This is a genomic window from Pseudomonas sp. HP_01, from assembly GCF_055284355.1.
On sequence record NZ_JBTOPV010000056.1, the window covers coordinates 173,015 to 224,095 of the forward strand.

45 protein-coding genes, 1 tRNA gene and 1 riboswitch (1 of these 47 running past the window's edge) are annotated in these 51,081 nt (G+C 61.1%); of the genes, 29 read left to right on the plus strand and 17 right to left on the minus strand.

Translation table 11 applies throughout. The features are described 5' to 3' along the window. Together ACYAR8_RS22415 and ACYAR8_RS22420 are read right to left on the minus strand one after the other, a co-directional pair. A protein-coding gene (locus ACYAR8_RS22415) for an NAD(P)/FAD-dependent oxidoreductase (protein ID WP_074892223.1) crosses the window boundary here: on the minus strand, positions 1 to 1,078 show its 5' portion. 98 nt of this gene lie to the left of the window's left edge; the window shows 1,078 of its 1,176 coding nt (coding positions 1-1,078); it begins with the start codon at positions 1,076 to 1,078; its stop codon lies beyond the left edge, outside the window. Between the two features lie 63 nt (positions 1,079 to 1,141). Next, the gene (locus ACYAR8_RS22420; RefSeq protein WP_074892225.1) at positions 1,142 to 1,474 is read right to left on the minus strand and encodes a DMT family transporter; all 333 of its coding nucleotides are present in this window, start codon (positions 1,472 to 1,474) and stop codon (positions 1,142 to 1,144) included. Positions 1,475 to 1,637: 163 nt separating this feature from the next. On the opposite strand from ACYAR8_RS22420, the gene waaA reads away from it, so the two are divergent. Beyond that, a complete protein-coding gene (gene waaA, locus ACYAR8_RS22425) occupies positions 1,638 to 2,912 on the plus strand; it encodes a lipid IV(A) 3-deoxy-D-manno-octulosonic acid transferase (RefSeq protein ID WP_463581092.1) in 1,275 nt (424 codons plus the stop codon). A 138-nt stretch (positions 2,913 to 3,050) separates the two neighbouring features. On the opposite strand, the gene ACYAR8_RS22430 is transcribed toward waaA, so the two are convergent. From ACYAR8_RS22430 to ACYAR8_RS22440, 3 genes are all read right to left on the minus strand, one after another. Beyond that, positions 3,051 to 3,317, minus strand: a complete 267-nt coding sequence (locus ACYAR8_RS22430) for a type II toxin-antitoxin system RelE family toxin (RefSeq protein WP_463581093.1) — start codon at positions 3,315 to 3,317, stop codon at positions 3,051 to 3,053. Next, positions 3,301 to 3,528 carry a type II toxin-antitoxin system RelB family antitoxin gene (gene relB / locus ACYAR8_RS22435; RefSeq protein WP_074892231.1) on the minus strand — a complete coding sequence of 76 codons (228 nt, stop codon included), beginning with the start codon at positions 3,526 to 3,528 and terminating at the stop codon, positions 3,301 to 3,303. The genes ACYAR8_RS22430 and relB overlap by 17 nt, the downstream gene beginning before the upstream one ends. A gap of 77 nt (positions 3,529 to 3,605) precedes the next feature. Further along, positions 3,606 to 5,045, minus strand: a complete 1,440-nt coding sequence (locus ACYAR8_RS22440; RefSeq protein WP_463581094.1) for a TolC family outer membrane protein — start codon at positions 5,043 to 5,045, stop codon at positions 3,606 to 3,608. A 182-nt stretch (positions 5,046 to 5,227) separates the two neighbouring features. Continuing rightward, a riboswitch (TPP riboswitch) is annotated at positions 5,228 to 5,332 on the plus strand. Positions 5,333 to 5,503: 171 nt separating this feature from the next. Here ACYAR8_RS22440 and thiC point away from each other — a divergent pair. Further along, positions 5,504 to 7,405, plus strand: coding sequence for a phosphomethylpyrimidine synthase ThiC (gene thiC / locus ACYAR8_RS22445; protein ID WP_463581095.1), 1,902 nt, complete (start codon positions 5,504 to 5,506; stop codon positions 7,403 to 7,405). A 168-nt stretch (positions 7,406 to 7,573) separates the two neighbouring features. Beyond that, positions 7,574 to 8,866, plus strand: a complete 1,293-nt coding sequence (cytX, locus tag ACYAR8_RS22450) for a putative hydroxymethylpyrimidine transporter CytX (RefSeq protein ID WP_463581096.1) — start codon at positions 7,574 to 7,576, stop codon at positions 8,864 to 8,866. A 52-nt stretch (positions 8,867 to 8,918) separates the two neighbouring features. Here the strand turns inward: cytX and ACYAR8_RS22455 are convergent, their stop codons facing one another. The 4 genes from ACYAR8_RS22455 to ACYAR8_RS22470 form a co-directional block, all read right to left on the minus strand. Continuing rightward, on the minus strand, positions 8,919 to 9,545 hold the full coding sequence (locus tag ACYAR8_RS22455; RefSeq protein ID WP_463581097.1) for a GAD-like domain-containing protein: 627 nt from the start codon (positions 9,543 to 9,545) through the stop codon (positions 8,919 to 8,921). A gap of 8 nt (positions 9,546 to 9,553) precedes the next feature. Then, positions 9,554 to 9,760 (minus strand): polymorphic toxin type 15 domain-containing protein, encoded by a 207-nt coding sequence (locus ACYAR8_RS22460; protein WP_463581098.1) that lies wholly within the window; start codon positions 9,758 to 9,760, stop codon positions 9,554 to 9,556. An 8-nt stretch (positions 9,761 to 9,768) separates the two neighbouring features. Beyond that, on the minus strand, positions 9,769 to 10,911 hold the full coding sequence (locus tag ACYAR8_RS22465; protein ID WP_463581099.1) for a DUF6861 domain-containing protein: 1,143 nt from the start codon (positions 10,909 to 10,911) through the stop codon (positions 9,769 to 9,771). 249 nt (positions 10,912 to 11,160) lie between these two features. Next, positions 11,161 to 11,907 (minus strand): RsiV family protein, encoded by a 747-nt coding sequence (locus tag ACYAR8_RS22470; protein ID WP_463581100.1) that lies wholly within the window; start codon positions 11,905 to 11,907, stop codon positions 11,161 to 11,163. Positions 11,908 to 12,125: 218 nt separating this feature from the next. On the opposite strand from ACYAR8_RS22470, the gene ACYAR8_RS22475 reads away from it, so the two are divergent. The 9 genes from ACYAR8_RS22475 to ACYAR8_RS22515 all read left to right on the plus strand — a co-directional run bounded on the left by ACYAR8_RS22475 (position 12,126) and on the right by ACYAR8_RS22515 (position 21,533). Beyond that, entirely contained in the window at positions 12,126 to 12,743 is a 618-nt protein-coding gene (locus tag ACYAR8_RS22475) for an NUDIX domain-containing protein (protein WP_463581101.1), read from the plus strand. Continuing rightward, entirely contained in the window at positions 12,734 to 13,186 is a 453-nt protein-coding gene (locus tag ACYAR8_RS22480) for a DUF1249 domain-containing protein (protein ID WP_065987826.1), read from the plus strand. Before ACYAR8_RS22475 ends, ACYAR8_RS22480 begins: the two co-directional genes overlap by 10 nt. 121 nt (positions 13,187 to 13,307) lie before the next feature. After that, positions 13,308 to 14,117 carry a 3',5'-cyclic-AMP phosphodiesterase gene (gene cpdA / locus ACYAR8_RS22485; protein ID WP_463581102.1) on the plus strand — a complete coding sequence of 270 codons (810 nt, stop codon included), beginning with the start codon at positions 13,308 to 13,310 and terminating at the stop codon, positions 14,115 to 14,117. Positions 14,118 to 14,260: 143 nt separating this feature from the next. After that, positions 14,261 to 14,878, plus strand: coding sequence for a YqiA/YcfP family alpha/beta fold hydrolase (locus ACYAR8_RS22490; protein WP_463581103.1), 618 nt, complete (start codon positions 14,261 to 14,263; stop codon positions 14,876 to 14,878). Positions 14,879 to 14,967: 89 nt separating this feature from the next. Next, positions 14,968 to 16,872, plus strand: coding sequence for a DNA topoisomerase IV subunit B (gene parE, locus ACYAR8_RS22495; protein ID WP_463581104.1), 1,905 nt, complete (start codon positions 14,968 to 14,970; stop codon positions 16,870 to 16,872). Continuing rightward, the gene (locus ACYAR8_RS22500) at positions 16,872 to 17,849 is read left to right on the plus strand and encodes an esterase-like activity of phytase family protein (protein WP_463581105.1); all 978 of its coding nucleotides are present in this window, start codon (positions 16,872 to 16,874) and stop codon (positions 17,847 to 17,849) included. The genes parE and ACYAR8_RS22500 overlap by 1 nt, the downstream gene beginning before the upstream one ends. A 35-nt stretch (positions 17,850 to 17,884) precedes the next feature. Continuing rightward, positions 17,885 to 18,367 carry a retropepsin-like aspartic protease family protein gene (locus ACYAR8_RS22505; RefSeq protein ID WP_463581121.1) on the plus strand — a complete coding sequence of 161 codons (483 nt, stop codon included), beginning with the start codon at positions 17,885 to 17,887 and terminating at the stop codon, positions 18,365 to 18,367. 10 nt (positions 18,368 to 18,377) lie between these two features. Then, entirely contained in the window at positions 18,378 to 20,645 is a 2,268-nt protein-coding gene (parC, locus tag ACYAR8_RS22510) for a DNA topoisomerase IV subunit A (RefSeq protein ID WP_074891449.1), read from the plus strand. 180 nt (positions 20,646 to 20,825) lie between these two features. Then, positions 20,826 to 21,533: a PqiC family protein gene (locus ACYAR8_RS22515; RefSeq protein WP_074891448.1), complete on the plus strand. Its 708-nt coding sequence runs from the start codon at positions 20,826 to 20,828 to the stop codon at positions 21,531 to 21,533. Positions 21,534 to 21,587: 54 nt separating this feature from the next. Here the strand turns inward: ACYAR8_RS22515 and ACYAR8_RS22520 are convergent, their stop codons facing one another. Further along, complete coding sequence (locus ACYAR8_RS22520; protein ID WP_463581106.1) at positions 21,588 to 23,117, minus strand: histidine kinase; 1,530 nt, start codon at positions 23,115 to 23,117, stop codon at positions 21,588 to 21,590. Between the two features lie 130 nt (positions 23,118 to 23,247). Here ACYAR8_RS22520 and serB point away from each other — a divergent pair, with 130 nt between their 5' ends. Further along, positions 23,248 to 24,465 carry a phosphoserine phosphatase SerB gene (serB, locus tag ACYAR8_RS22525; RefSeq protein WP_463581107.1) on the plus strand — a complete coding sequence of 406 codons (1,218 nt, stop codon included), beginning with the start codon at positions 23,248 to 23,250 and terminating at the stop codon, positions 24,463 to 24,465. Positions 24,466 to 24,508: 43 nt separating this feature from the next. On the opposite strand, the gene ACYAR8_RS22530 is transcribed toward serB, so the two are convergent. From ACYAR8_RS22530 to ACYAR8_RS22545, 4 genes are all read right to left on the minus strand, one after another. Next, positions 24,509 to 26,293 (minus strand): molecular chaperone, encoded by a 1,785-nt coding sequence (locus ACYAR8_RS22530; protein ID WP_463581108.1) that lies wholly within the window; start codon positions 26,291 to 26,293, stop codon positions 24,509 to 24,511. A gap of 281 nt (positions 26,294 to 26,574) precedes the next feature. Next, complete coding sequence (gene asd, locus ACYAR8_RS22535) at positions 26,575 to 27,444, minus strand: archaetidylserine decarboxylase (protein ID WP_175514190.1); 870 nt, start codon at positions 27,442 to 27,444, stop codon at positions 26,575 to 26,577. Between the two features lie 54 nt (positions 27,445 to 27,498). Then, complete coding sequence (locus ACYAR8_RS22540) at positions 27,499 to 28,314, minus strand: rhodanese-like domain-containing protein (RefSeq protein WP_108119062.1); 816 nt, start codon at positions 28,312 to 28,314, stop codon at positions 27,499 to 27,501. Positions 28,315 to 28,360: 46 nt separating this feature from the next. Continuing rightward, on the minus strand, positions 28,361 to 29,896 hold the full coding sequence (locus ACYAR8_RS22545) for an HDOD domain-containing protein (protein ID WP_463581109.1): 1,536 nt from the start codon (positions 29,894 to 29,896) through the stop codon (positions 28,361 to 28,363). Positions 29,897 to 30,107: 211 nt separating this feature from the next. Here ACYAR8_RS22545 and motA point away from each other — a divergent pair, with 211 nt between their 5' ends. Both motA and motB read left to right on the plus strand, forming a co-directional pair. Then, on the plus strand, positions 30,108 to 30,959 hold the full coding sequence (gene motA / locus ACYAR8_RS22550) for a flagellar motor stator protein MotA (RefSeq protein WP_037015764.1): 852 nt from the start codon (positions 30,108 to 30,110) through the stop codon (positions 30,957 to 30,959). A gap of 3 nt (positions 30,960 to 30,962) precedes the next feature. Then, positions 30,963 to 32,018, plus strand: coding sequence for a flagellar motor protein MotB (gene motB / locus ACYAR8_RS22555; protein WP_463581110.1), 1,056 nt, complete (start codon positions 30,963 to 30,965; stop codon positions 32,016 to 32,018). A gap of 209 nt (positions 32,019 to 32,227) precedes the next feature. Here motB and rsgA read toward each other — a convergent pair whose 3' ends face one another. Beyond that, a complete protein-coding gene (gene rsgA, locus ACYAR8_RS22560; RefSeq protein WP_074891436.1) occupies positions 32,228 to 33,259 on the minus strand; it encodes a small ribosomal subunit biogenesis GTPase RsgA in 1,032 nt (343 codons plus the stop codon). 113 nt (positions 33,260 to 33,372) lie between these two features. Here rsgA and orn point away from each other — a divergent pair, with 113 nt between their 5' ends. Both orn and ACYAR8_RS22570 read left to right on the plus strand, forming a co-directional pair. Beyond that, positions 33,373 to 33,909 carry an oligoribonuclease gene (gene orn, locus ACYAR8_RS22565; protein WP_065987811.1) on the plus strand — a complete coding sequence of 179 codons (537 nt, stop codon included), beginning with the start codon at positions 33,373 to 33,375 and terminating at the stop codon, positions 33,907 to 33,909. Positions 33,910 to 34,020: 111 nt separating this feature from the next. Next, positions 34,021 to 34,632 (plus strand): trimeric intracellular cation channel family protein, encoded by a 612-nt coding sequence (locus ACYAR8_RS22570; RefSeq protein WP_074891435.1) that lies wholly within the window; start codon positions 34,021 to 34,023, stop codon positions 34,630 to 34,632. Positions 34,633 to 34,644: 12 nt separating this feature from the next. Here the strand turns inward: ACYAR8_RS22570 and queG are convergent, their stop codons facing one another. Beyond that, positions 34,645 to 35,763, minus strand: coding sequence for a tRNA epoxyqueuosine(34) reductase QueG (gene queG / locus ACYAR8_RS22575; protein WP_463581111.1), 1,119 nt, complete (start codon positions 35,761 to 35,763; stop codon positions 34,645 to 34,647). 62 nt (positions 35,764 to 35,825) lie between these two features. On the opposite strand from queG, the gene ACYAR8_RS22580 reads away from it, so the two are divergent. The 12 genes from ACYAR8_RS22580 (at position 35,826) to ACYAR8_RS22635 (ending at position 50,925) form a co-directional block, all read left to right on the plus strand. Continuing rightward, positions 35,826 to 37,322, plus strand: a complete 1,497-nt coding sequence (locus ACYAR8_RS22580) for an NAD(P)H-hydrate dehydratase (RefSeq protein ID WP_463581112.1) — start codon at positions 35,826 to 35,828, stop codon at positions 37,320 to 37,322. Beyond that, positions 37,310 to 37,780, plus strand: coding sequence for a tRNA (adenosine(37)-N6)-threonylcarbamoyltransferase complex ATPase subunit type 1 TsaE (tsaE, locus tag ACYAR8_RS22585; protein ID WP_463581113.1), 471 nt, complete (start codon positions 37,310 to 37,312; stop codon positions 37,778 to 37,780). Before ACYAR8_RS22580 ends, tsaE begins: the two co-directional genes overlap by 13 nt. A 13-nt stretch (positions 37,781 to 37,793) precedes the next feature. After that, complete coding sequence (locus tag ACYAR8_RS22590) at positions 37,794 to 39,236, plus strand: N-acetylmuramoyl-L-alanine amidase (protein ID WP_217648319.1); 1,443 nt, start codon at positions 37,794 to 37,796, stop codon at positions 39,234 to 39,236. A 26-nt stretch (positions 39,237 to 39,262) separates the two neighbouring features. Next, positions 39,263 to 41,218: a DNA mismatch repair endonuclease MutL gene (mutL, locus tag ACYAR8_RS22595; RefSeq protein WP_463581122.1), complete on the plus strand. Its 1,956-nt coding sequence runs from the start codon at positions 39,263 to 39,265 to the stop codon at positions 41,216 to 41,218. Continuing rightward, positions 41,218 to 42,189, plus strand: coding sequence for a tRNA (adenosine(37)-N6)-dimethylallyltransferase MiaA (gene miaA / locus ACYAR8_RS22600; RefSeq protein WP_463581114.1), 972 nt, complete (start codon positions 41,218 to 41,220; stop codon positions 42,187 to 42,189). Before mutL ends, miaA begins: the two co-directional genes overlap by 1 nt. Positions 42,190 to 42,293: 104 nt before the next feature. Then, positions 42,294 to 42,554, plus strand: a complete 261-nt coding sequence (gene hfq, locus ACYAR8_RS22605) for an RNA chaperone Hfq (protein ID WP_019691505.1) — start codon at positions 42,294 to 42,296, stop codon at positions 42,552 to 42,554. A 12-nt stretch (positions 42,555 to 42,566) separates the two neighbouring features. Continuing rightward, positions 42,567 to 43,868: a ribosome rescue GTPase HflX gene (hflX, locus tag ACYAR8_RS22610; protein ID WP_463581115.1), complete on the plus strand. Its 1,302-nt coding sequence runs from the start codon at positions 42,567 to 42,569 to the stop codon at positions 43,866 to 43,868. A gap of 96 nt (positions 43,869 to 43,964) precedes the next feature. Further along, on the plus strand, positions 43,965 to 45,146 hold the full coding sequence (gene hflK / locus ACYAR8_RS22615; RefSeq protein ID WP_074891422.1) for an FtsH protease activity modulator HflK: 1,182 nt from the start codon (positions 43,965 to 43,967) through the stop codon (positions 45,144 to 45,146). Continuing rightward, positions 45,146 to 46,015 (plus strand): protease modulator HflC, encoded by an 870-nt coding sequence (gene hflC, locus ACYAR8_RS22620; protein ID WP_074891421.1) that lies wholly within the window; start codon positions 45,146 to 45,148, stop codon positions 46,013 to 46,015. The genes hflK and hflC overlap by 1 nt, the downstream gene beginning before the upstream one ends. Before the next feature lie 290 nt (positions 46,016 to 46,305). Then, complete coding sequence (locus ACYAR8_RS22625; protein WP_463581116.1) at positions 46,306 to 47,493, plus strand: ATP phosphoribosyltransferase regulatory subunit; 1,188 nt, start codon at positions 46,306 to 46,308, stop codon at positions 47,491 to 47,493. Positions 47,494 to 47,547: 54 nt separating this feature from the next. Continuing rightward, positions 47,548 to 48,840 (plus strand): adenylosuccinate synthase, encoded by a 1,293-nt coding sequence (locus ACYAR8_RS22630; protein WP_074891417.1) that lies wholly within the window; start codon positions 47,548 to 47,550, stop codon positions 48,838 to 48,840. 150 nt (positions 48,841 to 48,990) lie between these two features. Then, on the plus strand, positions 48,991 to 50,925 hold the full coding sequence (locus ACYAR8_RS22635) for a methyl-accepting chemotaxis protein (RefSeq protein WP_074891416.1): 1,935 nt from the start codon (positions 48,991 to 48,993) through the stop codon (positions 50,923 to 50,925). A gap of 68 nt (positions 50,926 to 50,993) precedes the next feature. Here the strand turns inward: ACYAR8_RS22635 and ACYAR8_RS22640 are convergent. After that, positions 50,994 to 51,080: transfer RNA gene (locus ACYAR8_RS22640), tRNA-Leu, on the minus strand. Between the last annotated feature and the right edge of the window lies 1 nt (position 51,081).

Here is a 51,081-nt window from a genome sequence, read left to right on the forward strand (position 1 = left end):
ACGAGGCCAGCACGCGGTCGGCGAAGTCGGGTGCCAGCGCCAGCTTGGTAGGCCAGCCGACCAGTAATCGTCCCTGCTCGTCGACAAAGGCGTTATCCGGGCGTACCAGACCGCTTTGCTGCGGTTCGGCGCGGTCCACGCGTAAGGTGGCGAACTGCGCCTCGCTGAGGTCAACCCAGGGCAGCAGATTCGCGAGCTCTTTCTTTGCGGCGGCGATCTGCTCGGCGGGGTTGCGGGCAACGCCTTCGGCTTCGGCAATGTCGCCGCCCAGATACCAGACCCACTGGCCGTCTGCCGCCGGGTGCGTCGTTACCGTGATCCGTGGCTTCGGCCCGCCACCCAGGCAGTGGGCGTACAGCGGCTTAAGCGTCGGTCCCTTGACCAGCACCATATGCAACGGCCGGCGTTGCATGGCCGGCTGGCTCACGTTCAGCGCCTTGAGCAGATCAGCCATGCCTTCGCCGGCGCTTAGCACCACCCGCTGGGCGTGGATGTCGCGGCCGTCGACGCGCAAGCCGACCAGTTCGCCATCAACGCGCAGCGGCTCAATGTCTTGGCCCGCAAGCAGGCTGTCGCCCGCCAGCTCCGCCAGTTTTTTCACCAGGCTGGGGATGTCGATGACCAGCTCGGCCAGGCGGTACACCTTGCCTTTGAAGCGCGGATCCTGAAGCGCAGGCGGCAGGTCGCTGCCCTTGACCTGATCAACGCGGCCGCGCACGGCCTTGCTGGCGAAGAAACTGGTGAGATTGCCGGCGATGGTGCCGGGCGACCACAGGTAGTGAGCTTCCGAAAGCAGGCGTACGCCCGACAGGTTCAGCTCGCCTTTGCCTGCAAGCGCTTCGCGCCACCGACGCGGCATATCGGCGATCGCTTCGGATGCGCCAGAGAGCGCGCCGTGCAGCGCGTATTTGGCGCCGCCGTGGATGATCCCTTGGGATTTGAGTGTCTGGCCGCCACCCAGGCTGGCCTTTTCCACCACCACCGTCGAAAAGCCCTGATGCCGCAGTCGCGCGTTGAGCCAGAGACCGGCAACGCCCGCGCCTACAATCAGGACGTCAGTGGAAATAGCAGATGACATGGGCACCTCAAATGGCGAAACGAATGGCGGCATTATAGGGGAAGGGACTTTTCAGTAACCCCCTTAATGACCCGCCGTCTTCGAGAACAGCTGGATGACCACCACGCCTGCGACGATCAGCCCCATGCCGGCGATGGCTGGCAAATCCAGTTTCTGGCCGTAGATAAACAGTGCGGCGACGCTGACCATGACGATGCCCATGCCCGCCCACACCGCGTATGCCACGCCAACCGGAATGGTGCGCACCACCAGCGTGAGCATCCAGAACGCAATGCCGTAACCGACGATCACCAGCAGCAGCGGGATCGGCGTGCTCAGGCCTTTGACGGCTTTCATGGACACGGTGCCGATGACCTCGGCACAGATGGCGATGGCCAGCAGGTAGTACGCAGACATGGTGGAGCTCCTTTTCAATGGCCGTCATTAAAGCGGCTTACCCGGCACGGAACAACCGGCGCCTTTCGGGCTGGCGGGGTGGCGTCTGGCCAAATGCGCCGGGCATGATATGTGCGAAGCTCGATGGAAATCTGACAGCAATTGGCTGATAAACTCCGCGCCCATGAATAGAACCCTCTACAGCATCCTGTTCCACCTCGGCCTCCCCTTGATCGCCCTGCGCCTGTGGCTGCGTTCGCGCAAGGCCCCGGCCTACGCGCAGCGGGTCGGCGAGCGCTTCGCCATGGGCCTGCCCGCCATGCAGCGCGGGGGCATATGGGTGCATGCAGTGTCGGTGGGCGAGAGCATCGCCGCCGCGCCGATGATACGCGCGTTGCTGGTCCGCTATCCGCAACTGCCGGTCACCATCACCTGCATGACGCCGACCGGCTCGGAGCGCATTCAGTCGCTGTTCTCCAGCGAGCCGCGCGTCCAGCATTGCTACCTGCCCTATGACTTTCCGTGGGCCGCCGGGCGCTTTCTCGATCACATCCAGCCGAAGATCGGCGTGATCATGGAAACCGAACTGTGGCCCAATCACATTCATCAGTGTGCGAAACGCGGGATTCCAACGGTGCTGGCGAATGCGCGGTTGTCAGAGCGTTCCGCCCGTGGCTACGGACGATTCGCCCGCCTGACTCGGCCGATGCTCGCCGAGATGAGCCTGATTGCCGTGCAGACCGAAGCCGAGGCCCAGCGCTTCCGTGACCTGGGCGCTCGGCCCGAGTGCGTCACGGTGACGGGCTCGATCAAGTTCGACCTGACCATAGATCCGCAACTGCTTGAGCGGGCCGTTCAGCAGCGCGAGCAATGGCAGACCCGGCATCGGCCCGTGTGGATTGCAGCCAGCACCCATGCGGGCGAAGACGAGGTGGTGCTGGCCGCCCATCGCACGCTGATGCAAGCCTGTCCCGACGCCCTGTTGATCCTCGTGCCCCGTCACCCCGAGCGGTTCACCAGCGTGTTTGAGCTGAGCCAGCAGCAGGGACTCACCAGCGTTCGTCGTTCGACGAACGAGCCGGTGACGCCGGAAACCTCGGTTCTGGTGGGCGACACGATGGGCGAGTTGCTTTTTCTGTATGCGCTCGCCGATATCGCCTTCGTCGGCGGCAGCCTGGTGCCCAACGGCGGTCACAACCTGCTGGAACCTGCGGCACTGGAAAAGGCCGTTTTAAGCGGCCCGCACCTGTTCAACTTCCTCGAAATCGCCGCGATGCTGCGTCATGCCGGCGCGCTGGAGGAGGCCAGTGACGCGGCTGCATTGGCCGCGACGGTGCGTGACTTGATCGACCATCCCGAGAAAGCAAAGGCGATGGCCGATGCCGGGCTGGCCGTGATGAAGGCCAATCAGGGGGCGTTGCAGAGGTTGCTGGATGGGATTGGACGGTTTTTGGGCTGATGTTGGCAAGCAAGCGGTCATCTGGAGGGCTTGCGCTTAACGACGGTCGTGCGTTCCGCGCAAATCCAATGCATGAGCGCGCTTGCCCGGGTCCTGGCGGTAAGCGGTAGCAGAGTTGTTGAGCGGGTCATGAAGGTGCTACCGGTAAACCTCCCGACGATTGCCCAGTTCGATGACCAAAATGGTTAGCTCGCCGTTTTGGATATCGCAGATCACTCGTAGATCCCCAATTCGATAGCACCACAGCCCGCCCTTGGGACCTGTTAGCGCTTTGCCCACGCTGCAAGGGTCGTCTCTGATAGCTACCCGTTCGTCCATGAAGTCAAGCACGCGCCGGGCGGTTTGCTTGTCGAACTTCTTGAGCTGTTTCTTTGCCGTCTCGGTGTACTTAATCGTCCAGGCCAAGCTCTTTCCTGACATCGCTGGATGAATAAGTGGCTTCCTTGCCCTTTCGGACGCGTTCGAGTACGTCCGCTGCCAGGTAATACTCTTCAAGCTCAGGTAAACCTTGCTCGATAATTTCACGCAAATAAAAGGCTTTGGTCCGGCCGGTGCTAGCCGCGAGAACGTCGAGACGTGCTTCAGTCTCGGGGGTGAGGCGAATTGAGGTAGGCATGCGACTTCTCCGCAATACATGTATTCACTGTATCGCGCGGATGCTACTCGGGTCGCCGAAACGTTTCAATCGGCTTGTCACCGCTCCGTTGGCCGCTCAAAGTTCTTCGCCGCTTCTTTCGCCAGATCCGGCGGCAGGAAGTCTTTGTCGGGGTTGTAGTCGGCTTTCAGGAAGCGCGACAGATCCTGCAGATCCCCAGGGCTCAGCGTGCCGGCAGCCTGCTTCAGACGCAGGTTGTCGAGGATGTAGTCGTAGCGGGTGTTGTTGTAATCGCGCACCGATGCGTAAAGCTGGCGCTGTGCATCCAGCACGTCGACGATGTTACGGGTGCCGACCTGATAGCCAATTTCCGTCGCTTCCAGCGCGCTCTGGTTGGAGATGATCGACTGCTTGCGCGCCTGCACCTGCTCGACATCGGTGTTCACCGCGCGGTGCAGGTTGCGGGTGTTTTCCACCACCTGGCGGCGCAGACCTTCGCGCTGTTGTTCGCTCTGGCCGAGGCGGGCATAAGCTTCGCGGACTTGAGAACTGGTCAGCCCGCCACTGTAGATCGGGATGTTCACCTGCAGGCCAATGGTGCGTTGCTCGACGCTGCCGTGGAAACTCTGGCCGGTGTAGTTGGGGTTGGTAAAGCCCAGCGGGTCGTTATCGCCTTTCTCGTACTGCGCTACCGCATCGACGGTAGGCGCGTGGCCTGCCTTGCGCTGACGCAGCGTTTCTTCAGCGGCGCTGACGGCGTAGTTGCTGGCCAGCAAATTCAAGTTCTGCTGCGTCGCGGTGTCGACCCAGGCTTTCGCGTCGTTGGGCGTTGGAGCGAGCACCGGCAGCGTATGCACGATGCCTTCGATCGAGTTGTAATCGCGGTTGGTCAGGGTGATCAGCGCCTGAAACGCGTCATCGACCTGGCGCTTGGCGACGATCCGCGCAGCGCGGGCGGTGTCGTAGCTGGCTTGCGCCTGGAGCACATCGGTCTTGTCAGAAAGGCCGACGTCGAAGCGTTCATTGGCCTGATCGAGCTGGCGCTTGAGCGCCGCTTCCTCTGCCTTCGTCGAGGCGAGATTGTCCTGTGCACGGAGCACCGCAAAATAATCTTCAGCGCTTTGCAGAATCAGGTTCTGCTCGGTGGCCGAGAGCTGCAGGATCGCCTGCTCATTGACGTCCTTCGCCGCCTTGAGCTGAAACCAGCGGTCGGCGCGGAAAATCGGCTGACTCAAGGTCGCGCGATAGACCGTTCCGCTGCGGCTGATGACGGCCGAGGGTTGGTCAATCGACGTGCGCGTGTCATTGATATCGGCGCCACCAGAAATGTTCGGCAGCAGACCGGCGCGGGCCTGAGGCACGATTTCCTTCTGCGCGTCATAGCTGGCGCGGGCCGCCGCAAGATCGGCGTTATTGTTGACCGCTTCCTGATACACGCTCACCAACCCGGTTTTGGTAGGCAGCGGCATGTCTGCTGCCCCGGCCATCGCACTCGAAGCACACGACACGGCAATGGCCAGTGAAAGTTTGCGCAGCATAGACATTCCCTAGTAATTCAAGCGGTATGAAGACGGTGACGTTGCGTCCGATCCAGATGGCTTTGGCGACGCGTAGCGAGTGTAGTTCCAGCGGGTGGGGACAACAATCGGGCAAATCAGCCATTTAACGCGCGTTTGAATTCCGCGCTTGGCGTTTGGCCTGCGCCGCGACTAGACTGACGCCGTTCTTGTCGGGGTGCCTTGATATGAGGCTGAGATCGGATAATCCGGATCCCGTTGAACCTGATCAGGTTAGCGCCTGCGTAGGGAACAAGATTTCTCGTCTCCCGGCGAGTCCTCTTGAGTGTCGTCCGGGGTCGTCTTTGTTCAATTTCTGAACAGTCCGCGCCTCTTCGATTCTCAGCATCCATGTCGTCTCAGGGTGCATCCGTCCGTGTCCATCAGGCTCAAGCTCCGACAATTCATTCCGCTGCTGGATGATGTCTGGAGAGCCCGTGATGAGTACAACACTAAAAAACGCCAATCTGAGTGAATCCGCCCAAGTCGATTCGGGGTCGGTTCAACCCTTTACCCGCTCGCAGAAAATCTATGTTCAGGGCTCGCGTCCGGACATCCGTGTGCCCATGCGTGAGATCAGCCTGGACGTCACGCCTACAGGGTTCTCTGGAACAAACAGCAGCGGCGAAATCAACGCGCCGGTCTGCGTATACGACACCTCCGGCCCTTACACCGACCCCAACGTCATCATCGACGTGCGCAAAGGCCTGGCCGACGTGCGTTCGGCATGGATCGAGTCCCGCGCAGACACCGAGCGCCTCCCAGGGCTGACCTCCAACTTCGGCCAGCAGCGTCTGGCCGATGCCGAGCTGACCCGGCTGCGGTTCGCCCACGTGCGCAATCCGCGTCGGGCAAAGGCGGGGGCTAACGTCAGCCAGATGCACTACGCGCGTCAGGGCATCATCACCGCCGAGATGGAATACGTCGCCATCCGCGAAAACATGAAGCTGCAGGAAGCCCGCGCCGCCGGCCTGCTCACCCAGCAGCACCCAGGCCAGAGCTTCGGTGCGAGCATTCCGAAAGAGATCACGCCTGAGTTCGTGCGCGAGGAAATCGCCCGTGGTCGCGCGATCATTCCCGCCAACATCAACCACGTTGAGCTCGAGCCGATGATCATCGGGCGCAACTTTCTGGTGAAGATCAACGGCAATATCGGCAACAGCGCGCTGGGCTCGTCCATCGAAGAAGAAGTGGCGAAGCTGACGTGGGGCATTCGCTGGGGCTCGGACACGGTCATGGACCTGTCCACCGGTAAACACATTCATGAAACCCGCGAGTGGATCATCCGCAATTCGCCCGTGCCCATCGGCACCGTGCCGATTTATCAAGCGCTGGAAAAGGTCGGTGGCGCCGCCGAAGACCTGACGTGGGAGCTGTTTCGCGACACGCTGATCGAGCAGGCGGAGCAGGGCGTCGACTATTTCACCATTCACGCCGGTGTGCTGCTGCGTTACGTGCCGCTCACCGCCAAGCGCGTGACCGGGATCGTCAGCCGTGGCGGTTCGATCATGGCCAAGTGGTGCCTGGCCCATCACCAGGAAAACTTCCTCTACACCCACTTCGACGACATCTGCGAAATCATGAAGGCCTATGACGTCAGCTTCTCCCTGGGTGACGGCCTGCGCCCGGGGTCGATTGCCGACGCCAACGACGAGGCGCAGTTCGGTGAGCTGGAGACCCTCGGCGAACTGACCAAGATCGCCTGGAAACACGACGTGCAATGCATGATCGAGGGGCCGGGCCACGTGCCGATGCAGTTGATCAAGGAGAACATGGACAAGCAGCTCGAGTGCTGCGACGAGGCGCCGTTCTACACCCTTGGCCCACTGACCACCGACATCGCACCGGGTTACGACCACATCACGTCGGGCATCGGCGCGGCCATGATCGGCTGGTTCGGCTGCGCGATGCTCTGCTACGTCACGCCCAAGGAACACTTGGGATTGCCAAACAAGGACGACGTCAAGACCGGGATCATCACCTACAAGATCGCCGCCCACGCAGCGGACCTCGCGAAAGGACATCCCGGTGCGCAGATCCGTGACAACGCCCTTAGCAAGGCACGGTTTGAATTCCGCTGGGAAGACCAGTTCAACCTCGGGCTGGACCCGGACACCGCGCGCGCCTACCACGACGAGACCCTGCCGAAAGACTCGGCCAAGGTCGCGCATTTCTGCTCCATGTGCGGGCCGAAATTCTGCTCGATGAAGATCACCCAGGAAGTGCGCGAGTACGCCGCCAACCAGAAGATCAGCGCGGTGGACGTGTCGGTGGAGGAAGGCATGCGCGAGCAGGCCGAGCGGTTCCGGCAGGAAGGCAGTCAGCTTTATAAAAAAGTGTGAGCGGCAAGCGGCAAGCGGCAAGGAAAAGCGGGCGGCGATCGTTCCCACGCTCCGCGTGGTAATGCCGCCTCTGACGCTCTGCGTCAATCAGGACGCAGAGCGTCCAGGTATGCGTGCCCACGCAGAGCGTGGGAACGATCAACTATTAGTTTCCTCGGGACAACAAACGTGAACACACCCGGCACCTATTCACCCGACGCCCCCGTACCCGCCGCCAAGCGGGTGTTTGGTGGGCGCGATCTTTTCTCTCTGTGGTTTTCCCTCGGCATCGGCCTCATGGTCCTGCAGACCGGCGCATTGCTGGCGCCGGGACTGGGCATGTCCGGCTCGATGCTGGCGATCCTGCTCGGCACGCTGGTCGGCGTATTGCTGCTCGCCGCCGTTGGCGTCATTGGCAGCGACACCGGGCTATCGTCGATGGCGGCGCTCAAGCTCAGCCTCGGCAGCAAGGGCGCAGGCGTTCCGGCGATTCTCAATCTGCTGCAACTGGTGGGCTGGGGCTCGTTCGAAATCATCGTCATGCGCGACGCCGCCAGCCTGTTGGGCGCCGGCGCTTTTTCCGAAGGCAGCCTCTGGGCCAGCCCGATGCTCTGGACCATCGTCTTCGGCGCCCTCGCGACCCTGCTGGCGGTGAGTGGTCCTTTGGCTTTCGTCCGGCAAATCCTGCGCAAATGGGGCATCTGGCTGCTGTTGGCGGCGTGCGCCTGGCTGACGTTCAACCTTTTCAGCAAGGCCGACTTGACTGCGTTGTGGTCACGCGCGGGCGACGGTTCGATGCCATTTGCCGTCGGCTTCGACATTGCCATCGCCATGCCGCTGTCGTGGCTGCCGCTGATTGCGGACTATTCCCGCTTCGGCAAGCGCGCCGCTGGTGTCTTCGGCGGCACCGCGCTGGGCTTCTTCATCGGCAATTTCTGGCTGATGTCCCTTGGCGTGGCGTACACCCTGGCCTTCGCGCCGAGTGGTGAAGCCAATGCGCTGTTGCTGGCGCTGGCTGGCGCGGGGATGGGCATTCCGTTGCTGCTGATCCTGCTGGACGAATCGGAAAACGCGTTCGCCGACATTCACTCCGCTGCCGTGTCGAGCGGCCTTCTGCTGAAGGCCAAAGTCGAGCACCTCGCGCTGGCCATTGGCGTGATCTGCACGCTGATCGCCTGCTTCGCGCCGCTGGCGCAGTACCAGAACTTCCTGCTGATGATCGCTTCCGTGTTCGCACCGCTGTTCGGCGTGGTGCTAGTGGATCACTTCATCCTGCGTCGCCGCCGTCACGGCATCGCGATGACGGGCTTGCGCTGGATGACGTTACTGGCGTGGGTCGGCGGGATCTGCACCTATCACCTGCTTGCGAACCTGTATCCGGACATCGGCGCAACGCTGCCAGCGCTGGTTGTGGCGGGTGTGTTGCAGTGGGTATTGGCGCGCGGACAGGCGCCTGCATTCGGGGTCGATGTGCGGCATTAACTTAGCGGGCTGGGCCTGGAACTGAATAACCAGGCTCAGTGGCGGCGGCGACTCAAAGCGAGTCGATGTCCGGGAATCCCCAATCCGTCAGCGGTGCGAGCTGGGACAGGAAAGTAAGATGCTCGATGGTTTTGACCTTTTGTAGATGCTTCAGATCGCCTGGGCCGCCGAGTGCGAGGGCAGGGACGAAACCGTACATTTCATCGGGCTGTAGCGGGCCGAGAGTTTTTAACGCTTGTTCGAAAAGGTCTTCCAGATCGTTGGACTCTCGGTCCTGAGTCGCAAAGAAAAGCGCTATTTCGTCATTAAAGCAGTGTCGTCCTAAGGCAGGTTTAGTTGCATGAAACCGCGCATAAGGCGCGCTCAATTCCAGCCAATTCCCCGCGTGTTCATGCCAAAGATACAGTTCGCCAAAAGCACTTCTGGCAACCACATTGTAGAAGTGCGAATCGGGTATTCCTGAATCATCCAGCCACGAGCGGATCATCTCCTGATACTCCGCAGGATTGACTGTCCAGAAAAGCCCTTCGGCGTAGCCACTCCAGCCATATTCACTCCACTGTTTCAATAGCTGTTCGGGGAGTTTATCTGCGTATTTGTTCAGCGAAGAGAGAGGCACCTCTCTGCGCCCCATAGCTGGCCCCAACGTCTCGAGGAAATACTCGTAGTATTCTTCCATATTCATCCCTATCTGCAGCGTTCTAATCTAGCGTTAATTTTGGTCGTGGCGAGGTCCTGCGTAGCGATTCCCTTTGCTAGTTTATCGAGGCCTCCGATCCGTTTACGCCACTGCGCTCCTATGCTGGCGTTTACGGATCTGTCTCCAAAATCAGATATGAGATCCTTGCCTCCGGCGAACAGGTCTGGATTGTGGAGAGCAGCCAGTGTGGCCATTTTCTGGTCTACCACGGTTTGGCCAGTTTTACAGCTTCACGATAGCTAATTCCTGTTTTTTGAAATTCCCGACTCATCTCTCGGGAAAGTGTCTTAGCGAGTTTTTGCCTAGCCTGCTTCGCCACCCTCGGATCCCTAACCTTATACCCAGCTTTGAACGCCTCCCGCCCCCGCAAATACTCATCCACCGTCAAATCATTTAACCCTTTTTCCTGTCCACCCAGCTGCCTGTCGAACTCGGGAATTTTGCTGTAGTGCAGGTTGCTCGCGTTAAAGCATGGCACCTTGTATTCCGGCATGCCCAGCGGTTTCTTCCCGCCCGGTCGATCGGTTTCACGATGGCTGTCGGACCTAGGCTCCGGTGTGGTCGAGCCACCTGCCCGAGCCCCGGCGGGCTGCAAGTCAGGCCGCCCCTTAAGACCCTCTTCATGCTTGACCATCCACTGCGCCAGCCGCGCGCCTTTTCTGCTGGCGCGCATTTGGCCAGCCAGTAGCGCGATGTCGCCGCGACCTCGGGTCAAATACTCAACCACCGCGCCGAGCAGCAGGATTACCACTTCCGTGTGCCCGCGGGCGATGTGGTGTGCCGCTTGATCGACAACCCACGGGTCGTCCTGTGAAATCGGGTTTAGCCCATCGTTGCCTCGGGTCCCGTCCCAAGCGACCTCGATACCGCGCACGTAGTGGTCCAGCAGCGCAGGCAGACCTTGTACGAAAAACTCGGCGACCGACGCCAGCCCAAGCACGCCGAGAATCCAGCTGCTGGCTTGCAACCCGATCGCCATGCCAGCGAATGCGCCGGGCCCCGCGCCTACGCCACCTGCCAGAGCGCCCACCCCCGCACCCATCGCGGCGCCGGCCAGGACGCTGCCGACAATGATCATGGCCATGTCGCCGACGACGCCCATCAGATCAAACAGCACTTCGGATATGTCGAGGTCTGCGAATCGCTTTCGCAGTAATGCGCTGGCTTCAAATTCGGCGCGGTAAAAAGCAGTTCTGATGTTGTCGACACGACGCAATACAAGTTCGACCGAAAGCGCGTGTTCATTCAGATAACTTCTGAAGTGACCTTGGCCTCTACTGTTGATTTCATCTCTTAGCCGGTCTTCAATCTCAAACCTTGACGGCAGGATATTCCATAAGCGCATCCCGTCTCCCTGACAGTTCCAAAAAGTTCAGTGTGGAACTTAATGATTAAGTCGGGATAGCGTCAATAAACAAGAAGTTTAATAATGGCGAGGTCGGGAAGTGTATCTGTTTAAAGTATTAGTTTGCGGGTGGGAAAGTGTATGTAGGAAGTGGCGAAGTATAAGAGTTATTTAAATGAGGCGTTTGCAAGAAGGGGTGTTACAAGATAACGCCGGCGCCTTTTCGAGCGCCGGCCCAGGTTCAACCAATCAGCTCCGGCCCGGAAACAGCTCAGGCTTGACGATGCCGTTCAACTGCGGATACGGGATCTTCAGCTCGATGTGGCCCATGGCGTAGGGGGCGATGGTTGTCACCGGGTACTTGAGGATCACCGCACCGTACGTCAGAGCAATGTTGGAAGTTTGCTTGAAAGGCCACATGTTCTGGAACTCGGTGTCCTTGTCCAGCTTGCTGCTGATCAGCCAGGCCTGATGAGCCAGGCGGGCCTTGTCCCAGAATGCAGCTTCCTGACCCGGGACCAGCATGTCCGCGAGTGTCAGCACGCGCTGCTGCTGGCGCGAATAGTTGATGAACGCGCGGCCTGGATTGCCCTGGCCGCTGCCAGAATCAACGTAGCTGGACAGCTCGACGACCACGATTCCGTCATGCTGCTCACGTACTTTGGCCTGCAGGTAGCTGCTGTTGCGCGCTGGTGCGCGGCTCAGGTATTGCTCCTGATAGGCCTTCAGCGTTGGCGGCACCGGACCATCGCTGTCGCTGCGGGTCAGTTGCAGCAGCGTGCGCTGAACGATCTCGTCAAGTTTCGGCTCATCGGGGAAATGCACGGTGTCGATGTTTACCAGCGGGCAATCATCGGTGGTGCAGCCGGGCTTGATCAGCTCGGAGGCGTCGCGCTGAACGGTCAGCGGACTGCGCAGATTGGGTTGGAACAGGCTTTGGCAGGCGCCCAAAATCAGGGCCACGCAGGCCAGTGAAATGATCTTCAGAAAAGACATGTTGATCCTTGGCATCGGCATAAGGGGGCGTCACGTGGAGGTAACGGCAACGTCCTTCGACTGTGGGTGGCGCAATCAGTTCGCCATCGGGCGGATTAGAGTGCTTTCCCCGGCGGTCGTCTACCCCGGGGACCGGTTTTGCGAATTCAAAGGGCTGCATCCCGCACCACAGCGCGTTAGGATGGGCCCGGACACAGTGCTCAAGCAGTGAGAAATCTATGACGGATAGCAACAGATCGACGCCGACGAATTACGAAATTAAACACCGTGAGACCTGCTTTAAAGGGTTTTACCAGCTCGACCGTCTTCAGTTGCGCCACGAATTGTTCGCGGGCGGCATGGGCCCGGAAATCAAGCGCGAACTGTTCGTTCGCCACGATGCGGTCTGCGTGCTGCCCTACGATGCCAAACGCGATGAAGTCGTGCTCATCGAGCAGTTCCGCGTCGGCGTTATCGGCAAGCATGAAAACCCCTGGCTGATTGAAATGGTCGCCGGCCTGATCGATAAAAAAGAGGAGCCCGAGGAGGTTGCTCACCGCGAGGGACAAGAGGAAGCTGGGCTGACGTTCAACGCCCTTTGGCCGATCACCAAATACTTTCCATCGCCGGGCGGCAGCAACGAATTCGTGCATCTGTACCTGGGCAAATGCGACAGCGAGGGAGCGGGTGGGCTGCACGGGCTGGTGGAAGAAGCCGAGGACATCCGGGTTTCGGTCTGGTCATTCGACGACGCGATGCAAGCCGTCAGGGACGGGCGCATCGTCAACGCCGCAACTATTATTGCAATGCAATGGCTGGCGCTCAATCGCGCCGAAGTAAGGGGGCTATGGTCGTGAATCTTCTGCGCGAGCGCTACCGTGTCGACCTCGCCGGGCTGCAAGCCGCCTGCGAGGCGAACTACGCGCGCTTGATGCGTTTGCTGCCCGATATGCGCAATCAACAACGCTCACGCCGCGTCGCCGTAACCCAGGGCGACCAGATGCTGGGCGTGCTGGCGGTCGAGGTCATCCTCGATTGCCCGTACACCACCACGCTGCAAGTGCGTCAGGAACACAGCCTGCCGTGGCTGCCGGTGCCCGTGCTGGAAGTGCAGGTCTACCACGACGCGCGCATGGCCGAAGTCATCGGTGCCGAACATGCACGCCGCTTCCAGGGTATCTATCCCTATCCCAATGCCGACATGCACCAGCCCGATGAAAAGGCCCAGCTCAACGTGTTTCTGGGCGAATGGCTGAGCCATTGCCTGGCGTGCGGGCATGAGTTTGAGGCAGTGCGCTGAGACGGCGCGCCGCTGCGGCTGGACCTTCTGCACGCAGATGAGAACCAAGCCCTCTTTCCAGGTTTGCCGCCGCACCGATCTCACACCATAATCCGGCCACATCCGCCCAAGGAGACGGCCTTTGTCGAGCGCATCCTCTCATCCCTCATCCGTGTTGGTCGTTCAACTGACCGACAGTCATCTGTTCGCCGAAGCGGACGGCGCGCTGCTGGGCATGCCCACGCGCGCCAGTCTGGATGCGGTGGTCGAGCGTGTCCTCATCGAGCAGCCGGCGATCGATCTGGTGCTGGCAACGGGCGACTTGTCTCAGGACGGCTCGGTCGAGTCGTATCAGGCGTTCCGCGACGCGAGTGACCGCCTGAATGCGCCCGCGCGCTGGATTCCGGGGAATCACGACGAGCTGAGAGAGATGGCGATTGCTGCGCAGAACAGCGACTTTCTGGAGCCTGTCGTCGACGTCGGCCACTGGCGGATCACGATGCTCGATTCCGCTGTTGCCGGGTCGGTCCCCGGTTATCTGCAAGACGGCCAGCTTCAGTTGCTCGCCCAGGCCTTGAGCGAAGCGCCGGAGCGGCATCATCTGGTGTGTCTGCACCATCATCCGGTGCCCATCGGCGCGGCATGGATGGAGCCCATCGGTTTGCGTAATCCCGAGGCGCTGTTCGCTGTGCTGGAGCGTTTTCCCCAGGTGCGTGCATTGCTCTGGGGCCATGTGCATCAGGAATTCGATCAGCTTCGCGACGGCGTGCGGCTAATGGCTTCGCCTTCAACCTGCATCCAGTTTGCACCGAACAGCGTGGACTTCGGCCTTGATGACCTTGCGCCCGGCTATCGCTGGCTGCGTCTGCACGATGACGGCCGGATCGAAACCGGTGTTTCGCGCATCGACCCCGACCTGTTCGACGTCGACATCAATGGCGCGGGCTACTGAAAGACATTTCCTCAATTTGCCGCGATTCATCGGCAAGCAAGTCTTCGCGCACTTGACCCTGTAAACTGCGTGGCTTTGCCCGGATGAGTGCCGACAGGCCAGCCCGTCCGGGATGTATCGATTGCCGTTTGGGAGGCAACTGAGTGAACGAGCATCAATCGACGCTTCTTTATATTCATGGCCTGAACAGCTCGGCCAGGTCGCAGAAGGCCACGCAGTTGACGACGCTGATGGCGCGTATGGGTTTGAGCGAATATCTGCGCGTGCCAGAGCTGCATCATCATCCGCGGCAGGCGCTGGCGCAGTTGGAGGGCGCGATCGAGGAGCTCGGTCGGCCGCTGCTGGTCGGCAGCTCGCTCGGCGGCTACTATGCGACTCACTTGGCTGAGCGCCATGGCCTCAAGGCTGTGCTGATCAACCCGGCGGTCAATCCGCACCAGCTCTTCGATGGCTTTCTCGGCACCCAACAGAACCTTTATACCGGCGAGAGCTGGGAGCTGACGCACGACCACGTGACGGCGCTGGCCGAGCTGGAAGTGCCTGCTCCACAGGATCCGCAGCGGATTCAGGTGTGGCTGCAAACGGGCGACGAGACGCTGGATTACCGCCGTGCCCAGAGCTTCTATCGGGCCTGTGCATTGCGCATCGAAGCGGGCGGCGATCACGGGTTTCAGGGTTTCGCTGCAAAGATGCCAGCGCTGTTGAGCTTCGCCGGGTTCGCGCCCGCATTGCTTCAGGGCGTCGATCTGAGCGGGCTCTGACCCGAGCCATCGCTGCAACAAATGTGTAGAACAGTCTTGTAAAACAGTGCTACTCCGAAATTTCATGAACGACTTGATGACGAGACCCCATGGCCAATCCCAGCGCTAGCTCTTATAACGCAGACGCCATCGAAGTCCTCTCGGGCCTCGACCCGGTCCGCAAACGGCCGGGCATGTACACCGACACCTCACGCCCCAACCACCTGGCGCAGGAAGTCATCGACAACAGCGTCGACGAAGCGCTGGCCGGCCACGCCCGATCCGTCCAGGTCATTCTGCACGCCGACAACTCGCTGGAAGTGTCGGACGATGGCCGCGGCATGCCCGTGGACATCCACCCGGAAGAGGGCGTGTCCGGCGTCGAACTGATCCTCACCAAACTTCACGCCGGCGGCAAGTTCTCCAACAAGAACTACCAGTTCTCCGGCGGCCTGCACGGCGTCGGGATCTCCGTGGTCAACGCGCTCTCGACCCAGGTACGGGTACGGGTCAAGCGCGATGGCAACGAATACGAAATGACCTTTGCCGATGGCTACAAAGCCAGCGAACTGGCGGTGATTGGCACCGTCGGCAAACGCAACACCGGCACCAGCGTGTATTTCGCGCCGGACCCCAAATACTTCGACACCCCGAAATTCTCCGTCAGCCGTCTCAAGCACGTGCTCAAGGCCAAGGCCGTTCTGTGCCCGGGCCTGCTGGTCAGCTTCGAGGACAAAGGCACCGGCGAGAAAGTCGAGTGGCACTACGAGGACGGTCTGCGCTCGTACCTGCAGGATTCGGTGTCTGACTTTCTGCGCCTGCCCGACGAGCCGTTTTGCGGCGTGTTCGCAGGCAACAAAGAGGCCGTCGACTGGGCGCTGCTGTGGTTGCCCGAGGGCGGCGACAGCGTTCAGGAAAGTTACGTCAACCTGATTCCGACCGCCCAGGGCGGTACCCACGTCAATGGCCTGCGCCAGGGCCTGCTGGACGCGATGCGTGACTTCTGCGAGTTCCGTAACTTGCTGCCGCGCGGCGTGAAGCTGGCGCCCGAAGACGTCTGGGAGCGCATCGCTTTCGTGCTGTCGATGAAGATGCAGGAGCCACAGTTCTCCGGCCAGACCAAAGAGCGGCTGTCGTCCCGTGAGGCGGCAGCGTTCGTCTCCGGTGTGGTCAAGGATGCCTTCAGCCTGTGGCTCAATGCGCACCCTGAAATGGGCATGCAACTGGCCGAACTGGCGATCAGCAACGCCGGCCGTCGTCTCAAGGCCAGCAAAAAGGTCGAGCGCAAACGCATCACGTCAGGTCCGGCACTGCCGGGCAAACTGGCGGATTGCGCGGGTCAGGACCCGATGCGCTCCGAGCTGTTTCTGGTCGAGGGTGACTCGGCGGGCGGCTCCGCCAAACAGGCGCGGGACAAGGAGTTCCAGGCCATCCTGCCGTTGCGCGGAAAGATCCTGAACACCTGGGAAGTCGACGGCGGCGAAGTACTCGCCAGCCAGGAGGTGCATAACATTGCGGTGGCCATCGGGGTTGATCCGGGCGCTGCGGACATGAGCCAGCTGCGCTACGGCAAAATCTGCATCCTGGCCGACGCCGACTCCGACGGTCTGCACATCGCCACGCTGCTGTGCGCCTTGTTCGTTCAGCATTTCCGCCCGCTGGTGGATGCCGGTCACGTCTACGTCGCCATGCCGCCGCTGTACCGTATTGACCTGGGCAAAGACATTTATTACGCCTTGGACGAAGCCGAGCGCGACGGCATTCTCGACCGGCTCGTGGCCGAGAAGAAACGCGGCAAGCCACAGGTCACCCGATTCAAAGGCCTGGGTGAAATGAACCCGCCGCAACTGCGCGAAACCACCATGGACCCGAACACCCGCCGACTGGTGCAGCTGACTCTGGATGATTTTGAAGCCACGTCGGAAATGATGGACATGCTGCTGGCCAAGAAACGCGCGGGCGACCGCAAGAGCTGGCTTGAATCCAAAGGCAACCTGGCCGAGGTGCTGGTCTGATGCGGGGCTGGTTTGCAGCGCTGTTATTGATCGCCACGCCCGTTTTCGCCGCGCCGTTGCCCGAGCTCAAGCTGCTGTCGGAGCATGCCGTCGACGACATGATCGGCGGCAACCTGTCCGGACTGGCGTCCTGCAACGGCGTGCTGTGGACCGTTTCGGACCGCGACGACACCCTGCTTTACAGTCTCGACACATCGGCAACGGTTTGGAAAGCCAAGGCGCAGACGCTGGAAATCCCGCCGATTCCGGACAGCGGTCTGTCTGCGACCCTGCGTGGAATGGCCAAGGCGTCGGCGCTGATTCGCGGCGGCGACCTGGATTTTGAAGGCGTGAGTTGCGACGCGGCGGGCAACCGTTACCTCGTCAGCGAAGCCTACGCCGCGGTGCTGAAAGTGCCGGTCGAAGGCGCGCCGGTCTGGCTGGAGCTGCCCAAAAAAGTCGTTGAGGAGGCGCAGTCGGCCGGGATGCTGCAGCATTTCAATGCCATTTTCGAAGGCATCGCGGTCAACCCGGCAGGCGATCAACTATGGCTTGCCGCCGAGCGTGACAAGCGCGGCCTGCTGACCGCAAAGCTCGGCAAGAACGGCTGGGCCTGTGACGCTAGCTGCATCCTGCGAGTCGAGTCCGGCAACGATATTTTGCCGCCCGAGCTGGGTGGCAAGGCGGTCTCCAAGGACTTTTCCGACATCTCGCTGTACAAGGGCAAGCTGTTCACACTGGAGCGCGCAGCCTACCGAATCTGCCGGCGCACGCTGGCCACAGGTCAGCTGGAAACCTGCTGGTCGTTCGCCAAAGAGGCGCTTCAGCCGAACCGGCTGTATGACCAGAAATACGGCCTGACCGAAGCCCTGATCGTCGACGACAAAGGCGCTTGGGTCGGCACGGACAACAATTTCGGTGTCCGCGCCGATGGCGAAAAACGTCCCGTCGTCTGGCGCTTTGCCGCGCCCGAGGGCGGCTGGAGCGGCAAGCCTTGACCCAGGCACCTCCCGGCAAGCGCGCCGGGCGGGTGATGCTGATCATCGCCTGGGCGGCGGCGCTGTTTCTGGCGACGCGGTTTTTTGGCGAGTGGGAGCAGCGTCAGGAAAATCCGAATACCATCGTCGCTTCCGAACATGGAGACGGCTATGTCGAGGTGACTCTGGCGAGCAATCGTGACGGCCATTTCGTCATGAGCGGGCAGATAAATACCCGCCCCGTACAGTTCATGCTCGACACCGGCGCGACCAACGTCGCCGTGCCGGAGAGCGTCGCGCAGGCGCTGCGCCTTGAGCGCGGCGAGCGCGTTCAGGTGAGCACGGCCAACGGACGCACCGACGCGTTCCGGACCACGCTGCAACGGTTGCAGATTGGCGACATCGTCCTGAACAACGTGCGCGCCCTGGTGGTGCCCGGTCTGGATGGTGAACAGGTGCTGCTGGGCATGAGCGCCGTGAAACAACTCGAATTCACACAGCGCGGCGGCACATTGCTGCTGCGCCAGACGACAAAATGATGAGGCCCGCATGAGCGACTCCCTTGACCTCAGCCTGGATGGCGTAGAACGCCGATCGCTGGCTGACTTCACCGAACAGGCCTATCTCAACTACTCCATGTACGTGATCATGGACCGGGCGTTGCCGCACATCGGCGATGGCCTGAAGCCCGTGCAGCGACGCATCATCTATGCGATGAGCGAACTGGGCCTGGATGCCGACGCCAAGCACAAGAAATCGGCGCGTACCGTCGGTGACGTGCTCGGCAAGTTTCACCCCCACGGCGACTCGGCCTGCTACGAAGCCATGGTGCTGATGGCGCAACCCTTCAGCTATCGCTACACACTGGTCGACGGTCAGGGCAACTGGGGTGCGCCGGACGATCCCAAGTCGTTCGCCGCCATGCGTTATACCGAAGCGCGTTTGTCCCGTTACTCCGAAGTGCTGCTCAGTGAATTGGGCCAGGGCACAGCGGATTGGGGGCCGAACTTCGACGGCACCCTCGATGAGCCGCTGGTGTTGCCGGCGCGTTTGCCGAACATTCTGCTCAACGGCACCACCGGCATCGCTGTCGGCATGGCCACCGACGTACCGCCGCACAACCTGCGCGAAGTCGCCACAGCCTGCGTTCGTTTGCTCGATGAGCCCAAAGCAACGGTCGAGCAGCTGTGTGAGCACATTCAGGGCCCGGACTACCCGACCGAAGCGGAAATCATCACGCCCCGCGCCGACCTGCTGAAAATGTACGAAACCGGCAAAGGCTCGGTGCGTATGCGCGCCGTATACCACATCGAAGACGGCGACATCATCGTCACCGCGCTGCCGCATCAGGTGTCCGGTGCCAAGGTGCTGGAGCAGATCGCGGCGATGATGCAGGCCAAGCCGTCCAAAGCGCCGCAGATCGCTGACCTGCGTGACGAATCCGACCACGAAAACCCGTGCCGGATCGTGATCATCCCGGGCGCCCGCAAGAATTTCGACCACGATGCGCTGATGCAGCACCTGTTCGCGACCACCGAGCTGGAGTCCAGCTACAGGGTCAACATCAACATCATTGGCCTGGACGGCAAGCCGCAGTTGAAAAACCTGCGCGCATTGTTGGTCGAGTGGTTGGCGTTCCGGGTACAGACCGTGCGTCGTCGCCTGCAATTTCGCCTCGACAAGGTTGAGCGTCGCTTGCACCTGTTGGATGGTTTGTTGATCGCTTACCTCAACCTGGATGAAGTGATTCACATCATCCGCACCGAGGAACATCCGAAAGCCGCGCTGATCGCCCGTTTCGCCCTGAGCGAAATCCAGGCCGATTACATTCTCGACACCCGTTTGCGTCAGTTGGCGCGACTGGAAGAAATGAAGTTGCGGGCCGAGCAGGATGAATTGCTCAAGGAACAAGCCAAGCTGCAAGCCCTGTTGGGCAGCGAGGCCAAGCTGAAGAAACTGGTACGCACCGAGCTGATCAAGGATGCCGAAACCTATGGCGACGACCGTCGTTCGCCTATCGTCGAGCGTACCGAAGCCAAAGCCCTGACCGAACACGATCTGCTGCCGAACGAGAAAGTGACGGTCGTGCTGTCGGAAAAAGGCTGGGTTCGCTCCGCCAAAGGTCATGAAATCGACGCCACCGGGCTCTCTTATAAGGCCGGGGATGGCTTCAAGGCCCTGGCGCCGGGTCGTTCCAACCAGTTTGCGGTGTTTATCGACTCCACCGGTCGCAGTTATTCGGTGCCGTCGCACACCTTGCCATCGGCTCGTGGCCAGGGCGAACCGCTGACCGGTCGTCTGACGCCGCCGCCCGGTGCGACTTTCGAATGCGTGCTGTTGCCCGAAGATGACGCGCTGTACGTGATCGCCTCCGATGCCGGTTACGGTTTTGTGGTCAAGGGTGAAGACCTGCAGGCCAAGAACAAGGCGGGCAAGGCCCTGTTGAGCTTGCCGGCCGGAGCCAAGGTGATCCTGCCGCGTCCGGTGCCGGACCGTGAGCACAACTGGCTCGCCGCCGTGACCACCGAAGGCCGTTTGCTGGTGTTCAAAATCAGCGATCTGCCGCAGTTGGGCAAGGGCAAAGGCAACAAGATCATCGGCATTCCGGGAGACCGCGTTGCCAGTCGAGAAGAGTACGTGACCGACCTGGCCGTTGTCCCGGACGGCGCCACGCTGGTGCTGCAGGCAGGCAAGCGCAATCTGTCGCTCAAGCCTGACGACCTGGAGCACTACAAAGGTGAGCGCGGACGACGGGGCAACAAGCTGCCACGTGGATTCCAGCGCGTCGATGCACTCTTGGTGGAAACCGCTGGCTAAAGCGGTTGGTTCGGCAGTCGCTCTTCGTTTCGTCATGAGAGCGACGCAGAATCGCTGGAGTCAACGCGCATATTCACGGATGATATGACGTCCTCTGGCGCCGCTATGGCGGAATGCCTTCATGTTTTCAAAGTATTTAACAGCGTGAGCGCATTACACGGCGCTCACTTGGACGGGATGATGAATTTTCTACGTGTTCCCTGTGTTCTGTTGTTGACCGGCGTTCTGGGTTTGGCCGGTTGCAGCGTTCATCAGCCCACGTCGCTCTATCAGCTGGACAGCGGCGATCCTGGGCAACCGAAGCACACCGGCGGGGTCGCAGTTCTGCTGGGCCCTGTGGCAATTGCTGACTATCTGCAACGTGAAACATTATTGCAGCGCCAGCCGGACGGCAGCCTCAAGGCGTCCACCGACGGTCGCTGGGCTGGCAGCCTGTCTGCCGATATCGATCAACTGCTTCTGCGCCAACTGGCGTGGAAGCTCGACAGTCAACGCGTGGTCATGGCGCCTGCTGCAGCCAGCTTCACGCCGGATGTCCAGGTGGTGCTGTCCATCACCCGCCTGGACTCAGGCGAGAAGCAGCCGGCGGTTCTGGATGCCCAGTGGCGCTTGCTCGACCGCCGAGGCAATGTGCGCGACAGCAAGCTGGTTCACCTGGAAGAGCCCCATGCAGGTTCTTCAGCTGCCCAGGTCAAGGCTCAGGGAGTTCTGCTGCAGCGCCTGGCGGACAAGCTGAGCGTCGCGGTCAAGCCCATCGCCAGCCAGCCGTATGTGGCGGACGTGCCCAAGAAGGCCGCAGCCCCGGCAAAAACCCGGACTGATCAGGACAAGCCGAAGATCCCGATGGCATCACCGATCCGCACCGATCTGGAAGTGTTCCGCTTCTAAGATTCGCACCCACAAAAAAGCCCGCAGCAATGCGGGCTTTTTTGTGGGTGACGCTTAGACCTTTCGCGCTTCGTGCATGCGCGCCAGTTGACGCTCCAGCATCGACGGATACGGCTCCATCAGACGCTCCACACAGCTGGCACCTTCAGGGCTCGCAATCGGGCGAATACGCGCACGCTGTCGGATGGTCGGGTCTTCGCTGATCTTGCGCTCCACCAGCAACAGGTTGCGGCTGTGCTGCGACAGGGCCAGGGCGTCCTGAGCAGTTTCGGTCAGCAGCAGATCGATCTGGTTCATGCCGTGCAAGCCTTCGCCCAGTGTCAGGCCCAGCTGCAGCTGCAGTGTAATGCCGCTATCGGCGACTTCGATCTGCAACGCGTGGCTCAATGCACGCAGCAACTCGCCGCAGCAGATGGCGTTGGTCAGGTAGTCATCGCCGCTGTCCTGGGTGCTGAACACCATCAGCGAACTGCCGTCGTTCAGGGTGTGCAGCTCGCTGTCGTAGAGCGAAGCGGCCTGATCGATGCAGTCACGGTAGCGCTCGAGCAGCTCGGTCAGGCGCGTGCGCGGCAGTCGGCGCAGTTGCTCCTGAGAACCCAGTTGCACAGCCAGCACGGCGCTGTACTGCGGTTGCGATGGCACGACCGGCAGGATCGGGCGCGCCACAGGTTTTGGCGCGGCGGGGGAGTGATCGCGAAGGTCCGCAAAGGGGTCCTCCTCGTCTTCTTCATCTTCCTCGGCGGAGATACGCCGTGCCGGGATCACCGTGGCCCGCGGTTTGGGCGCATCGTCGAAGTCAGGGTCGCTCAGGTCGCTGCTGTCGAACTCGGGGGAGGTATCGTCCTCGTCCTCGACCTGCGCAGGCTCGGGAATGGGGGCCGGTTCCGGTTCTGGCGGCGCGTAGGAAGTCTTCAGCTGACGCGCCAGATCGCCGATCTCGTCCTGACGATCAGTGGCGGGCGTGTACGGATCGATGTAGCGCAGCCACATGCGCAGTTGCAGCATCGGCGTGGAAATATGGCGCCCCAGGCGAAGGCTCAAGGCCAGCGCCAGTGCCAGAAGAATACCGGCCAGAATCGCCATGCTCTGCAGGCTGATGGTCAGCGGCTGCTGGAACTGGGCCATGTCCAGGCTGATGCGCAGAGTGCCTGCGACCACGTCCTGGAAGGTGATCTTGATCTCGTAGAGACCTTCCGCCTCGCCCAGCAAGCCGTTTTTCGGACGCTGTCCGGCTTCGGCAAGGATGCGGTTGTCGGGGCTATAAATAGCCGCGTGGGCCACCAGCGGGTTTTTCACCAGATTGCCCAGCAGCACGTTGAGGCTGAGGATGTCGTTGGACACCAATAGCTCGGTGGCGGACGTGGCGGTCTGCGTGGTCAGGGCTTGCCCCAATGCGTCGGCCTGTTCATGCATGGCTTGCTTGAATTGCAAACCCATGACGCAGGCGTAGATCACCAGAGCCAGCGCGACGAGGATCACGTTGTGGCTGGCGATGCGCAAAGCAATCGGAACACGTCGATGACGCAATGCCCGGAAGATCAGCAAGAAGAAATTATCGGTTTTTACTGGCGTGGGCCGGTTCACTGAGCACGGCTCTCGTGGTGAAGTTGGGGCGCAGTATAGCGAGCGACCCTGTGGCGGCAAAGCGCTGGCTGTGCCCGGCGGTCACTGAAAGTGCGTAGAATGCGGTTTTTTTCCACTGCGGGGGTGCGCCTTGCGCGAAATCGTCCTGATAAACATCACCGGTGAAGACCGTCCGGGTCTTACTGCGGCTATCACCGGTGTGCTGGCCCAAGGCGGCGTGAACATTCTCGACATCGGTCAGGCGGTGATTCATGACGCTTTGTCATTCGGCCTTCTGGTCGACATCCCCGACACCGAAGCAGGCGCGGCCGTGCGCCAGAACGTACAGGCAACAGTCGACCGACTGGGTCAGCAAGTGCGCTTCACCGACGTGTCCGAAGCCGATTATCAGCACTGGGTTGACGGCCAGGGCAAGGCGCGGCACATCGTGACGCTGCTGACGCGCAAGGTCACCGCCGAGCAACTGCAGACGGTCAGTGCGATCACCGCTAAATACGGCTTGAACATCGACCGCATCGATCGCCTTTCCGGGCGCATGCCGCTGGACATGCCCACCGAGAAGAGCAAAGGCTGTATCGAGTTTTCCGTGCGCGGCGAGCCGGTCGATCCTCAGCAGATGCAGGCTGAATTCCTCCACGTTGCCCAAGAGTTGAACGTCGATATCGCGTTCCAGCAGGACTCACTGTTCCGCCGCAACCGTCGTCTGGCGGTGTTCGACATGGATTCGACGCTGATCGAAGCCGAGGTCATTGACGAACTGGCCAAAGCCCACGGCGTCGGTGAGCGCGTATCGGAAATCACCGAGCGCGCCATGCGCGGCGAACTGGACTTTCGCGCCAGTTTCAAAGAGCGACTGGCGCTGCTCAAAGGCCTGGATGTGAAGGTGCTGGACGAGATCGGCGCCTCGTTGCGTTTGACCGAAGGCGCTGAAACCCTGTTCGCCGAACTCAAGCGGCTGGGCTACAAAACCGCGATTTTGTCGGGCGGCTTCACCTACTTCGCTCGCCAGCTGCAGGCCAAACTGGGCATCGACTACATCTTCGCCAACGAGCTGGAGGTGGTAGACGGCAAGTGCACGGGTAACGCGATCGAGCCGATCGTCGACGCCCAGCGCAAGGCCGATCTGTTGCGCGAACTCGCCAGCAAGGAAGGGTTGAGTCTGGAGCAGACCATTGCAGTGGGCGATGGCGCCAATGACTTGCCGATGCTTGCCATCGCGGGCCTGGGTGTGGCGTTCCGCGCCAAACCGCTGGTCAAGCAGTCGGCGAAGCAGGCCATCTCTACGCTGGGGCTGGATGGCGTGCTGTATCTGTTGGGGTTCCGTGACCGGGAAGGGCGCAGCGCTTAACAAGCGTGAACGTTGAGGCATCTGCAACGGATGCCTCGATGGCTCAAAGCACCGTCCACAGCGAGTCGAACTCCTGCTCCGGGCCGCCGGCGTCTGGCGTCGCAGCCTTTTTCGGTCCTTCAAGAATCTGATATTCAAACTGGTTGTAGCTGCCCGTGGTCGCCCGACGGTTACTCAGGCTCGCGCGGCGCTCTTCGCCACTGGTATTGATCAGCACCTTGGAGCCGTCCTCGAACGGCAGGCGCGGCGCGATGACCGTCGCGGGCACGTCGATGGCGCGAACTTCCGGCAGAAGCAGGGCGCGGAGAAACTGGCTGCTCTGTTCGGCGCGGGTCAGCTGCATGCCGCAGGCCTGGGCAAAAGGCGCAATGAGCTCAACCCCCATTTGCATACCGCCACCGCGGACCTGCCGCACCCAGCGCACCACCGCGATGCTCCAGCCGTGACCATGGTCCTGAATGCCGATCATCTCACCGGCTTGCAGCTGATCAGGTACTTCTTTCGGCCAGGCCAGGCAGTAGCCACCCGGACTGTGATTGACGATGTGCAGCGCGTAAGTGGGAAAGCTTTTTTGCCCGTCGGACGCCGCATTGCCTTCAGCGTCATCGCGTTTGTACTCGATTTCCTCGAAAGGCAGCATGCTCTCGGACGTGCCGCTGCGTTGCACGTCCGCCGTCTGCGCCCACGGGTCATGCTTCGCCGGTTTGAGGGGCTGAAGCGTGTATTCGGCGACTCGGGACAGGGTCGACATCTGCAGCAGGTCGCTGAAGGACTGCTGGCCGCCAACGTAATAATGCAGGGCGCTCATGCCCACACAAACGGTCAGGGTGCCTTGCCCCGGGGTGCGTTGAAACGCCCGTTCCGATACATCGCCCCACGCGGCCGCAAGGTGCTGCAGGACATCGATGGACAACCCGGGCGGCACTTTCAGCACTGACTTCGAGCGTTCTTCAACGGCCGTTTCGGTGTAGCGCTCCAGCGCGGCCGAGAGAGGACGCGGGTCGATACCGAGCAAATTCGGTCGCAGATCGTCGTCGTACAGCGCGGCATAGCGCGGCGCTGTGTCCGTGCCTGGCGACACTGCGTAGAGGCTGTTGCTGTCCAGCGGCTGCTGCAGCGTGACCATCGCGCTCCATGCATCCAGCGCCTCGGCCAGTTTGCCAATGTTGTGCTGGCGCATCTGATTGCATCGCGAACAACCCATCAGCAGCGCAACAATGTAAGTCTGCTCAACGCTCATCGTCTGGGCGTTGTGGGCCAGGCTGTCGGCCACCGGCACGTTTTGCAATTGATGCTGGCGGGCGATCTGATAGATCTGGTGCAGTTCAAGCCACAGACCATCCTGCACCGGGCAGTAAAGCTGGTTGGCGCGGATAAGCGGGCCGTTCAGGCAGCTAAGCGCGCGCTGAAGGGCGGTGGTCAGCAGGCCAATGCGGTCTTTGCCGAGCTTGACCGCGACCCGCGCGATGATCTGTTTATAGCCAATGGCAAGGTGGTTTTGCAGGGCCTGGCAGAGGTTGGCGACTTTGCGCGGACGCTCTTCGAGAACGACCGACTGGTTCAGGAAGTGACGCTCCAGATGCTTGCACACGAAAGAGACTTCCGGGCGAAGCAATTCGAGGAGCTGCATGCGGTTGTCGCTGGGGGTAAGCAGCTGATTCAGCTCGCCGAGCCCTTGATAGAGCTGGCGCGCCATTTCGCCGAGATTGGCCTTGGGCAGGGTGGCGATCCAGCGTTTCATGTCTTTGGGGGTCGCGTCACAGAACGACAGGCTCGACTGCGTCGGCACAGGTGCGCGCAACAACAGTGGGAGGCTTAAATTACTCATGTGACAGGCAAACTCCAACGACTACAGGTCTGAACGGCGGCGTCCAACTCCGGGGCAAGCACCCTCGCCGAGCGAAAAGAGCACGTTTACGTCCATTGAAAGCGAAGTTTCCTACAGCGCTAACAAGGGACTCTAGCAGCATCCTGCAACCGTCGCAGCCTGGGCCCATTGTCCTGGACCCACCCCGCAATCCCTGGTGATGCGTGATGCAGCGCGACGGCTTTAAGCAATTTGCGCCAGAAAAACAGCATCACGCTCTTAGGGACTAGCTAAGGCAAGAATCAGGCCTGCAATGGCAACGCCAAGGCCTGACCCATCTGCACCGACGAACCGGCCGCCAGCATTTCGGACCATTTCACCTGATTCGGGCCGAACAGCACGATGGCCGTAGAACCCAGTTTGAAGCGCCCCAACTCGGCACCTTTTTCCAGATGGATGGGCGCGCGTGCCGCTTCGTCGTAACGGAAAGTCTTGAGCTCGCGCTTGGGCGGCGTGACCAGGCCCGCCCATACGGTTTCGATCGAGGCAACGATCATGGCCCCGACCAGCACAACTGCCATCGGACCGCGCTCTGTGTCGAACAGGCACACGACGCGCTCGTTGCGGGCGAACAGCTCCGGCACGTTTTCCGCTGTGGTCTGGTTCACCGAGAAGAGTCGGCCCGGCACGTAAACCATTTCGCGCAGAGTGCCGGCAAGCGGCATGTGAACGCGGTGATAGTCTTTCGGTGAAAGGTAAACGGTTGCGAACTCGCCACCCATGAACGGCGCGGAGAGGCGCGCGTCACCGCCCAGCAGTTCCAATACGCTGTAGCTGTGGCCTTTGGCCTGGAAAATCCGCCCGTGTTCGATCGGGCCCAGTTGGCTAACCGCGCCGTCGGCAGGGGAAAGGATGGCGCCCGGCGTCGGGTCCAACGGGCGCGCACCCGGTTTGAGGGCACGGGTGAAGAAGTCATTGAAGTGCGGGTACCCGGTGATGTCTTCGACCTGAGCCTGGGACATGTCGACCTGATAGCGGCGCGCAAACCATTGGGTGAAGGCATTTTTGAACCAGCGTACGCGGCATTCGGCCACGCATCCGGCCAGTTGCGACAGCAGATGATGGGGAAGCAAATACTGGAAAAGGATAAACAGACGCTGTTTCATCAAGATTCCTAAAACGTTTGAAAAAGGGGAATACGGATCGACGCCTCGTCGGGCGCCGATTTATTTCTCGACCGGGGTGTCCGGATGGTTGCCCCACTCGCCCCAGGAGCCGGCGTAGCCCTTGACCCTCGGGTAACCCAGCGCCTTGGCCACCAGATAGGTGAAGCCCGAGCGATGATGGGTCTGGCAGTGGGTAATGATTTCTTTCTCCGGGGTGATGCCCAGATCTTCAAGGATCTTCGGCATGTCCTTGCGGATGCGCAGGTGGCGCGCCTGATCCATGCCGGCGGTCCATTCAAAGTTCACGGCGCCGGGAATGTGACCTCCCTTGGCCGCGACGACTTTCTCGCCGGAGTACTCGGTCGGCGCGCGCGCGTCCCAGATCGCCAGGTCAGCGGCGCCCAGACGGCTTTGCAGGTATTCGCGGGTGGCCGTGGGCTCGTCGTGCAAGGTCAGAGAAACCGGGCCGCCGACTGCTTTTGGCACCTCTGTCGACATTGGCAGGCCTTCGGCTTGCCAGGCGAGCAGGCCACCGTCGATATAGTGATACTTTTTGTGTCCGATGACGTCGAGCAGCCAGATGAACCGGCCGGCCCAGCCACCGCCTTCGTCGTCATACACCACGTACACCGCGTCGGGGTTGTGTCCCAGTTCGCCGAACAGCGCTTCCAGATGCCCGTGGGAGGGCAGCAGCCCCGGCGCAGGTGGCAGGCCCAGTTGCGTACGTTTCGGATCGACGAATCGTGCGCCCGGGATGTGCCCGGCCTCATAGCGGGCCGGGCTGGTCAGGTCGACCAGAATGAGCTCTGGCGCGCTGAGTCGTGCTTGCAGGTCTGCGGGCTCGATGACCAGCGGCAAGCTTGAAAAGGCAGACATCTAGCGTCTCCGGATCGCGAAAAGGTTCCGAATTGTAGCTCAGCCGTCAGCCATTGCGATGGCTAAAGGTGGTGAGGGCTTTCTCGATGCACTGGCCTGTTTTCCCGAAAGCCTGGACGGAGACTTCGGAAAACGGCCCGCCGCCCTGATCAGCCACCACCATCATCACCACGCGTCCATTGCTGGCGAGCGAGCGGATCAACAGGTTTTCGCCGCTGAACAGATTGCGCAGTTGCGGCGGCAGCAGCGCCGAAAACTGAGCGTTGTTGGCCGGCGTCAGGCGCAACTGCGTGGGCTGGGCGAGCAGGCGTTGCAGTACGGTGCTGTCTTTGTAGGGCACCAGCAACGCAGCGGCCGACTTGTCTACGCCCGCAATCTGATGCACGCGCAGGCTGTCGGTCTTGCGATCGGTCATCAGCAATACCACTCGCTGCATGCCCGCGGCTACCAGGGCATCCCGGGCGCAGGTGGTCAGGTGTATCGCGTTGATGAACATGCCGGGCTCTTTGAGCAAATCGGCGCAGTGCTTGCGCCACGTCTGCAAGGCGTCGGGCGAGGGGGGCGGGGCAGGCAACAAGCCCTTATGTACTCGTCGTGCATTCCACGGCCACAGCAACGCCTGGGCGGGGTGCCAGATGTCCGGGCTGGAATGCTGACGCGCGCTGGCCGCTGCGTTCTGGTGAACCTGCTGTTGGAGATCATCCAGTGACTGCTGGAGATACAGACTGGTGAGCAGTTGCCAGCGCAGGCTGTGCGGCGTGTCCCAGGCCTGGTGCGCCGACAGCGCGAGACCATTGGCCAGCAAAATTGTATTGGCGGGCTGGTTGAGCCAGCGGCGCAGCGGCAAGTCGGCGTAGAGTTGCTGTTGCTGCTTGACCGGGTCGTTGTTGCTGTGGGCGATGCGCAGGACTCTCACCAGATTGCGTTGCTGGGAGGTCAGTAGCTCGTAGCCCTGGGTCACCCAGATCGGCAGGCGCCAGTGCTGCGCCAGCGCCTGACACAAATGCACCAGTCGCACGCCGAACAGCGTGTTTTCCACAGCCTTTGCGCACTCGCCCTTGTGGATAACCCGCAACTCCCACTCTTCCAGCAGTTTTGGGTGCGCCAGCGCCATCGGCCACAGCGGCGAAAGAAACAGCAGGCTGCCCAGATGGATGTCTTGCCACAGCCGGGCCAGTTGATTGGCGAACAGGCCGTAAGCCTGTTGCATGGCGTGCTGACTGATCAGCTGTATCTGACGCAGAGCCATGGGGATATCCCGTGCATCGACACTGGGCAACCGCGCCAGCAGCGCTTCGGTGCGCGCCAGCCCCAATCGGTTGATGGCAACTTCAAGACTCTCCGCAGGCTGGGCCGTGGCCGGGCTGTTCAGGTTGGCTTCGCGCAAAACATTGAGCACCAACGCCGGGCTGTCCTGCATGAGTTCGGCAATATCGCGCAGTGAGCGACGGCTGTCGGTCAATGCCGCCTGCACGCGCTGATACGCCACCGCCGGCACCGGCAAGGCGATGCCGTCGAGTTGTTTTATCCATTGATCCAGGGTGCGCGGGACAGGTAGCGAAGAAGCTTTATCTGATTGCATTCACAACACCCGTACGGCTGGGAGGTTAGATCGATGTCGGATACTGGCATCATGCTGGCCCTCGTGACGCAACGTCCGTCGCGACGCACCGGTCAGCATTTTCCTGTGATCTGACTATAGTCTGGCGCATTCATGCCGATAAGCAGGACAAGAGTTTCAAGCGCTTCTCGCACAATGACCATGAACCCGACTCAGTAAGTATTTTCTACCTATGGCAAAAATTATCGGCATCATCGTCGTTTTCGCGAGCGTTCTCGGCGGATACGTACTGTCCCACGGTCAGATCGCAGCGTTGATCCAGCCTTTCGAGGTCATGATCATCGGCGGTGCGGCGCTGGGTGCATTCCTGCAAGCCAACCCGGGCTATATGACCATGCTGGTCATCAAGAAGTCCTTGAAAATGTTCAGCACCCGGTTCACCCACGGCTACTACCTCGAAGTGCTGGGCCTGGTCTACGAGATCCTGAACAAGAGCCGTCGCGAAGGCATGATGGCCATCGAAGGCGATATCGAAGAGCCCGAGAACAGCCCGATTTTCGCCAAGTACCCTGGCGTGCTCAAAGACACCCGCATGATCGCCTTCATCTGCGATTACCTGCGCATCATGTCTTCCGGCAACATGGCGCCCCACGAGTTGGAAGGCTTGTTCGACATGGAACTGCTGAGCATGAAAGAAGAGCTCGAGCATCCTTCCCACGCAGTGACCGGTGTCGCCGATGCCATGCCAGGCTTCGGTATCGTTGCTGCGGTACTGGGTATCGTGGTGACCATGGCCTCCCTGGGTTCCGGCGACAAAGCCGCGATCGGCATGCACGTTGGTGCGGCGCTGGTCGGTACGTTCTTCGGTATTCTCGCGGCGTACGGTTTCTTCGGCCCGTTGGCCACTTCCCTGGCCCACGATGCCAAGGAAGAAATGAACGTCTATGAATCGATCAAGGCTTCGCTCGTAGCGTCGGCGTCCGGCGTGCCGCCTTCCCTGGCCGTAGAGTTCGGTCGCAAGGTTCTGTACCCCGCCCATCGCCCCAGCTTCAGCGAGCTGGAACAAGCTGTCCGCGGTCGTTGATCCATGGAAAATAATCAGCCGATCATCATAAAGCGCGTCAAGCGCTACGGCGGAGGGCATCACGGCGGCGCCTGGAAAATCGCATTTGCCGACTTCGCGACGGCGATGATGGCGTTCTTCCTGGTGCTGTGGCTGATGTCGTCGGCCACGCCCGAACAACTGCTCGCCATCGCCGGTTACTTTAAGGATCCGGTCGGTTTTTCCGAAAGCGGCTCGCCGTACGTTATCGACCTGGGCGGTTCGCCGGAAATGTCCCCGGACCAGACGCTGAACCCGGAGGTGCAATCCACGCCTTCGCCGGATCGCTTGCCGGTCGACGCGGATCAGCAGGACGCCGCCGCCGAGCAGGTCGAGCAGGACCGTCTGGAGATGCTGCTGCAAGAGTTGCAGACCAAGATCAACGAGAGTCCGCAACTGGCGAAGTTCAAGGACCAGATTCTGTTCGAGATTACTCAGGACGGCTTGCGTATCCAGATCACGGACGCCGAAAACCGCCCGATGTTCGACCTCGGCAGTGCGAAGTTAAAACCGTATTTCGAAGACATCTTGCTGGCCATGGCCGACACCATTAAAGCGGTGCCGAACAAAGTCAGCATCAGTGGTCACACCGACGCGACGCCTTTTGTCGGCAACAACGGCTTCGGCAACTGGGAGCTGTCGTCCGGCCGGGCGAATGCTGCCCGCCGTGCGCTGCTCGCGGGTGGGTATCCGGATCAGCAGGTGGCGCGCGTGGTGGGTTATGCGTCTTCGGCACTGTATGACAAGGAGCACCCGCAAAATCCGATCAACCGTCGCATCGACATTGTGGTGATGACCAAGAAAGCGCAGCAGCGGATCGAAGGTGCGCAGAATTCAGGTGGAGCACCGCAAACCCCGGATGCGCCTGGAGCCGCCGCGCCATTGCCGGCACCTGGCGCTACCGCACCGGCCAATCAGCCGGGGGCGTCGATTTCCACACCGGCAGTTGATCCACAGGCTTATGCCCAGCCCCACGAGATTCGGCAGAAGCTGAATATCTTCGATCAGGGCCAGCTGAAGATCGACGAAACCAAGAACTGATACTTGGGTTGCAGACACAAAAACGCCGCGATGATCGCGGCGTTTTTGGTTGTGCTCTTAAGCCGTTTCATCTGGAACGGCGAAATCTGTAGGAGTCGGCTTGCTGGCGAACGCGTCAGGCACGGCAGCTTAACGGATCCACCGCGTTCGCCAGCAAGCCGGCTCCCACAGTTGATCTCGGACCCCAATGCCATGTCGGGCGGGGTCCGTCAGTAACTGCTTTCCGGCAAGCTGGCGATGATCGAGCGATAGCTGTTCATGCGCTGCTGCTGTACACGGCCGTCAGCTAGGCCCTGCAACAAAGCACAACCGGGTTCGCGATCATGTTTGCAGTCGCGGAAGCGGCATCGGCCGAGCAGGTCGTTAAACTCGATAAAACCCGCTTCGACGTCGGCGCGGCTGACGTGCCCCAAGCCGAATTCACGAATACCCGGTGAGTCGATCAAGTCGCCGCCGCGCGGAAAGTGGAACAGGCGCGCGGTGGTCGTGGTGTGCGTGCCTTGGCCCGAATACTCCGACAACGGCCCGACGCGCGTGCCGACTTCCGGCAGCAGGCTGTTGACCAGCGAGGATTTGCCCACGCCGGACTGACCGACGAACACGCTGATGTGGCCATCCAGCTGGTCCTGCAATTGCTGCATGCCGTCGCCGTGGTGGGCTGACACTTCCAGCACCGGATAACCCAGCGTGCGGTACACGGCCAGCAGCGCATTGAGCGCGGGCGCATTCTGATCGTTGATCAAGTCAAACTTGTTCAACAGCAACAGCGGGCGAATACCCGCGTGCTCGGCAGCCACCAGGTAGCGGTCGATCAGGTTGGCGTGGGGTTCGGGCGCCGGTGCGAACACGATGACGATCAGGTCAACGTTGGCGGCGACCGGCTTGAGCTGGCCCCGGCTGTCCGGGCGGCTCAGTTCTGTATCGCGGGGCAGCTGCGCAACGATGACGCCGATGCCCTGATTGCCAGCGCGCCACACGACTCGGTCGCCGGTGACCAGCGCTGGCAGGTTGGCACGCAAGTGACAGCGGAAAACCTGACCCTGCAGCTCGCCGTCCTGCGCTTCGACTTCTACCTGCACGCCAAAGTGCGCGATGACCAGGCCCGTTTGCTCGGGGCCGAGATCGCCGCCTTCCAGCGTTTCGAGAGCGGTTGATTCACGTTTGGCGGCACGCGCTGCGCGTTCGCCCTGAATCTTTTCGATGCGCCAGTTCTGGCGGCGATTGAGTTGGCGTTTGGCCATGGGTGTTCAGTGTTCCGTTTGAAGACGCATAAAGGTGCTGATTTGATAAAGCGCGGGCGAGTCTAGCACGCCCGGGTGGGCTAAACTGCGCGCCAACGCTGAGGAGCCGACATATGCAGAACAAACAGAATCTGATCTGGATCGACCTGGAAATGACCGGTCTGGACCCTGATAACGACGTCATCATCGAGATGGCCACCATCATCACCGACAGCGAACTCAACACCCTGGCCGAAGGCCCGGTCATTGCGGTTCATCAGAGCGATGAGCTTCTGAACGGCATGGACGAATGGAACACCCGCCAGCACGGCGGTTCCGGCCTGACCCAGCGTGTGCGCGAGAGCAAAATCTCCAACGACGAAGCCGAGGCCATGACGCTTGAGTTCATCAAGCAGTGGGTCCCCGAGCGCAGTTCGCCCATCTGTGGCAACAGCATCTGCCAGGACCGTCGCTTCCTGTACAAGCGCATGCCGACACTGGAAAACTATTTCCACTACCGCAACCTCGACGTTTCAACCCTCAAGGAGCTGGCCGCGCGCTGGTCGCCCGACCTCAAGTTCAAGAAGGGCAGCACCCACCTGGCGCTGGATGACATTCGTGAGTCGATCGCCGAGCTGCGCTTTTATCGCGAGCACTTCATCAAGTCGTGATGACAGGGCGCTGAGCCCGGTCGCCACCAGATGGCAAAGAGATCAACGCTCTCTTTTGGTGACCCGACCGAGTGGTTAGACTGCGCCCCTTTTCTCGCAGGGACTGCCGCCATGTTGTTGATGCTCTACCTGATCGCCATTACGGCCGAGGCCATGACCGGCGCGCTGTCCGCAGGCCGTCGCGGCATGGACTGGTTCGGTGTGGTGCTGATCGCGTGCATCACTGCCTTGGGCGGCGGTTCGGTTCGCGATGTGCTGCTGGGGCATTACCCGCTGACGTGGGTCAAGCACCCGGAATACCTGATGCTCACCAGTGTCGCGGCGCTGGTGACGATTTTCATCGCTCCGCTGATGCGCCATCTGCGCTCACTGTTTCTGGTGCTCGACGCCTTGGGGTTGGTGGCGTTTACCCTGATCGGCTGCATGACTGCCTTGGACATGGGCTTGAGCATGACCGTCGCCGCCGTGAGCGGGGTGATCACCGGCGTGTTTGGCGGGATCCTGCGGGACATCTTCTGCAACGACATCCCCCTCATCTTCCGCCGAGAGCTGTATGCCAGCGTGTCGTTTGCCGCTGCTTGGTGTTTTTTGCTGTGTCAGTACGCTGGACTGCCTGTGGAGCAGGGCACGCTGATTACATTGTTTGGCGGGCTATTGCTGCGGCTGCTGGCAATCAGGTTTAGGTGGGAAATGCCGAAATTTATCTACAAAGACGGGCATTGAGCCAGCGTGCGATTACAGCAAGCGTTCTGAGCCCCTGGCGTCATGCTGTCCCAACGCCCATTCCACATGCTCGCGCACCATCTCTGACGGATGCTCCCGCCGTGCTTTAAGCGCTTCGATCACAGGGATGGTGGACGGTGCGTTGCCCAGCCCCACGGCCAGATTTCTCAACCAGCGTTCATACCCGGCACGCCGCAGCGGTGAGCCTTCGGTGTTGCTCAGGAAGGTCGTTTCGTCCCACAAAAACAGCGTCGTCAATTCGGCGTTATCAAGACCGTGGCGCGGCTTGAAGTCTGTCTGATCGGTTGGCCGGGCGAAGCGGTTCCAAGGGCAGACAATCTGGCAGTCATCACAGCCGAATACGCGATTGCCGATCATTGAGCGCAAGTCTTCGGGGATCGACGTCTTCAGCTCGATGGTCAGGTAGGAAATGCACTTTCGAGCATCCAGCACGTAGGGCCCGACGAAAGCGTTGGTCGGGCATACGTCCAGGCACGCCGTGCAGCGCCCGCAATGCTCGGTGGCGTGTGGCGCGTCTACCGGCAGCGGCAGGTCGACGAACAGCTCGCTGAGGAAGAAGTAACTGCCGGCCTTGCGATTGAGCACCAAGGTGTTCTTGCCGATCCAGCCCAGCCCGGCCTGCTCGGCAATGGCCTTCTCAAGCACCGGGGCGCTGTCGACGAACGCGCGAAACCCGAATGGCCCGATCGCCTCTTGAATGCGCTCCGCCAGTTGTTGCACGCGCTTGCGGATCAACTTGTGGTAATCACGGCCCAGCGCGTAACGGGAGACGTAGGCTTTCTCGGGCTGCCCCAGCAACTGAGCCATCTGCGTGTCGCCGGGCAGATAGTCCATGCGCAACGACACCACGCGCAGCGTTCCCGGCACCAGTTCGTCCGGATGCGAACGTTTGCTGCCATGCGCTGCCATATAGTCCATCTCGCCGTGATACCCGGCGTCCAGCCATCGCTCCAGGTGCTGCTCGTGCTCAGCCAGGTCCAGCCCCGAGATCCCGACCTGCTGAAAGCCGAGCTCGCGCCCCCAGCCCTTGATCGATTGGGCAAGGTCGGTCAGCCCGGCTGCCGTCAGAGGCGCTGGAGCTGTGGATGGGTCTACAGTTATCGCGGACATGCAAAGAGGACACCGGGGCGCAGGTGCGTATAATTCTGCCAGACATCGGAGCCCAAAGACGCATGTTGCACAGCAAACCCCCATTTCCCGACGCGCTGTACAGCGCTGCGCAGGTGCGCGACCTCGACGCGCGCCTCATTGCCGCCGGCACGCCCGGCTTCGAACTCATGCAGCGCGCGGCCCATGCCGCATGGCGGGCAATACGCCGCCGCTGGCCCGAGGGCAGGCAACTGACCGTGATGGCCGGTCGCGGCAACAACGCCGGCGACGGCTATCTCATTGCCGCGCTGGCCCGGCGTGCCGGTTGGCAAGTTAACGTGCTGGCCGTGGGTGATAGCGATATGTTGGCCGGCGATGCCCGTTCCGCCTATGAAGAAGCGGTTGCCGCCAACGTCGATATTCAGGCCTGGCGACAGCAGGCGCTGGCCGGCGTCATTGTCGACGCGCTGCTTGGCACTGGACTGACCGGTGACGTGCGCGCGCCTTACGCTGCGGCCATTGAAGCCATCAACGACAGTGAGTTGCCCGTGGTCGCCGTCGATCTCCCGTCGGGGCTGTGCGCGGACACGGGGCGAACCCTCGGCTGTGCAGTCCGCGCCGATCTGACCGTCACCTTCATAGGCCTCAAGGTCGGGTTGTTCACTGGCGACGCGCCCGAACTGGTGGGCGAGTTGGTGCTCGATGACTTGCAGGCGGACGCCGAAATCATTCGGCAGACGCCCGTGAGCGTCAAACGGCTGGACACCTTCAACCTGCCCACCCTGGCCCCTCGCTCACGCACTGCGCACAAGGGCATGTTCGGTCGCGTACTGGTGGTGGGCGGCGATCGGGGTTTCGGCGGCGCTGCATTGCTCGCCACGGAAAGCACGCTGCGCACCGGCGCCGGCATGGTCACGCTGGCCACGCGGCCGGAACATGTCAGCGCCGCGCTGACGCGATTCCCTGAAGTCATGAGCGCCGGCATCAGCTCGGCCAACCAGCTGCGCGCCTTGATCGAGCCCGCGTCGGTGCTGGTGGTCGGTCCGGGCCTTGGCCAGCACAGCTGGGGAAAAAGTCTGCTGTCCGCGGCTGCGAATGCGCCGTTGCCGCAGGTCTGGGATGCCGATGCGCTGAACGAACTGGCGACCGGCGCGGTGCAATTGCCCCAGGGCTGCGTGATCACCCCGCATCCTGGGGAAGCCGCGCGCCTGCTCGGCACCGACACCAAACAGATTCAGGCCGATCGGCCGGCTGCGGCGCGGGCGCTGGCCAGCAAATTCAATGCTGTATGCGTTTTAAAAGGCAGCGGCAGCCTGATCGCCAACCCGGCAGGTGACCTTGCATTGGCTGATCACGGCCACCCGGCGATGGCGACCGGCGGGCTGGGCGATGTGCTGTCCGGCGTCATCGGTGCGTTGATGGCGCAAAAGATGAGCCCCTACGATGCTGCCTGTCTGGGCGTCTGGCTGCACGCTCTCGCCGGTGAGCAATGCGGCTTCAGCGGGCGAGGGCTGGCTGCCGCTGATCTGATTCCTGTTATTCGTCAGCTTCTGGAGGAGCACCAACCGTGTCTGAGTTAACCCTGGACCTCATGGGTGAAGAGGCCATGACCCACTTCGGGGCACGCATTGCCCAAGTCACTGAAAGCAGTGGCATTATTTTTCTTGAGGGCGATCTGGGGGCGGGCAAGACCACGCTCTCCCGAGGGATAATTCGCGGCCTTGGCCATACGGGCGCGGTAAAAAGTCCGACGTTTACGCTGGTAGAACCTTACGAAATTGGGAGAAACCGCGCGTATCACTTTGATCTCTACCGACTTGTTGATCCAGAAGAGCTAGAATTCCTCGGCATCCGGGACTATTTCGAAGGCGATGCCCTTTGTCTCATCGAATGGCCCAATCTGGGTGCAGGCTTTTTGCCAAAGCCTGACCTGATCATTACCATAAGGCCGCTCGATGAAGGTCGAGCGTTGACGCTGAGCCCGAAAAGCTCGCGTGGCGAGATGTGGTGTGCAGCTTTGGCGCCTTCGTTTAAATAGACATTCAATAGATATGGGGTTTGGTATGCGCATGCGCGCGCTGGTTACTGTGATTGGACTGCTGCTGGCGACACTGGCTGTCGACGCGTTGGCCGCTTCACAGGTACGAAGTGTCCGCTTATGGCGTGCGCCGGATAACACTCGACTGGTTTTCGACCTGTCTGGCCCGGTTCAGCACAGTGTCTTCACGCTGCAGTCCCCTGATCGCCTGGTCATCGACATCAACGGCGCCACCCTGGGCGGCGCCTTGAATGTGCCGACGGCCAACACACCGATCACCAGCATGCGCTCAGCGCAGCGCACGCCCGATGACTTGCGTGTGGTCATCGACCTGAAAAAGGCGGTGACGCCAAAGAGCTTCACCCTGGCGCCGAACCAGCAATATGGCAACCGGCTGGTGGTCGATCTGTACGACAACGCCGCCGATGCCAACCCGCCGCCGTCGGTGGCCGATACTCCGGCCACCGCCGCACCTGCGACGCCCGCAGTGGTGCCGATCAGCCCGTCCAAGCCCGAGATCAAACTCACCCCTGTGCCAAACGGCAAGCGCGATATCGTCGTCGTCATTGATGCCGGCCATGGCGGCGAAGACCCGGGCGCCTCTGGCGGCCGTGGTGAGAAAGAAAAGAACGTCGTGCTCGCGATTGCCAAGGAGCTTCAGCGCCAGATCAATGGCGAAAAGGGCTACCGCGCAGAGCTGACCCGCACCGGCGACTACTTCATCCCGCTGCGTAAGCGCACGGAAATTGCCCGCGCCAAAGGTGCTGATCTGTTCGTGTCCATTCACGCCGACGCCGCGCCTTCCTCGGCGGCTTTCGGCGCTTCGGTATTTGCCTTGTCCGAACGCGGTGCGACCTCGGAGACAGCACGGTGGCTGGCGGACAGTGAAAACCGTTCCGACTTGATCGGTGGCGCCGGGGCCGTGAGCCTCGATGACAAAGACCGCATGCTCGCCGGCGTACTGCTCGATTTGTCGATGACCGCATCGCTCACTTCAAGCCTGAACGTTGGCCAGAAGGTCCTGACCAACATCGGCCGGGTCACCTCGCTGCACAAGTCCCGCGTTGAACAGGCCGGCTTTATGGTGCTGAAATCGCCGGACATTCCGTCGATTCTGGTCGAGACCGGCTTTATCTCCAACTCAGCCGAAGCGAACAAGTTGCAGGGCGCAAGCCATCAGCAGGCGTTGGCGCGCTCCATCACGGCGGGTGTGAAGCAGTTCTTCCAGCAGAATCCGCCGCAAGGCACATACATCGCCTGGCTTCGTGATAGCGGCAAGCTGGCCATGGGCGCGCGTGAGCACACAGTGCGCCCTGGCGAATCGCTGAGCATGATCGCGGCGCGCTATGACATGACCATGCCAATGCTTCGCACTGCCAATCATCTGAGCTCGGACGAGCTGAAAGTCGGCCAGGAGTTGAGAATCCCCAGCGCAGAACTGGCAGGTGAGCCGTGACTGACCTGTTGCTCGGTGACCAGGAACTGGATGTCAGCGTAAGTCCCGATTTACCTGCGGCAGAAGCTGCGCGTATTCAGCTGCTCAGCCCACGGCTTGCCAACCAGATTGCTGCGGGCGAGGTCGTAGAACGACCGGCTTCGGTGATCAAGGAGCTGCTCGAAAACAGCCTCGATTCAGGCGCGCGTCGTATCGATGTCGACGTTGAGCAGGCCGGCATCAAGCTGCTGCGTGTTCGGGACGACGGCGGCGGCATTTCCTCGGATGACCTGCCCCTTGCGCTGGCCCGACATGCCACCAGCAAGATCCGCGACCTGGAAGACCTTGAGCGAGTCATGAGCCTTGGCTTCCGGGGCGAGGCCTTGGCGTCGATCAGCTCGGTGGCCCGTCTGACCCTGACGTCGCGCACTCGTGATGCCGACCAGGCCTGGCAGGTCGAGACCGAGGGCCGTGACATGGCCTCGCGTGTGCAGCCGGCTGCGCACCCTGTCGGCACCTCCGTCGAGGTGCGCGACCTGTTCTTCAACACCCCTGCGCGGCGCAAGTTTCTCAAGGCCGAGAAAACCGAATTCGATCATCTTCAAGAAGTCATCAAGCGCATGGCGCTGGCGCGTTTCGACGTGGCCTTTCATTTGCGCCACAACGGCAAGACCGTCCTGAGCCTGCACGAAGCGCGTGACGACGTATCGCGCGCGCGGCGGGTTTCGGCCATTTGCGGCCCCGGGTTTCTGGAGCAGGCGCTGCCGATCGAGGTCGAGCGCAATGGGTTGAGGTTGTGGGGCTGGGTCGGGCTGCCGACGTTCTCGCGCAGTCAGGCCGATCTGCAGTATTTCTTCGTCAACGGCCGTGCGGTGCGCGACAAGCTGGTTGCCCACGCCGTGCGTCAGGCTTATCGCGACGTGTTGTTCAACGGCCGGCACCCGACCTTCGTGCTTTTTTTCGAAGTCGATCCGGCGGTCGTCGACGTCAACGTCCATCCGACCAAGCACGAAGTGCGGTTCCGCGACGGGCGCATGGTTCACGATTTCCTTTACGGCACCCTGCATCGCGCCCTTGGCGATGTGCGGCCTGAAGATCAGCTAGCTGGCACCACCTCGGTCACCGCGCTGGTGCGACCCACTGGGCCGGATGCCGGCGAGTTCGGACCGCAGGGCGAAATGCGCCTGGCCAATAATGTGCTCGAGACGCCACAAGGTCAGGCCTGGAATCCGCCGGCCGGAACCGCCCCCGGCTCTGGCAGTGGCGCGGGTTACCAGTATCAGTACACGCCGCGGCCTTCGTCGGTGCTTCCGGCTGAAGAGGCGCGTGCCGCTTACAGCGAATTCTTTGCCCCGCTGCCCGGCGCGCAGGCTCCGGCGAGCGCAGGCAGTGTCTCGTTGCCCGAGTCCCAGGGCGATGTTCCGCCGCTGGGTTATGCCCTCGCTCAGCTCAAAGGCATTTATATCCTCGCGGAAAACGCCCACGGTTTGGTGCTGGTGGACATGCACGCGGCCCACGAGCGGATCATGTACGAGCGCCTGAAGATCGCCATGGCCAGCGAAGGCCTGAGCGGTCAGCCGCTGCTGGTGCCGGAGTCCATCGCGGTCAGTCAGCGCGAGGCCGACTGCGCTGAAGAGCACATGACGACCTTCCAGCAACTGGGCTTCGAATTGCAACGCCTCGGCCCCGAGACCCTCGCGATCCGGCAGATCCCCGCGCTGCTCAAGCAGGCTGAGGCGAATCGGCTGGTGCACGACGTGCTGGGCGATCTGATGGAGTACGGCACCAGCGACCGCGTTCAGGCGCACATGAATGAACTGCTCGGCACCATGGCGTGCCACGGTGCGATTCGCGCCAATCGGCGGCTGGCCATTCCGGAAATGAACGGCCTGCTGCGTGATATGGAAAACACCGAGCGCAGCGGTCAATGCAACCACGGACGGCCCACCTGGACCCAGCTGGGTCTGGATGATCTCGACAAACTATTCCTGCGCGGTCGCTGATGAAAGCCCTTCCTCCAGCCATCTTTCTGATGGGGCCGACCGCCGCCGGCAAAACCGATCTCGCTATCGAACTGACCAAAGTGCTTCCGTGTGAGCTGATCAGCGTGGATTCTGCGCTGGTCTATCGCGGCATGGACATTGGCACCGCCAAGCCCTCAAAAGCGCTGCTGGACACGTATCCACACCGTCTCATCGATATCCTCGATCCGAGCCAGAGCTACTCTGCAGCGGATTTTCGAGCCGATGCCTTGCACGCCATGGCGGAAATTACCGCCCGGGGAAAAATTCCCCTGCTGGTGGGCGGCACGATGTTGTATTTCAAAGCTCTACTGGAAGGCTTGGCCGATATGCCTGCAGCTGATGCCGAGATTCGTGCGCAGATCGAAGCGCAAGCGGCCAGTCAGGGTTGGCAGGCGTTGCATGATGAGCTGGCGAGCATTGATCCGGTGTCGGCAGCGAGGATTCACCCCAACGATCCCCAGCGGCTGGTTCGCGCGCTGGAAGTCTTTCGGGTGAGCGGCGTGAGCATGACCGCGCACCGAGAACAACAAAGTGCGCAAAGTGCTCAAGCGAGCGCTTCGGGGCGTCATCAATTGCCCTATACTGTCGCAAATCTCGCGATCGCACCGACGGATCGCAAGGTGCTCCACGACCGAATTGCTGTGCGTTTCAGGCAAATGCTTGATGAAGGGTTCGTTGAAGAAGTCGTAGCGCTACGTTCGAGGGGTGATCTGCACTCGAATTTACCGTCTATAAGAGCTGTAGGGTATCGCCAGGTCTGGGATCATCTGGACGGCAAGCTGACTCGGGACGAGATGCAGGAGCGCGGCATCATTGCCACGCGCCAGTTGGCCAAGAGGCAGTTCACCTGGTTACGCAGCTGGCAGGATTTGCACTGGTTGGACAGCCTGGCTTGCGACAATCTGCCACGCGCCTTGAAATACCTGGGGTCGGTCTCCATATTGAGCTGAGTCCTTGCAATAGCCGTCTATCCTTGGGGGATAGCCTTCGGGAGGTAGCGGCCCAAGCCAATGTTTTCGAATTTATTCTATTGATCCTTAAAGGAGTGCGGCACATGTCAAAAGGGCATTCGCTACAAGACCCTTACCTGAACACTTTGCGTAAAGAAAAGGTTGGGGTTTCGATCTACCTGGTAAACGGTATCAAGCTGCAAGGCACTATCGAATCCTTTGACCAGTTCGTTATTTTGCTGAAGAACACTGTCAGCCAAATGGTCTACAAACACGCCATCTCGACTGTCGTTCCCGTCCGCCCGATTCGTCTGCCTAGCGCTACCGAATCCGAGCAGGCTGACGCCGAGCCAGGTAACGCCTGATAGGAGTCTGCTTTGTTCTTTGAGCGCCACAGTGGTGGTGAGCGGGCGATCCTCGTTCACTTGGATGGTCAGGACCCTGAGGCGCGCGAAGATCCGCAGGAGTTCAGGGAACTGGCGCTGTCGGCCGGCGCCGACATTGTCTCGTTCGTCAACGTGCCAAGGCATCGGCCAACGGCCAAGTATCTGGTAGGCAGCGGCAAGGTCGAGGAATTACGCGACCTGGTCAAAACCGAAAAGTCAGATATCGTCATCTTCAATCATGTCCTTACACCCAGTCAGGAACGTAACCTCGAACGTGTTTTCGAGTGTCGCGTGCTTGACCGTACCGGCCTGATTCTCGACATTTTCGCCCAACGGGCGCGCACCCATGAAGGCAAGCTGCAGGTCGAACTGGCCCAGCTTGAGCACATGAGTACGCGGCTGGTTCGTGGCTGGACTCACCTTGAGCGTCAGGGCGGCGGTATCGGTCTGCGCGGTCCGGGTGAAACCCAGCTCGAAACGGACCGACGTCTGTTGCGCGTGCGCTTGCGTCAGATCAAGGGCCGGCTTGAAAAAGTCCGCAGTCAGCGTGATCAGGCCCGTCGTGGCCGCACCCGCGCCGACATTCCTACGGTTTCTATCGTCGGCTATACCAACGCCGGCAAGTCAACGCTGTTCAATGCGGTGACCGACTCTGACGTCTACGCGGCCGATCAACTGTTCGCGACCCTTGACCCGACCCTGCGCCGCCTTGAAGTCAAAGACCTTGGGCCGATTGTGCTGGCTGATACGGTGGGTTTTATCCGCCATTTGCCGCACAAGCTGGTCGAGGCCTTTCGGGCTACGCTTGAAGAGTCGAGCAACTCAGATCTGCTGTTGCATGTGATCGACGCTCACGAGTCCGACCGCCTGGAGCAGATCGAGCAGGTCATGGTGGTGCTGGGCGAGATTGGCGCCCAGGACTTGCCGATGCTTGAGGTGTATAACAAACTCGATCTGCTCGAAGGGGTTGAGCCGCAGATTCAACGCGATGCCGATGGCAAGCCGCAGCGGGTCTGGGTTTCTGCCCGTGACGGGCGTGGTCTGGATTTGCTCAAGCAGGCCATCGCCGAAGTGTTGGGCAATGACCTCTTTGTGGGGACGCTGCGCCTCACGCAGGAATTCGCCCGGTTGCGTGCCCAGTTTTTCAACCTGGGTGCGGTCCAGAGCGAAGAGCACGACGAAGAAGGCCAGAGTCTTCTGGCTGTTCGGTTACCCCGAGTTGAATTCAATCGCCTGGTGAGTCGCGAAGGACTGCAGCCGCTGGAATTCATCGAGCAACACACTTTGCAATAAAAGCCTGTCAAAGCGGTTGTACCGCTTTGACGGGCATTCTGTAGCATTGGTCGGCGCGCCGTGGGCGCGTCTTTGCTTTATCAGATGGAGAGCGCTATGGCTTGGAATGAGCCGGGTGGCAACTCGAATAATCAGGATCCTTGGGGTGGTAAGCGCAAGGGCGGCGACCGCAAGGGGCCACCGGATCTCGACGAGGCCTTCCGCAAGCTGCAGGAAAGCCTGAATGGGTTGTTCGGTGGTGGTAAGAAACGCAGTGGCGATGGTGGCGGCAGCGGCGGTGGATCGAGCAAGGGCGGTGGCCTCGGCCTGCTCGGCATCGGCCTTGTCGTGCTGCTCGCAATCTGGCTGTACAACGCAATCTATGTGGTGGACGAGCAGGAGCAGGCCGTAGTGCTGCGCTTCGGCAAGTACTACGACACCGTCGGGCCGGGTCTGAACATCTATTTCCCGCCGTTTGATCGCAAGTACCTCGAAAACGTGACGCGTGAGCGTGCGTACAGCAAGCAAGGCCAGATGCTCACCGAAGACGAGAACATCGTCGAAGTGCCACTGACCGTGCAGTACAAGATCACCAACCTGCAGGATTTCGTGCTGAACGTTGATCAGCCTGAAGTCAGTTTGCAGCACGCGACTGAAAGTGCCTTGCGCCATGTGGTCGGTTCGACCGCCATGGATCAGGTGCTGACTGAGGGTCGTGAGTTGATGGCCAGCGAAATCAAGGAGCGGCTGCAGCGCTTCCTTGACACCTATCGCACCGGCATCACCGTAACTCAGGTCAACGTGCAGAGTGCTGCGGCGCCGCGCGAAGTCCAGGAAGCGTTCGATGACGTGATCCGCGCCCGTGAAGACGAGCAGCGCTCACGTAACCAGGCTGAAACCTACGCCAACGGCGTGATCCCGGAAGCGCGCGGTCAGGCTCAGCGTATCGTCGAAGATGCCAACGGTTATCGCGATGAAGTGGTGTCTCGGGCCAAGGGTGAAGCGGACCGCTTTACCAAACTGGTTGCCGAGTACCGCAAGGCACCGGAGGTCACGCGTGAGCGTCTGTATCTGGACACCATGCAGGAAGTCTTCAGCAACACCAGCAAGGTACTCGTGACCGGCGACAAAGGTCAGAACAACCTGCTTTATCTGCCGTTGGACAAAATGATCGATAGCAGTCGTAACGGTTCCAACCCGTCTACCGCCGGCGGCGCTGCTGCTGCACCGGCAGATCCGGGCTCACGGGCAGCGGACATGCAACAGCAACGCGACACGCGCACTAGGGAGACTCGCTGATGAGCAATAAATCTCTGGTTGCCCTGATCGCCTGCGTCGTACTGGCCGTGGTCGCCTGGAACAGCTTCTACATCGTGGCTCAGACCGAGCGAGCGGTGCTGTTGCAGTTCGGTCGCGTTGTTCAAGCTGATGTTCAGCCGGGCCTGCACGTGAAGATTCCTTACGTGAACCAGGTGCGCAAGTTCGACGGCCGCCTTATGACGCTCGATGCACCGACTCAGCGTTTTCTGACGCTGGAAAAGAAAGCCGTGATGGTCGATGCCTATGCCAAATGGCGCGTGAAGGACGCTGAGCGTTTCTACACCGCGACATCCGGCCTTAAGCAGATTGCCGATGAGCGTCTCTCTCGTCGTCTCGAATCCGGTCTGCGTGACCAGTTCGGCAAGCGCACCCTGCACGAAGTGGTTTCGGGTGAGCGTGACGCGTTGATGGCTGACATCACTGCGTCGCTCAACACCATGGCTGGCAAAGAGCTGGGCATTGAAGTTGTCGATGTTCGGGTCAAGGCCATCGACCTGCCGAAGGAAGTGAACCGCAGCGTGTTCGAGCGTATGAGCACCGAGCGTGAGCGTGAGGCACGCGAGCACCGCGCCAAGGGTAACGAGCTGGCTGAAGGCATCCGTGCCGACGCTGATCGCCAGCGCCGCGTTCTGTTGGCTGAAGCGTATCGCGAGTCTGAAGAGGCACGCGGTGATGGTGATGCTCAGGCGTCCGCGATTTACTCCAAGGCATACGGTCAGGATCAGGAGTTCTACGCGTTCTACCGTAGTCTTCGCGCCTACCGTGAAAGCTTCGCGAACAAAAGCGACGTGATGGTGCTGGACCCAAGCAGCGAGTTCTTCCGCTATCTGCAAAAATCCAAGCCGTAATCGCATCAGCACCTGATCACTCCGCCGGGCGGCAAAACTGCCCGTCGGGGTGATCGCGCGACAAAACGTGTGTATGATGCGGCAGCCGGGAAATTCCCGGCTTTTTTGCGTCTGCACGATTGATTGGCCGTGGCGTGTTCCGTGCGCGGCAGTTTTTTCGAGGACGGTGTTCACGATAGGGCGGCGCATCGGGCAGAGGACATTTCCTCGCCCAGCGTCCGCAGAATGCTGTCTGCTTCACTCAAGGCTTGCCCAAGGGCCGGCCGCCCGGATCATAGGGGAAAGGCGTAATGGCAACGGTTGACCGCTGGCTGCTGCCGGATGGCATCGAAGAAGTACTGCCGCCGGAAGCTGCGCGTATTGAAGTCGCGCGTCGTCAGGTGCTGGATCTGTTTCAGAGCTGGGGCTACGAGTTTGTCGTGACCCCGCACATCGAATACCTCGAATCACTGCTCACCGGTGCGGGCCAGGATCTGGATCTGCGCACCTTCAAAGTGGTCGACCCGCAATCGGGTCGGCAGATGGGTTTCCGCGCGGACATCACGCCGCAGGTCGCCCGCATCGACGCACACACCCTGCGTCGCGAAGGCCCAAGCCGTCTCTGCTACGCTGGCAGCGTGCTGCATACCCAGCCGCGTGCATTGTCGTCCTCGCGCAGCCCGATCCAGCTGGGCGCCGAGCTGTATGGCGACGCAAGCCCGAGCAGCGACGTCGAAGTCATCAGCCTCATGCTGGCGATGCTGCAACTGGCGGATGTGCCGGAAGTCCATATGGACCTGGGGCACGTCGGGATTTACCGTGGTCTTGCCCGCGCTGCCGGGTTGTCCGGCGAAGTCGAACAACAGCTGTTTGATGCGCTGCAGCGCAAGGCCATCGACGAGGTCATTGCGTTGACCGAAGGTCTGCCGGCCGAGCTGGCCAGCATGCTGCGCGCGCTGGTGGATCTGTGTGGCGACCGCACGGTGTTGGCACAGGCGCGCGACCGTCTGGCGAACGCGCCGGCGCCGGTCATTGAAGCGCTGGATGATCTGCAGGAAATCGCCGAACGTCTCTCTGCCCGATTCCCTGAGCTACCGTTCTACTTTGACCTTGGCGAGTTGCGCGGCTACCACTACCACACCGGCGTGGTGTTTGCGGTCTTCGTCCCGGGTGTCGGTCAGTCGATTGCCCAGGGCGGTCGGTACGATGACATTGGTGCTGACTTTGGTCGTGCGCGCCCGGCGACGGGTTTTTCAACCGATTTGAAAACCCTGGTGACACGCGGTCAGGCGCAGATCGAGCTGCCGTCTGGCGGCATCTGGATGCCTGACAGCACCGATGCGGCGCTGTGGCAAAAGGTCTGTCAGCTGCGCGCCGAGGGTCAGCGCGTGGTTCAGGCGTTGCCAGGCCAACCGGTTTCAGCGGCGCAAGACGCCGACTGTGATCGGCAATTGATTCAGCAGGGCGAGCGTTGGCAGGTAATGCCGCTGGCCTCTTGAGTTTCCCCGCCGGCCGCTGCCGGCACCAAGTTTGCGCGAATGAGGACAAGTGTTATGGGTAAGAATGTCGTAGTCCTGGGCACCCAATGGGGTGATGAGGGCAAAGGCAAGATCGTTGATCTGCTGACCGAACATGCAACCGCGGTAGTGCGCTATCAAGGTGGCCACAACGCTGGTCACACGCTGGTGATCGACGGCGAAAAAACCGTCCTGCACCTGATTCCGTCCGGCGTCCTGCGCGAAGGCGTGCAGTGCCTGATCGGCAACGGTGTGGTCGTCGCGCCTGATGCACTCATGCGCGAAATCACCAAGCTCGAAGATAAAGGCATTCCGGTGCGCGAGCGTCTGCGCATCAGCCCGTCCTGCCCGCTGATCCTGTCCTATCACGTGGCCCTTGATCAGGCCCGCGAAAAGGCCCGTGGCGAGCACAAGATCGGCACCACCGGTCGCGGCATTGGCCCGGCATACGAAGACAAGGTTGCGCGTCGTGGTCTGCGCATCGGTGATCTGTTCCACCGCGAACGCTTCGCCGCCAAGCTGGGCGAGCTGCTGGATTACCACAACTTCGTTCTGGTCAACTACTACAAAGAGCCGGCGATCGACTTCCAGAAGACGCTCGACGAGTGCATGGAATACGCCGAGCTGCTCAAGCCGATGATGCTCGACGTGACCGCAACGCTGCACGAAATGCGTCGCGCTGGCAAAGACATCATGTTCGAAGGTGCCCAGGGTTCATTGCTGGACATCGACCACGGTACCTACCCGTACGTCACCAGTTCGAACACTACTGCAGGCGGCATTGCTACCGGTTCGGGGATGGGTCCGATGTACCTGGATTACATCCTGGGCATCACCAAGGCCTACACCACCCGCGTGGGTTCGGGCCCGTTCCCGACTGAACTGTTCGACGACGTTGGTGCGTTCCTGGCCAAGCGTGGCCACGAGTTCGGGGCGACCACAGGTCGTGCGCGTCGCTGTGGCTGGTTCGACGCCGTCATCCTGCGCCGCGCCATCGACGTCAACAGCATCTCGGGCATCTGCCTGACCAAGCTGGACGTGCTTGACGGTCTCGAGACCATCAACATCTGCGTGGGCTACAAGAACGAGAACGGTGCAGTGATCGAAGCGCCGACGGACGCCGATAGCTACATCGGCCTGGAGCCAGTGTACGAAGAAGTGCCGGGCTGGTCCGAGTCGACCCTGGGTGCCAAGACCCTGGAAGAGTTGCCTGCCAACGCTCGCGCTTACATCAAGCGTCTCGAAGAGCTGGTCGGCGCACCGATCGACATTATTTCGACGGGCCCTGACCGTAACGAGACGATCGTTCTGCGTCATCCGTTCGACTGATAAGTCGTTGAAGCGCAAACAAAGGGTCGCCTCGGCGGCCCTTTGTTTTGCCCGCTGAAAACTGCGCTGCACTGCGGCACGACCCTTGCTGTGATTCCACTTATAAAACGATGCCAGCATTTTGATGGCGTGTGTGGTGAGGGATCTCCTGTGTCGGCCGTTACTTCTCTTATGCGCAGTCGCTTGCTGCGGCCCGTATTCATTGCTCTTGGTATCGCCCTTCTGGTGCAAGTGCTGGTTGCCGTCGCTCTTACTCGGAGCACCGTCATTGCGCTCGAAGCTGAGCTTGCGTCGCGGCTGAGTGTAGATTCGCAACACTTGACCGGCGAACTGGAGCAGGCGAGCCGCGACGTAACGTCCAGTCTCGACAGTCTTTCGCAAAATACACGTCAGCGCTTGAGTGCCGGCCTGTCGACGCGCCTTAAGGATGAACAGAAGCAACTGCGTGCGACACTGGAGAAAGATCTTCGGGATTCGGCGACTGACATGGCCGAGTTGCTGGCTGCTGTCGCGCCGCGAGCGATGTGGGATGGCGATACGCCGACGCTGTCGGAGTTCGCCCGACGTGCGCAACGCAATCCGAACGTGCTGTTCGTGGTCTACGACGATGCTCAGGGCGAGCATTTGACGCGTTATCTGAATCGCGAGAATGAATCGGTCAAAGCCTTGCTGGCGAAAGGCGAGGGCGAGCGCGCCATGGACAAGGTCCTGAACGCAGCGCAGAAGGACCCTTCGGTTTACTACGTTGAAGCTTCCATCAGTCCCAACGGCGTGGAGATCGGCAAAGTTCGTATGGGTGTGTCGACCACCTCGGTAGAAGAAAATCTGGCGGCGCTGGACAAGCGCTTCGTTGCGCTGATTGGCAGCGGTGATCAACTGGTTTCGGAAAGTCTTGGCGGCGCGGCCGCCGAGAGTTCTGCCGCGTTGCGCTCGCGTCTGCAGGCGGCGCAATCTTCGGCCGCCGCGATGGCAGGCAATACCAGCTCCGCTGTGCAGGAGGCCGCGACCACGCTGCGCTGGAGAATCGGTGTCGGGCTGTCTCTGGTGGGGCTCGGCGTGCTGGTGCTGTTGGCCATCGTGCTGGGGCGCCGCGTCGTGCTGCGCTTGCAGTTGCTCAGCCGCGCGCTGGATGATCTGGCGGCAGGCGAAGGTGATCTGACCAAACGCGTAAAACTCAACAGCAACGATGAGATAGGCGACATGGCCGCGGCCGTGAACCGCTTTGTCGACAAGTTGCAGCCGATCGTTCGAGAGGCAGGGGATGTGGCGCAGCAGACTGGCGTCGAGATTGGCGCCATGAGCAAGCGCAATGCAGGTGCTGGCGCTGCAGCCGAGTTGCAGCGCGATGAGGTGGCTGCGAGCCTTCAAGCGCTGGCGCAGATGGCTGACGAAGCGCAGGCCGAGAGCCAGGCAATGCAGGCAGCGCTGCGGCAGGTGGTAGACATTCGTCAGGCGACCGATGAAAACACGCGCACCTCCAATCAGGTCGGTAGCTTGATCGAGGCGCTGGCCGGGCAGGTGGAGACCGGTGCCCAGGTCATCGAGCGGCTGGCGCAGCAAAGCCAGCAGATCGAAGTGGTGCTGGAAGTGATCCATGGCATCGCCGAGCAAACCAACCTGCTTGCTCTCAATGCTGCCATTGAGGCTGCGCGCGCCGGCGAGACCGGTCGAGGTTTCGCAGTTGTCGCCGATGAAGTGCGCGCGTTGGCGAGCAAGACGCAAAGCTCAACGGGCGATATCCAGGAGCACATCGCCAAGCTGCAATCCGGGGCGCGCGAAGCAGTGGCAACGATTGGTCTGGCCGGGCGTCAGGCAAAGGAAGGGCTCGCGGTGCTGAAGGACAGCGCTCGGCTGCAGCAATCGGTGCAGGTGTCTGTCGAGCAGGTGCACGCGGCGATTGGCCTGGCGACCCGGGCGGCAGAGCATCAGGCTCAGGGCGCGCAAGCGGTGCGGGGGCGGGTAGAGGTGATTCACGCCCAGGCCGAGAAGGCTGCGCAGGCCGTGGTGGAAACGACTGCCAGCGGCAAGACGCTGGACAGGCTCGCCGCCCAGCTCAAGGCCAGTCTGGGACAGTTCCGGGCGTAGGGACGGCTGGGGTTTATGGCAGACCCCAGAAAGCACAAAACCGAGCACTCGGCTCGGTTTTGTTTGTTTGGTGCCCAGAAGAAGACTCGAACTTCCACGACCTTGCGGTCACCAGCACCTGAAGCTGGCGTGTCTACCAATTTCACCATCTGGGCA

What these genes read in the sequence shown, in the direction of transcription:
- ACYAR8_RS22420 (WP_074892225.1), bottom strand. Translation starts at nt 1,474, where the DNA reads ATGTCTGCGTACTACCTGCTGGCCATCGCCATCTGTGCCGAGGTCATC.
- waaA (WP_463581092.1), top strand. Translation starts at nt 1,638, where the DNA reads ATGAATAGAACCCTCTACAGCATCCTGTTCCACCTCGGCCTCCCCTTG.
- relB (WP_074892231.1), bottom strand. Translation starts at nt 3,528, where the DNA reads ATGCCTACCTCAATTCGCCTCACCCCCGAGACTGAAGCACGTCTCGAC.
- ACYAR8_RS22440 (WP_463581094.1), bottom strand. Translation starts at nt 5,045, where the DNA reads ATGCTGCGCAAACTTTCACTGGCCATTGCCGTGTCGTGTGCTTCGAGT.
- thiC (WP_463581095.1), top strand. Translation starts at nt 5,504, where the DNA reads ATGAGTACAACACTAAAAAACGCCAATCTGAGTGAATCCGCCCAAGTC.
- ACYAR8_RS22455 (WP_463581097.1), bottom strand. Translation starts at nt 9,545, where the DNA reads ATGGAAGAATACTACGAGTATTTCCTCGAGACGTTGGGGCCAGCTATG.
- ACYAR8_RS22460 (WP_463581098.1), bottom strand. Translation starts at nt 9,760, where the DNA reads ATGGCCACACTGGCTGCTCTCCACAATCCAGACCTGTTCGCCGGAGGC.
- ACYAR8_RS22465 (WP_463581099.1), bottom strand. Translation starts at nt 10,911, where the DNA reads ATGCGCTTATGGAATATCCTGCCGTCAAGGTTTGAGATTGAAGACCGG.
- ACYAR8_RS22470 (WP_463581100.1), bottom strand. Translation starts at nt 11,907, where the DNA reads ATGTCTTTTCTGAAGATCATTTCACTGGCCTGCGTGGCCCTGATTTTG.
- ACYAR8_RS22475 (WP_463581101.1), top strand. Translation starts at nt 12,126, where the DNA reads ATGACGGATAGCAACAGATCGACGCCGACGAATTACGAAATTAAACAC.
- ACYAR8_RS22480 (WP_065987826.1), top strand. Translation starts at nt 12,734, where the DNA reads ATGGTCGTGAATCTTCTGCGCGAGCGCTACCGTGTCGACCTCGCCGGG.
- parE (WP_463581104.1), top strand. Translation starts at nt 14,968, where the DNA reads ATGGCCAATCCCAGCGCTAGCTCTTATAACGCAGACGCCATCGAAGTC.
- ACYAR8_RS22500 (WP_463581105.1), top strand. Translation starts at nt 16,872, where the DNA reads ATGCGGGGCTGGTTTGCAGCGCTGTTATTGATCGCCACGCCCGTTTTC.
- ACYAR8_RS22505 (WP_463581121.1), top strand. Translation starts at nt 17,885, where the DNA reads ATGCTGATCATCGCCTGGGCGGCGGCGCTGTTTCTGGCGACGCGGTTT.
- parC (WP_074891449.1), top strand. Translation starts at nt 18,378, where the DNA reads ATGAGCGACTCCCTTGACCTCAGCCTGGATGGCGTAGAACGCCGATCG.
- ACYAR8_RS22515 (WP_074891448.1), top strand. Translation starts at nt 20,826, where the DNA reads ATGAATTTTCTACGTGTTCCCTGTGTTCTGTTGTTGACCGGCGTTCTG.
- ACYAR8_RS22530 (WP_463581108.1), bottom strand. Translation starts at nt 26,293, where the DNA reads ATGAGTAATTTAAGCCTCCCACTGTTGTTGCGCGCACCTGTGCCGACG.
- ACYAR8_RS22540 (WP_108119062.1), bottom strand. Translation starts at nt 28,314, where the DNA reads ATGTCTGCCTTTTCAAGCTTGCCGCTGGTCATCGAGCCCGCAGACCTG.
- ACYAR8_RS22545 (WP_463581109.1), bottom strand. Translation starts at nt 29,896, where the DNA reads ATGCAATCAGATAAAGCTTCTTCGCTACCTGTCCCGCGCACCCTGGAT.
- motA (WP_037015764.1), top strand. Translation starts at nt 30,108, where the DNA reads ATGGCAAAAATTATCGGCATCATCGTCGTTTTCGCGAGCGTTCTCGGC.
- motB (WP_463581110.1), top strand. Translation starts at nt 30,963, where the DNA reads ATGGAAAATAATCAGCCGATCATCATAAAGCGCGTCAAGCGCTACGGC.
- rsgA (WP_074891436.1), bottom strand. Translation starts at nt 33,259, where the DNA reads ATGGCCAAACGCCAACTCAATCGCCGCCAGAACTGGCGCATCGAAAAG.
- orn (WP_065987811.1), top strand. Translation starts at nt 33,373, where the DNA reads ATGCAGAACAAACAGAATCTGATCTGGATCGACCTGGAAATGACCGGT.
- ACYAR8_RS22570 (WP_074891435.1), top strand. Translation starts at nt 34,021, where the DNA reads ATGTTGTTGATGCTCTACCTGATCGCCATTACGGCCGAGGCCATGACC.
- queG (WP_463581111.1), bottom strand. Translation starts at nt 35,763, where the DNA reads ATGTCCGCGATAACTGTAGACCCATCCACAGCTCCAGCGCCTCTGACG.
- ACYAR8_RS22580 (WP_463581112.1), top strand. Translation starts at nt 35,826, where the DNA reads ATGTTGCACAGCAAACCCCCATTTCCCGACGCGCTGTACAGCGCTGCG.
- ACYAR8_RS22590 (WP_217648319.1), top strand. Translation starts at nt 37,794, where the DNA reads ATGGGGTTTGGTATGCGCATGCGCGCGCTGGTTACTGTGATTGGACTG.
- miaA (WP_463581114.1), top strand. Translation starts at nt 41,218, where the DNA reads ATGAAAGCCCTTCCTCCAGCCATCTTTCTGATGGGGCCGACCGCCGCC.
- hfq (WP_019691505.1), top strand. Translation starts at nt 42,294, where the DNA reads ATGTCAAAAGGGCATTCGCTACAAGACCCTTACCTGAACACTTTGCGT.
- hflK (WP_074891422.1), top strand. Translation starts at nt 43,965, where the DNA reads ATGGCTTGGAATGAGCCGGGTGGCAACTCGAATAATCAGGATCCTTGG.
- hflC (WP_074891421.1), top strand. Translation starts at nt 45,146, where the DNA reads ATGAGCAATAAATCTCTGGTTGCCCTGATCGCCTGCGTCGTACTGGCC.
- ACYAR8_RS22625 (WP_463581116.1), top strand. Translation starts at nt 46,306, where the DNA reads ATGGCAACGGTTGACCGCTGGCTGCTGCCGGATGGCATCGAAGAAGTA.
- ACYAR8_RS22630 (WP_074891417.1), top strand. Translation starts at nt 47,548, where the DNA reads ATGGGTAAGAATGTCGTAGTCCTGGGCACCCAATGGGGTGATGAGGGC.